We start from the raw sequence: 54,117 nt of genomic DNA on the forward strand, positions 1-54,117 counted from the left end.
GGTTACGGCGGTTATGGCGGGAAGGAAACACCCGGTTACATTCCGAACCCGGAAGTTAAGCTTCCCCGCGCCGATGGTACTGCACTCGGGAGGGTGTGGGAGAGTAGGTCACCGCCGGACAATCTTTATAGAAAGGGCCCCGACACATCATGTGTCGGGGCCCTTTCTGCGTTGTGCGGGCGAGAGCGCGTTGCGGGAAGATGCTCGGGCCTAGTGGGCGCTGAGCGTGGCGGCCGCGACCACGAGCAACATCGTGCCTGACACGGCCGAGATGCGACGGGCGGCCTTCGGTGTGCCGGTCAGGGCGTGGCTCGCTCGTGCCGTGGCCACGGCGATCAGGCCGTACAGAACGGCGCAGTTCACCACGTGCAGCAGCCCGAGCGCGGTCAGTTGCACGGCCAGCGGCACGCCCGTACCCGGTGAGATGAACTGCGGCATCAGCGACAGATAGAGCAGCAGCCCCTTCGGGTTGAGCAGGGCCGTCAACATGCTCTGCCGCAACACCGCACCGGTCGGTTGCTCCGGGGCGGGGCCGACGCCGGGCCGCCCCGCCGCCTGGCGCAGCGACATGAGGGTCCGGACGGCGAGGAAGATCAGGTATGCCGCGCCGGCGTAGCGCATCACGGGCAAGGCGGCGGGTACGGCGCGCAACGTGGCCGCCAGCCCGGCCGCGGCCAGCACGGTGTGCATCGCGTAGCCACAGCAGATGCCGGCCACCGCCGTCAGTCCGGTGCGCCGGCCTTGCCCGAGAGAGCGGGCCATCACGTACAACATGTCCGGGCCCGGCGTGAAGATCAGCAGCACGTCCATGCCCAGGAAGAGCAGCAGCAAACGGGGATCCACGAGGTCCACCTCCCTGTGACCTTTGTGACGGTAGCCCAGAAGGGTTGGCACCCGATGGTGGATCCATGCTGCTGAGAGACTCGGAGTGGCAGAATATTGCGCTGTGGACCGGATTGATCGCAGGATACTTCAGGAGCTGCAGCAGGACGGGCGGCTCAGCAACACGGAGTTGGCCGACCGGGTGGGGCTCACGCCCTCGCCGTGCCTGCGCCGCGTGAGCCGGCTCGAGGAGTCCGGCGTCATCCGCGGCTACCGGGCGCTGCTGAACGGGGCCGCGGTGGGGCGGGGATTCGAGGCGTTCGTGACGGTGGTCATGAGGTATGAAGATCATGACACGGTGGCCGAGTTCGAGCGTCAGGTGGCCGGCCTGCCGGAGGTTGTGGAGGCGCATCGGCTGTTCGGCGACCCCGACTTCCTGCTGCGCGTGGCCGTGGCTGACCTGGCCGCCTACGAGCGGTTCTACTCCGAGACCCTCTCCGGGCTGCCGGGCGTGGCGCAGGTGACCTCACATGTGGCGATGAAGGCGATCAAGCCGGACATAGGGCTGCCGGTAGCCCCGTGAGCGGGGCCGCAAGGAGTGCGCTCCGCACGTGGGACTGCCGATAACTCCGTGAGCGGGGTACGGGGCCCGCGGACGTTCACACGGGCCCCGTACCACCGTGCTCGAGCGAGCTAGTGGATCAGGATTATTGCGGCAAGACCAGCAGCGCGTCGCCCACGGCGCGCTCCGCCCCGTCCGACGGCCGGTTGACCAGCTTGTTGCCGACGACCATCGCCGTCGACCCGCCCCCGTCCAGGTTGATGGCCTGCCGCGCGCCCAGCCACCGCATGAACTGAGCCGCCTCGTGGAAGTTCGCCCCCACGGTGACCCCGGGCTGGCGGCCGTCGATGGTGGCCAGGATCAGGCTGCCATTCCTGGTGACCCCGAGCAGGGTACGCGGGTGGCGGCGCAGGATCATGTTCATGGAGTCGTGGCCGTCGAGCTTGGCGGTGATCTTCACCTGGCCATTCCTGACGAGGCCGACGCCACCCGCGACCACGTGCAGGTCCGGGGTCAGCTCGAGGGCCTTCTTGGTACGCAGGTCCACGACCTTGGTGTCGACCTTGACCGTCCAGTCCTGCCAGGCGTGCTGATTGAGCCATTCGCCGGCCACGCCGTTGCCGTGCAGCACCCGCGTGCCCTTGGCCACCGCCGCGCCCGAGACCCGCACGCCGATGACCTTGCCGTTGGCGTCCATGACGACGTCGGTCCCGCCGGCGGGCGTGTTGGCTCCGTACTCCTCCGTGTACAGCACCAGCTCGTCCACCGCGGCGGCCCGGTTGATGCCGCCGATGACCGACCGCTCGCCGTCCTGAGAGATCGCCGTGACCCTCGTCTCCAGCTCGGTGATCTTGGCGGTGCGGCCCTTGAGCACCACGGCCGAACGGCCGGGCACGGCCTCGCTCAGCAGCCGGCCGCCCACCACGGAGGCACCGAGGGGCTCGCCGCGCAGTTCCTTGGCGGTGTGGATGTTGAAGAAGCCGCCGTTGACCCCGACCACGGCCTTGGCGGCCTTGGTCATGGACGAGACGGTCTCCCGCTTGGCGACGCTGGTGCCGAGCGAGGCGGCGTACGAGCCGCGGAAGGTCGCGGCGTCGATCATGACGACCTTGACGTTCCACGGGCCGGTGGTCTTGAATCCGTCGTCGCCGAGGTAGTCGACCTTGACCTTCAGCCCCGCGTCGGCGAACTTCTTGGCCGCCTTCTCGGCCTTCTTCTTGTCCTTGAGCGGCCAGAGGCCGACCCGGACCATGTACTCGGTCTTGGCGGGCGAGTCGGCCACGGCGGGCCGGACGATCTCCTGCAGGCTGGGGGTCTCCCCGATGGCCTCCACCTCGGCGACCTTGGTCTCGGCGTTCGGGAGCGTGCCCGAGTCGCGGCCGTCCGGCATCAGCACGGTCAGGGTGTAGCCGTCGGTCGAGGTGCCGGCCTTCACGTCGTAGAGGTCGATCCCCTGCGTCACGGCGGTCATGGTCTTGGTCGGCACGGGCCTGGCGCCCAGCGGGAACCTGGCCGACGGGAACTTCACCGACACCTGCTCCGCCGCGACCGACGCGGCAGGCAGGGTGGTGACAGTGATCGCCGCGGCTATGGCCAGGCCGCCGGCGATGGTGCGTCGAGACATGAACTCTCCAGAGGGCAGTAAAGGGACCGCACCATAGTGGCGAGATCATGGTCGCCGGGGCAGGCGAACACGCTAAACAAATGCAGGGGTTACGGAATTGACATCACTTGTGGATACAATTTGTGTATGACACGCATCTGCATGTGGTGGCGGCCGATAGACGGCCGCTGATTTCGCATGCGTGGGCCGTCTCCGGGACGGCCCTTCGGATATGTGTGCGGGTCCTCTCCGAGACGGCATCGACCTCAAAGGAGAAGACCCTCATGAACGACGTGGTGCTCACGGGCGATCGCCCGACCGGCCGGCTGCATCTGGGCCACTACTTCGGCTCACTGGCCAACCGGGTGAAATTGCAGCACGCCTACCCGATGTACGTCCTGGTCGCCGACTACCAGGTGATCACCGATCGTGACCTGCCCGGCCAGATCCAACGCAACATCACCGATCTACTGCTCGACTACCTGGCCGTCGGGCTGGACCCGGCCAAGGTGACGATCTTCCAGCACAGCGCGATCCCGGAGCTCAACCAGCTGCTGCTGCCGTTCCTGAGCCTGGTGTCGGTGGCCGAGTTGCGCCGCAACCCCACGGTGAAGGACGAGATCGCGCACAGCTCGCAGCAGGCGGTCAGCGGCCTGATGTTCACCTATCCGGTGCATCAGGCGGCCGACATCCTGTTCTGCAAGGGCACGCTCGTGCCCGTGGGCAAGGACCAGCTGCCGCACGTCGAGGTGACGCGGCTGGTGGCGCGGCGCTTCAACGAGCGCTATGCCGAGGTGTTCCCGCTGCCGGAGGCGATGCTGGGCGAGCGGCCGCTGCTCCATGGGCTCGACGGAGGCAAGATGAGCAAGAGCCGCGGCAACGCGATCGACCTGGCGGCCACCGAGGACGAGACGGCCGCGCTGATCCGTAAGGCGCGCACCGACTCCGACCGGCTGATCACCTACGACGAGACGCACCGCCCCGAGGTGGCGAACCTTCTCACGCTGGCGGGCCTCTGCCTGGACCGCCCGCCGCAGGACATCGCCGACGAGATCGGGTCCGGCGGCGCCGCCGCGCTCAAGCGCCTGGTCACCGAGGCGGTCAACGAGTTCCTGCGGCCGATCAGGCGACGCCGTGGCGAGCACACCGAGGCCGACGTCAGGCAGATCCTGGCCGTGGGCAACGAGCGTGCGCGCGAACGCGCGATCCGTACCCTCGACGAGGTCAGGGGGGCTATGGGCTTTTGACGTCGGCGGCACCCTGCCGCCGGCCGCGACCCGGTAGTTCAGGTCCAGGAGGTCGAGCACGGGGCCTAACGCGTTTGATAGACCTTGCGCAGCGTCTCGTGCACGATCCACGTGGTCCTGGCGCCCTCGGCCAGCAAGCACACGTCTCCAGGGTTGACCTCGATCGTGGTGCCGCCCTCGACGGCGATCGTGGCACGGCCGGACAGCACCACGAAGATCTCGTCCCGCTCCACGTCCGTGACGACGCCCGGGGTGATCTCCCAGATGCCCCGGCCTCCACCGAGCTCCAGAGACGACGTGGCGGGATCGCCCGCGACGATCTGCTCGGGATCGAGCTCGTCCGGGGTCAGCCGCACGTCATGGACAGGCACGGAGAACGCACCGGCGGTGGCGAGCATGCGGCCGAGGTCGGCCAGGTCCGGCATCAACACGTCAGACATATCGCCCATTCCAACACATCTGCGCGGTCAACGGCTCTCCCGGCGGAAGGACTCCAGTGCCAGCAGGGCCACATGGAGCGACAGGCACGACTCGACGTCGTCGAGGTCGGTGTCGAGAATGCGCTCGAGGCGGCGCAGGCGATCGTAGAAGGCGGGCCTGGACAAATGAGCCTTCTGCGCGGCCACGGCCTTGTTGCGGCCCGCGTCCAGATAGATGCGCAGGATCCGGGTGAGGTCGCCCCCCCGCTGCGCGTCGTGGGCCAGCAGCGGTCCCAGCTCCCGCTCGGCGAACGTCTGCAGCCGCGCGTCGTCGCGCAATAGGTGCAGCAGGCCGCGTAGGCGCAGGTCGGGCAGCCGGTAGAAGGCCCGGCCGTCCGGCTGGCGGACCGCCACGTCCGCCACCTGCTCGGCCTCGAGGAAGCTGCGGCGTACGTCCCTGATCGACTCCACCACCGAGCCGGCCGCCAGCACGAACGCCGATCCTGGCCGCCACAACATGCGCAGCCGCTCGGCCAGCGCCGTCAGGGCGGCCTCGGCCTGCGTTCGCGGCGGCAGTGGCAGTAACACCCCCACACGTTCCTGATCGAGCGCCCCCACCAGGGCGGGCAGGCGGGCGTCACGACAGGCGCCGGCGGTGGCCTCGGCCAGCTCGCCCAGCTGCGCCTGGCCGTCCAGGGCCTGGTCGGCGAGGTCGGTCGGCCTGATGACCACGCTGACCAGCTTGCGTCCCGTCAGCGGTACGCCGACCGCGCGGGCGCGCGCGGCGGCCTCGTCGGGGTCGGAGTAGGCGTGGGTCAGGATGCCGGTGATGATCGTGCCGTGGGCCTGGCGCTCCAGCGACTCCTGATGGCGTTCCAGCAGCCGGCCCAGGGCGAGTGTGGTGGCGGCCCGCTCGGCCAGCACCAGGTCGCGCGGCGACGGCGCCGCGTCGCAGATCAGGATCAGCCTGCCCCAGTCCTGCCCACGGGCCCCGACCGTGGTGACCAGCCAGCCGGAGGCCGGGTCGTACGCGGTGCGCTCGACCGGGGCCACCGCCCGCGACCTGGTCTCCCATCCGGCCAGCAGAGTGCCCGCGTCGCGCCCCGCGGACTCGCAGGCCAGCACCTGGTGCGCGAGGTTCTCCAGCAGCACCGGACGGTTCGACAGCCGGGCCACCTGGGCGAGCACCTCGGTCGGCGAGGCGCCCTCGACCGACAGCTCGGTGAAGACCTCGTGGAGCTGCTCGGAGGCCCGCAGCTCCTCCAGCTGGATGTCGATGATCCGGGCGTGCACGGACTCGGTGATCTGCACGAACGGGGTTTCCCTGGTCAGCACGATGACCGGCAGCCCGTGTTCCTCGGCCGACTTGACCACCGCGCGCGGCAGCTCCCGTACGAACCTGCGGCCCAGCTCCACGATCAGGCCCGACGCGCCCACCGCGGACAGCGCGCCGATGTAGTCGGCGAGCTTCTCCGGGTCCTCGGGAAGCGCGACACCCGTGGTGAGCACCAGCTCGCCGCCGCGCAGCAGGCTGGCGATGTCGGCGATCTCGCCGACGTGCACCCATCGCACCTTCGTGTCCAGCCGGTCCCCGCCCGCGACCACTCGCGGGCCGCCCCGGCGAACGGTCTCCAGGGCAAGGACGTCGGCAATGGTGGGCAGCACGGGGCAGAGCCTAGCCGATCAATCTGTAAGAACGGCTATGCAGACATTTACGCTGTGTCAGGAATTAAGATCTTCTTCGCGGTACTCCTGCCGGGGCTCCCGCACCCGAAGCTCGACCCGGCGGATCTTGCCAGAGATCGTCTTGGGCAGCTCGCCGAACTCCAGCCGCCGCACCCGCTTGTACGGCGCCAGTTCCCGCCGGCAGTGCTCGAAGATCGACCGGGCGGTCTCCTCGTCGGCCTCGAACCCCGGCGCGAGCGTCACGTACGCCTTCGGCACCGCCAGCCGCACCGGGTCGGGGGCGGGCACCACGGCCGCCTCCGCGACGGCCGCGTGCTCCAGCAGCACGCTCTCCAGCTCGAACGGCGAGATGCGGTAGTCGGAGGCCTTGAAGACGTCGTCGGTCCGGCCGACGTAGGTGATGTAGCCATCCTCGTCCCGGGTGGCGACATCACCGGTGTGGTAGTAACCGCCCCGCGTGGCTTCGCCCGATCCACCGACATATCCCGCCATGAGCCCCAGGGGGCGGCGCTCGTCCAGCGGCAGGCAGATCTCGCCGTCATCTCCCGGCTCACCGCTGACCGGGTCGAGGAGCACCACGTCATAGCCGGGCAGTGGGCGTCCCATCGATCCGGATTTGACCGGCTCGTCGGGCGCGTTGCCGATTTGCGCGGTGGTCTCGGTCTGGCCGTAGCCGTCCCTGATCGTGATGCCCCACGCCGTGGCCACCTGGTCGATGATCTCCGGGTTGAGCGGCTCGCCGGCGGCCACCGCCGTACGCAGCGGCAGCTTCCAGGCCGCCAGGTCCTCCTGGATCAGCATCCGCCACACGGTCGGCGGCGCGCAGAACGTGGTGACCCGCTCGTCCCGCAGCACCTCCAGCAGCGCCGGCGCGGAGAAACGCTGGTAGTCGTGGACCAGCACGGTCGCCCCGGCGTTCCACGGCGCGAACACGTTGCTCCACGCGTGCTTGGCCCACCCCGGCGAGGACACGTTGAGATGCACGTCGCCGGGCCGCACCCCGATCCAGAACATGGTCGACAGGTGCCCGGCCGGGTAGGACGCGTGCGTGTGCTCGACCAGCTTGGGCTGGGACGTGGTGCCGGAGGTGAAGTAGAGCAGCAGTGTGTCGCCCGCCGACGTCGGCGCGTCGGGGGTGAAGTCCTCCTGCGCCTCGTACGCCTCGTGGTACGGCAGCCAGTTGTAGGCGTCCCCCACGGCGATCTTCGTGAACTCCCCGGCGCCGAACTTGCCCGCGTCGGCGGCGTTCGCGATCACATGCGAGACGCCGCCGCGCTCGATGCGTTCGACGAGGTCCTTGGCCGTCAGCAAGGTCGTGGCGGGGATGATGACCGCGCCGAGCTTCATCGCGGCCAGCAGCGCCTCCCACAGCTCGGCCTGGTTGCCCAGCATGAGCAGGATCCGGTCGCCCCGGCGCACCCCTTGCTCGTGCAGCCAATTGGCGACCTGGTTGGAGCGGGCCGACAGCTGGGCGAAGGTGTAGGCGGCCTGGCTCGACCCCACGATCTTCAGTGCGACGGCGTCGGGCGTCTCGGCGGCCAGGACCCCGTCGAACCAGTCGAGCGCCCAGTTGAACCGGGCGAACTCCGGCCAGTGGAAGTCGCGGCGCGCGGTGGCGGGGTCGCTGTGGAGGAGGAAGTCGCGGGCGGCACGGAAATCGTCCATGTCCCGGATCCTGCTACGTCGCCAGCCGCCGCTCAAGGCCGTCGAGCATCGACACCAGCCCGAAATCGAAGGCCACCGCGCGGACGGTGTTCGGGTCGTCGTACATTTCCAAGTTGGTGCGTTCGAGAATGTCGGGAAAGTCCCTGGCGGCCTTCCTGAGCGTCGTGCGCATCTCGTCCGGGTCGTACTCGTGACCGGCCATCGCGTTGTTCCAGGCGATCTCGGGAAGCGTCGTCCCGTAGACGTAGGCGGTGACCGTGGAGGCGGCGTAGTCGATGTCCATCCCCTTGAATCCGGCCGCCGCGAACACCTTGCGCATCCGGTCGGCCGCCTGGATCGCGTTGGGGCCGAGCGCAGGCAGCCGGCCGAGCAGATCGGCCGACCACGGGTGGCGCAGCATCGCCGCGCGCATGCTGTAAGCCAGGACCGAGGCGGCCTCGCGCCAGCCCACTTCCTCGGGGTGGGGCACCTTCAACTCGCCCCACAGCTCGTCGTAGGCCAACTCGAGCAACTCGTCCTTGTTGGCGACGTACCAGTAGAGGCTGGTCGCGCCGGCGCTCAGTTTCGCGCCGAGCTTACGCATGCTCAGGCCGTCCAGGCCCTCCTCGTCCAGCAGCTCGATCGCCGCTCTGACGATCTCCTCACGGCTGCGGCCCGGGCTCGTGGTCTTACGGGGATCGCGGGTCCAGACGGAGGTGAACTGCTTGGCGTTCATAACCTCAGGATAAATGTACTCGCACACTGTGCGAGAGGTGTCGTACAGTGTGCGAGTGAACTCGAACGCTGTACGAGACCCCCGTCGCTGGTGGATCCTCGTCGTCCTGTGCTTGGCGCTGCTGGTCCTGGTGGTCGACAACACCGTGCTCAACCTCGCCATCCCCTCGCTGAACGAGGAAATGGGCGCGACCCCGTCGGACATCCAGTGGATCATCGATGCGTACGTGCTGGCCTACGCCGGGCTCCTGCTCACCTCGGGCAGCCTGTCCGACAAGTACGGCCGCCGCCGCTTCCTCATCATCGGCTTGGTGTTCTTCGGCGGCGCGTCCCTGCTGGCCGTGCTCGTCACCGAGCCCTGGCAGCTGATCGCCGCGCGGGGCCTGATGGGCATCGGCGGCTCGCTCGTCATGCCGTCCACGTTGTCGATCCTGATGACCGTGTTCGACGAGGACGAGCGGCGCAAGGCGATGGCCGCCTGGAGCGCCGTGGCCCTGGTCGGGATGGTGTCAGGTCCGACGCTGGGCGGATTCATGCTGGAGCACTACTGGTGGGGCTCGGTCTTCCTGCTGAACGTCCCGATCGCGGCCGTCGCCATCGTGGCCGCGGTCGTCCTCATGCCCGAGAGCCGCAGCACCGGGCGGAAGATCGACCCGGTCGGTGTGGTGCTGTCGATCGTCGGCCTCACCGCGGCCGTCTACGTGATCATCGAGCGTGAGTGGAACATCCCCGTCATCGCGGTGGCGGTCATCGCTCTGGCCGCCTTCGTGGTCTGGGAGCGCACGCGGGAGCAGCCGATGCTGCCGCTTCACCTGTTCGCCAACCGCAACTTCAGTGGCGCGTCGTTCTCGATCCTGCTGATGGCCTTCGGCGCGGGCGCCGTGATGCTGATGCTCACCCAGTATCTCCAGTTCGTGCTGGGCTACGGGGAGATGCAGGCGGGCCTGGCCATGCTGCCCTACGCCGTGGCCGCGGCCGTCTTCAACGGCGTGGGCGCCGGGCTCGGGCAGAAGGTGAGCAACCGGGTGCTGATCGGCGCCGGGTTGCTGCTGATGGCCGGGGGCTTCGTCGTCATGGCGATGACCACCGGATACCTGCCGCTGCTCACCGGGCTGGTGTTCATGGGGATCGGCGGCGGCCTGGCGGGCCCGTCCGCCTACGCCTCGCTCATGGGGGCCATCCCGATGGAGCACGCCGGCGTCGGCTCGGCGCTCAACGACACCGTCCAGCAGGTCGGCATGGCGCTGAGCATCGCGATCCTCGGCAGCGTGCTGGCCGGGCAGTACACCTCGCAGATGCCGGCCGAGCTGCCCGCCGAGGCCAGGGAGTCGATCGGGGCCGCCCACCTCATGGGCTTCCCCGAGGCCGCCAACGAGGCGTTCACTTCCGCCATGCACCTCGGCTCATGGGTGGGCGCCGCGTTCTGCGTGGCCGCCGCGCTGCTCGCGGTGACCGTGCTGCGCCCCGCCCAGCCCGTCGCGGTCCCCGAGCCAGAGAAGGTCTAGCGGACACGGGGCTCCCGCATGCTCTCCAGGCTGTCCAGCTTGTGCGTGCGCTCGTCGTGGCCGATCTGCCTGAGCAGGTCGGCCACCGAGCGGTAGTGGCCGTACTCGGCGGCGTACGTGCCGGGGTCCGGGACGAAGTCCAGGTCGGGGTTCTCCGCCACGAACGTCATGTACTCGTGCTCGGCGTGGTCCTCGAACTCCGCGTTCAGCCGGTAGCTCCAGTCGGGCCTGACCAGGAACAACACCCAGGACACGTGGTAGTAGAAGAACGCGATCAGCCACGGCGCGGCCTTGTGCAGCAGCCAGGTCTGCCGCTGCCCGGCGCGCTGCACCAGGTCCTGCATGATCAGCAGATGCCACTGCTCGTTGTCCTGGTCGGCGCGGGCCTCCACGATCCGTTCGAAAACCCTCTTGGCCAGCGCCGAGCGGCCGGCGTGCCGGTGCACGGCCCAGTAGCCCATCCGCTCCCACGCCTGGTACGGCACCCGGGCGATGATCTCCAGCATGGCGAACTTCGTGTAGGAGCCCTTCTTGCCGTACATGAGGTCCACGGGCTTGAACATCATCCTGGCCAGCAGGCTGTAGTTCATCCGCGGGGTGTCGAGGGTGTCCTGCTGGGCGCGGCGCAGCTGCTCGCGGTCGAGCTTGGGCGGTCCGGACGGGGCCTCGGGCCGGTGGTCGACGGTGATGGTCATCTCGATCTCTCCTTCTGTTCGGATGACCTGATCGTCGCCTAGAGACCTGCTCCGGGTCGTCGCCCGCCAGTGGTCATCTTCGATGCCTCCGGCGGCGTAGCGCAGCGGCCCGGCGTACATCGCCAGGCGCACGGGAGATCCCCTAGGGGGAGGATTTACAGGTTGTAACCTGATTTCGCCGCAAGCCGACAGTTTGCGGATAGGAGGACGAGGAACGGGACGGGATACTCGATAACATGTCGGAGCTACTCGCGCGCCACCGGGCAGTGATGCCCAACTGGTTGGCACTCAACTACACCGAGCCCATCGAGATCGTCAGCGGCAAGGGCAACCGGGTCATCGACGCCGACGGCAAGAGCTACCTGGACTTCTTCGCCGGCATCCTGACCAACATGATCGGCTACGACGTGCCCGAGGTGCGCGAGGCCGTCGAGCGCCAGCTCGCCACCGGCGTGGTGCACACAAGCACCGTCTACCTGCTGCGCGGCCAGATCGAGCTGGCCGAGAAGATCGCGCGGCTGTCCGGCATCCCCGACGCCAAGGTCTTCTTCACCAACTCCGGCACCGAGGCCAACGAGACGGCGCTGCTGCTGGCCACGTACGCGCGCAAGAGCGACCAGGTGCTCGCCATGCGGCAGAGCTACCACGGGCGCAGCTTCGGCGCGATCAGCGTCACCTCAAACCGGTCGTGGAAGAACAACTCGCTGTCCCCGCTCAACGTGCACTTCCTGCACGGCGCCGACCGCCACCTGACGCAGTTCAAGGGCCTGTCGGACGCGGACTACATCGCCGCCTGCGTGGACGACCTGCGGCATGTGCTGGCCACCGCGGTCTCCAACGACGTGGCCGCGCTGATCGCCGAGCCGATCCAGGGCGTGGGCGGGTTCACGATGGCGCCCGACGGGCTGTTCGCCGCCTACAAGGAGGTCCTCGACGAGCAGGGCATCCTGTTCATCTCCGACGAGGTGCAGACCGGCTGGGGGCGCACCGGCAGCGCGTTCTTCGGCATCGAGAACCACGGCGTCACCCCCGACATGATCACGTTCGCCAAGGGGCTGGGCAACGGCTTCGCCGTGGGCGGCATCGTGGCGCGGGGCGATCTGATGGACGCGCCGCACGCCGTGGGCCTGTCCACGTTCGGCGGCAACCCGATCTCCATGGCCGCCGCCAACGCCACTCTCGACTACGTGCTTGACCACGACCTGCAGGCCAACGCCGCGCGGACCGGCGAGATCATCATCCGCGGGCTGCGCGAGGCCGCCCATCGGCTGCCCATCGTCAAGGGCGTGCGAGGCAAGGGCCTCATGTTCGCCGTCGAGCTGGAGAGCCCGGCCCAGGCGGCCAGGTTCATGGAGGAGACCAAGAGGGCCGGGCTGCTGGCCGGCAAGGGCGGCCTGTACGGCACCGCCATCCGCATGGCCCCGCCCCTCACCCTCACGGTGGACGAGGCCGTCGAGGGCCTGGGCATCATCGTCACCGCCCTCGAGACCATCAACGCGGAGGCGGCAGCACAGTGAAGACCGTCAACCACTGGATCAACGGGGCGCCGGGGGACGGCTCCGGCCGTACCGCCGAGCTGTTCAACCCCGCCACCGGCGAGGTCTCCGGGCACGTCGCGCTCGCCTCGGCGGCCGACGTGGACGCGGCCGTGGCGGCCGCCGTCGCGGCCTTCCCCGCCTGGCGGGACGCGTCGCTGGTCAAGCGGTCCCAGGTGCTCTTCCGCTTCCGCGAGCTCATGTACGCCCACCGCGACGAGCTGGCCGCCCTGATCTCCGCCGAGCACGGCAAGGTGCACTCCGACGCGCTCGGCGAGGTCGCCCGCGGGCTGGAGGTCGTGGAGTTCGCCTGCGGCATCCCGCACCTGCTCAAGGGCGGCTACTCCGAAGGCGTCTCGACCCGGGTCGACTCCTACTCGATCCGCCAGCCGCTCGGGGTCGTGGCCGGCATCACGCCGTTCAACTTTCCCGCCATGGTGCCGATGTGGATGTACCCGATCGCGATCGCCTGCGGGAACACCTTCATCCTCAAGCCGTCGGAGAAGGACCCCTCCGCGTCACTGCTCATGGCGCGCCTCTGGCAGGAGGCGGGGCTGCCCGACGGCGTGTTCAACGTCGTGCAGGGCGACAAGGTCGCCGTCGACCGGCTGCTCGAGCACCCCGACGTGCGGGGCGTGTCGTTCGTCGGCTCCACCCCGATCGCCAGATACGTCTACGAGACCGGCACCGCGCACGGCAAGCGCGTGCAGGCCCTCGGCGGCGCCAAGAACCACATGCTCGTGCTCCCGGACGCCGACCTCGACCTGGTGGCGGACTCGGCGGTGTCCGCGGGGTTCGGCTCGGCGGGGGAGCGGTGCATGGCGATCTCCGTCGTGCTGGCCGTGGACCCGATCGGCGACGAGCTCGTCCAGAAGATCGTGGAGCGGGTCGACAAGCTCGTGATCGGACCTGGCGACGACCCGAAGTCCGAGATGGGGCCGCTGGTCACCGCGGCGCACCGCGACAAAGTCGCCTCCTATCTGGACCTCGGCGTCGAAGAGGGCGCCAAGCTGGTCGTGGACGGCCGCGAGACGCCCGTGCTCGGCGGCGGCAAGGCGGCCGGGACGCCCGGCTTCTGGCTCGGCCCGACGGTGCTCGACCACGTGCCCGCCGGCTCGCGTACGCACACTGACGAGATCTTCGGCCCGGTGCTGTCGATCGTGCGCGTCAGTTCGTACGAGGAAGGGCTGGAGGTCATCAACGGCGGCGTCTACGGCAACGGCACCGCGATCTTCACCAACGACGGCGGCGCGGCTCGGCGGTTCCAGAACGAGGTCGAGGTCGGCATGGTCGGCATCAACGTGCCCATCCCGGTGCCGATGGCCTTCTATAGCTTCGGCGGCTGGAAGTCCTCGCTCTTCGGCGACACGCACGTGCACGGCACCGAGGGCGTGCACTTCTACACCCGCGGCAAGGTCATCACCTCCCGCTGGCTCGACCCCTCCCACGGAGGGGTGAGCCTGGGGTTCCCCACGAACAGCTGAACGGCCGGGAGGCGCACGTCCTTCCGGCCCCAGTCCCCGGTAAGCTCCCAGGCACCGGACAGAGGGGGACATCGTGCATCGCCGCCGTACCTATGCCTTGGCGCTCGCCGCATCGGCGCTGGTCGCCGGCGTGGGCGCGGCGGCCCCCAAGCCCACGCCCACGGCCACGCAGAGCGACGGCACGCTGCAGATCCTCACCTACCGCGGCTACGCCGAGTACGGCGGCGTCAGCCCTCAGGTCAACTGGGTGGGCTCGTTCGAGAAGGAGACCGGCTGCCGGATCGCCAAGCTCGACACCGTGCAGACCGCCGACGAGATGGCCCTCAGGATGAACGAGCGGCCCTACGACCTCGTCTCCGCCGGGCCCGCGCTTGCGGGCGACCTCATCGCGGCCAAGAAGGTGCAGCCCATCGACCCGGCCAAGGTCAGCGGCTACGAGGACATCGACGAGCGCTTCCGCGACATGATGACGGTGCCGGGCACGTCGGGCTCGGGCACGTCGGGCTCGGGCACGTCGGACAAGGTCTACGGGGTGCCCTACCTGTGGGGATACCACGAGTTCATCTACGATCCGGCCAAGGTCAAGGGCGAGCTGAAGGAGGCCTTCTCCTCCGAGCGGACGGCACTGAAGGACAGCCCGCTGACCATCGCCGACGCCGCCCTGGCCGCCGGGGACGGCGAGAAGCCGTTCGAGCTGAGCAAGGACCAGCTCGACCGGGCGACGGCGCTGCTGGAGGGGGTGAAGGAGCGGACCTACTGGGCGAGCCCCATCGATCTGGTCAAGGGGTTCGCCACCGGTTCGCTGGATTACGCGCAGGCCACTCCTTACTATCGCCTGCTACTGCAGAAGGCCGGCCTGCCGGTCAAGGCCCTCGACACGCGCGAGACCACCGGATGGGTCGACTCCTGGATGCTCGGCGCCGGCGTGCCCGACACCACCTGCGCCTATCGGTGGCTCACCTGGATGACCGCGCCCAACGCACAGCGCGACGCCGCCGCGTGGGCGGGGCTGGCGCCGGCCAATGACAAGGCGTGCAAGGGGCGGGCCAAGCCCGTGTGCGAGCTGTACGGGGTCGGCAAGCCCAAGCGCATCGACCGCGTGGCGTTCGCCGTGCGGCCGCCCGGGGATTGCCGCGCGGAAGACGGGGAATGCCCTGACTATGTCGCCTGGTCCGAACGGTGGCAGAAACTCGTCAAGTGAGCCAAGGGCGTGGGGGTCGCCGACCTCCACGTGATCCCGCCACGGGTCCGCCCTCATCCCCCCCGCTGGGCGCGGCCCGAAGAGGCGCCCCGGGCCTTCCCCCTGTCCCGGGGCGCCTCGCTATCGGGTCGGGAACGCCACCACCGTGGCCATCGGCGCAGGCAGCAGGGCCTCGGCGCAGTCGCCACAGGCCAGCACCGCCGAGTCGTCGGGCAGCCGGCCCACGCGTACGCGCGGTCGCGGCCACCTCTTATGGCAGACAACACAAGCATCGCCGTCGCGCTGGGCCCAGGTCAGGCCCTCAGGGTCGAACGTCAACATATCCCGCGCCGTTCTTGTCGGACCCCAGTTCATCACGGTTCCAGAAGCCCTCGCCCATCCGTATTCCGGATCCGTTATAACCCTGACCGAGGGCGTGATCGTCCAGCTGAGCGTCAAGTCAGGGTGAATTCTCTACCCGGCTGACCGGCGTTACACCAACAAAATCGGGCATCCAGCCGCAAGCCGGATGCCCGATATGTGGGGGTTTCTAGAGTTCGGCGATGGCCTTCTCCAGGATGCCGAGGCCTTCCTCGAGGAGGTGCTCGGGGATCACCAGAGGGGGCAGGAACCGCAGCACGTTGCCGTACGTCCCGGCGGTCAGCACCAGCAGGCCCTCGGCGTGGCAACGCTTGACGATCTCCTGTACGGCGGCCGGATTCGGCTCCTTGGTGCCGGGCTCCACCAGCTCAATCGCGATCATGGCGCCCCGGCCGCGTACATCGCCGATGACGTCGAAGCGCTCCTGCAGCGCCTTGAGCCGGGGAAGCATGATCTCGCCGATGCGGCGGGCCTTGGCGACCAGGTCCTCCTCCTCGATGGTCTCCAGCACGCCGAGCGCGGCCTCACAGGCGAGGGGATTGCCGCCGTACGTACCGCCGAGCCCGCCGACGTGCACCTTGTCCATGATCTCCGCCCGGCCGGTCACCGCGGCCAGCGGCAGGCCGCCCGCGATGCCCTTGGCGGTGGTGATGATGTCGGGGACCACGCCCTCGTCCTCGCAGGCGAAGAACGTGCCGGTCCTGGCGAAGCCCGTCTGGACCTCGTCGGCCACGAACACGATCCCGTTCTGCGCACAGAAGTCCGCGATGCGCGGCAGGAAGCCCTTGGCCGGCACGATGAAGCCGCCCTCTCCTGCGATGGGCTCGATCACCACGGCGGCCACGTTCTCCGCGCCGATCTGCTTGTTGATCATGTCGATGGCCTGCGCGGCGGCCTCTTCCGCGCAGTTCTCCGGCCCGCTCGGCCAGCGGAACGGGTACGCCAGCGGCACCCGGTAGACCTCCGGCGCGAACGGCCCGAAACGGTGCTTGTACGGCATGTTCTTGGCCGTCAGCGTCATCGTGAGCAGCGTGCGGCCGTGGTAACCGTGGTCGAACACCACGACGGCCGGCCTGCCGGTGGCGTGGCGGGCGATCTTGACCGCGTTCTCCACGGCCTCGGCGCCGGAGTTCACCAGGAATGTGCGCTTGTCGTGGTCGCCCGGCGTCAGCTCGTTCAGCTTCTCGCACACCTGGACGTACGACTCGTACGGAGTGACCATGAAACAGGTGTGGGTGAAGTCGGCGACCTGCCGCTGGACCCGCTCGACGACCTTGGGAGCGGCGTTGCCCACATTCGTCACCGCGATGCCCGAGCCGAAGTCGATCAGCGAGTTCCCGTCGGCGTCCTCCACCACGCCGCCGCCGGCGCGGGTGACGAAGACCGGGAGGGTGGTGCCGATACCGGGTGGGATCGCGGCCTGCTTGCGGGCCAGCAACTCCTGGGACTTGGGGCCGGGGATGGCGGTCACGACGCGCCGCTCCTGGGGAATGCTCATGCCTTCGACGCTACGGCGGCCACCTACCTGCGCCGATACGTCGATATGTCACACTAGAGGTGGTCGTCTTTGCCGGAATGGACAAACCCGTAATGCCGCCTACGCTCCAGACCGTGGTCCGTCGCATGGGCCTGCGGCTTCTGGCCGGTCCCACGTCGTTGACCGCGGTGGTGCGCTGGGTGGCGGTCAGCGAGCTCGCCGATCCGACACCGTACCTGGAGGGCGACGAGCTGCTGCTCACGACGGGGATGCGCCTGGAAGCCGACGTATCCAGATATGTCGCCCGGCTGGTGGCGCGCGGGGTCGCCGGGCTCGGCTTCGGGGTGGGAGTCTCGCACGAAGAGGTGCCCCCCGCGCTCGTGGAGGCCGCCGACCAGGCCGGGCTGCCGCTGCTGGAAGTGCCGCGCGAGACGCCGTTCATCGCGATCGGCAAGGCGGTGAGTGAGCTGCTGGCCGCCGAGCAGTACGAGGAGATCACCCGCGCCTTCGCCGCCCAGGGCCGTCTGACGCGGGCGGCGCTCCGGCCGGAAGGCATGCACGCGGTCATCGACCGGCTGGCCAAGGAGGTCGGCGGCTGGGCGGCGCTGCTCGACGAGACCGGCGAGGTGCGCCACGCCACCCGCGGCGCCCCCACGCACGCCGTCACCGCCGAGCTGACCCGCCTCCGCACGGGCCGCCCGCCGGCCCCCGAGCGCGCCGAGCCGCAGAGCGGGCGTTCCGAGCGGGTCGCGCCTGTCGGGACCGGCGAGCGTGCCGCGATGGGCCCTCGCCCCGGACCCGCTCGACCTGCCGAGCCAGGGCACGAGGTGCGATGGCCCGCCGGAGAGGGCCGGGTGCCGGCGAGTCTGGCGTTGTCGGGGCCAGGGGAGCACATTGTGGTGCAGCCGCTGGGCGGTGGGGTGCGGCCGCGCGGATTTTTCGCCGTCGGGGCCGAGCAGCCGTTCTCGCCCGTCACCCATACGGTGATCAACGCCGCGGGATCCCTGCTCACGCTCGCGGTGGAGCAGGGCAGAACCCATCTGGCCGCCGAGCGGCGCGCCCGCTCGGCGGTGCTCGCGCTGCTGCTGGCCGGCGCGGCCGACCAGGCGCAAGCGGTGCTGACGCCGCTCGGAGGCCGGCTGCCCGAGGCGCCGCTGCTGGCGCTCGCGGCGGACGCCGGCGCGCTCGACACGCTGGAAACGCATGCCTTCACGGCGATCCTCGACGACGCCGTGGGCGCCGGCGTCGCCACCGAGCCGATGGCCGTCGCCCTCGTGCCCGAGGCCGCGGCGGACCTGGTGGCACTGGAGGTGGACGGGCCGGTGGGCATCAGCCTGCGCTCAGGCTACGACCCCGCATCCCTGCGAGGCGCCCTCGACCAGGCCAGACGCGCCTTGGCCGCGGCCAGAAGCCGCCCGGCGCCGGCGGTGCGCTTCGGCGAGCTGGCCGGTCAGGGTCTGCTCGGGCTGCTCGACCCATCGGCCGCCCAGGCGTTCGCGGCCGCGCTCCTGGCCCCCCTCACCGAGTACGGCTCCCGAGCCGATCTGGTCGAGTCGCTGCGCGCGTACCTGGACTGCAACGGCCACTGGGACGCGGCCGCCCAGCGCCTCGGCGTGCATCGGCACACGCTGCGCTACCGCATGAAACGGGTCGCGGAGCTGCTGGGACGCGACCTCGACGACCCGGGTGTGCGCGCCGAGCTGTGGCTGGCGCTCCAGGCTACGGCTTCTGCACCAGGTAGCAGCAGATGGTCGCCGTGGTGACCGCCTCATAGGTGCGCCCGTCGCGCAGGTGACCGGCGCGTTCCAAACTGATCGCCCCGTGCGCCGCCGCCCACAGCGCGTCGGCGATCTTGCGGGGCTGGGTCGGGACGAGGTATCCCGCCGAGATGCAGTCGGCGATCACCCGATCGAGGATGTTCAGCGCCGCCCGCGCCAGGGTCCTGGCACGCTCGCTGGGCTCGAAGCCGGGGATGGCCCGCTCGAACATCAGGCTGTAGTAGCCGGGCTCGGCCAGGCAGGCCTGCCGGTACGCCGGCCCGAGGGCGTGGAGGTGCTCCAGCGGGTTCCGCCGCTGCGGCACGGCTTCCAGGAGGCGGCGGAAGCGCTCGAACCCCTCCAGATAGAGCGCTTCCGCCAAGCCCTCCCGGTTGCCGAACATGGTGTAGATGACGGTCGTCGTGCAGCCCGCCTCGGCGGCGATCCTGCGCATGGTCAGGCTTTCGGGACCGTCGGTCTCGAGGAGGTTCACCGCCACGTCGAGGAGGCGGGAACGAAGTTCGTCGTGGCTGGCGCGCTCACCCAGAAGGTAAGCGCCCTGCAGCCCCAAAGGCGCCGAGGTCATGAGACCCCCCCTGTGCCCAAGGACCTTTGTGTCCTTGTGACCTCACGCTGTTCGGTCACGGGGCCCACGCCTTTCTCAGTCGGGGGCCCACCGCGCTGGAGACCCGCACCCGATGACTTAGCCATGGCGGAGATCCCTCAAACCACTCCGCATGGTAAACATCCCGAATTAGGTCTACTTCTGTTACATCATGGGTATACCCAGGAGCTTGTACTTAACGGTGAGCGCTCATGAGGCTCTTGTGCATCGTGGTGTAATTCCCCGATCCTAGGCTTGGCATAACGTCGAGGTATGGACGTGCGTACCTTCTGGCTGGCCGGCCGCCCCGCGACCGGGGACACCGAGCTCACTGTGACCAACTCCCACGACGGCCGGGTGGTCGGCAGGCATTCCGTGCCAACTGACGCGCAGGTGGAGGAGGCCGTCGCGGCCGCCCACGCGGTGGCGCGGCAGGCCGCCGCCCTGCCCGTGCACGTACGCGCCGAGGCCCTGGCCCACGTTTCGCGCAGGATCGCGGAGCGGGCCGAGGAGATCGCCCAGCTCATCACGGCCGAGAACGGCAAACCGATCTTGTGGGCGCGCGGCGAGACCAGCCGTGCGGTCGCCACGTTCCGTTTCGCCGCCGAGGAGGCTCGCCGCTGGTCGGGCGGCGTGCAGCGGCTCGACACCGAGCCGGCCGCGACCGGCCGCCTGGCGTACGTGTCGCGCGTGCCGTACGGGCCCGTGCTGGCGATCACCCCGTTCAACTTCCCGCTGAACCTGGTCGCTCACAAGGTCGCCCCGGCCATCGCCGTCGGCGCGCCGGTCATCGTCAAGCCCGCCCCCGCCACACCGCTGTCGGCGCTGCTGCTCGGCGAGATCCTGGCCGAGACCGACCTGCCCCCTGGGATGTTTTCGGTGCTGCCCATCGAGAACGAGCGTGCCTCCGCGCTGGTCCAGGATCCCCGCCTCCCCGTGGTGTCGTTCACGGGCTCCGCGCCCGTCGGCTACGCCATCGCCGATCAGATCCCGCGCAAGCACGTGACCCTGGAACTGGGCGGCAACGCGGCCGCCGTCGTCCTGGCCGACGCCGACCTGGACTGGGCCGCCCAGCGCATCGCTCTTTACTCCAACTACCAGGCGGGCCAGAGCTGCATCGCCGTGCAGCGCGTGATCGTCGAACAGCCGGTCTACGACGCCTTCGTCGACCGCCTCATCCCCGCCGTGACCGGCCTCGTCACCGGCGATCCCGCGGACGAGAAGACCCAGGTGGGCCCGCTCGTCTCGGAGCACGCCGCGGAGCGGGTCGAGCAGTGGGTCCAGGAGGCCGTCGCGGCCGGGGCCAAGGTCCTGGCGGGCGGCACCCGGGAAGGGGCCGTGATCGCGCCGACGGTCCTGACCGACGTGCCGGACGACGCGAAGGTGGTCTGCGAGGAGGTCTTCGGCCCCGTCATGATCCTCCAGCCCGCCGCCTCGGTCGACGAGGCGTACGCGATGGTCAACGACTCCAAGTACGGCCTGCAGGCCGGGGTGTTCACCCGGTCGCTGGACGCCGCGTTCCAGGCGAACCGTGAACTGGAGGTGGGCGGCGTCATCATCGGCGACGTGCCGTCGTACCGGGCCGACCAGATGCCGTACGGCGGGGTGAAGGACTCGGGCATCGGCCGCGAGGGGCTGCACTCGGCCATGGAGGACCTGACGTACGAGAAGGTCATGGTCCTGACCGGCCTGACGCTGTGACCTCCTCGGCCAGGGCGGGTTATGCGCGTTGTGCCGTGTCGAAGAGGGTCTTGGCGGCCTCGCCCAGGTAAGGCCCGTACATGGTGCGCGGATCGTCGCTGTACTTGAAGCTGCTCAGCGACGTGATCGTGCCCTTGCCGGTGCCGGCGTCGAATCCGGTCATCCAGGGCCCGCCGCTCGAGCCCGCCGTCATGTCGCAGCCGAGGCCCTGGTCGCGGGTCTGGCCATGCGGGTCGTCCCGCAGGCGGCCGGCGCAGTAGACCAGATGGCCGCCGTTGTACGGAGGGTCGGCGGGGTAGCCGAAGCCGAACGCCTGGCCGCCGCGCGGCGCGTTGAACGCGATCTCCTGCGTGCCCACCGCGTCGGCCACGTGCGTGCCGCCGGACGTGGCCAGCGCCACCATGGCGACGTCGTAGTTGTCGTCCGCCGCGCGCGACCACCGCTCGGCGACGAACATGCGGCGGGCGGCGTAGCGGCCGTACGGGTGCTCGCCACCGGTCCCGTAGCCGGGGACGAAGGTCCAGTTCGCGGCCCACTGGCCGACGCCGTCCTTGACGCAGTGGCCGGCGGTGACCACGACGTCCCTGTTGGCGCTCGTGACCGTGCTGGCCGAGCAGACGAAGTCGGCCCCGCCCACCGTCATGAACACCCGTCCCGTGGTCCTGGTCACGGCGCCGCCCGTGATCCAGCGTGCGCCGATCGTGTTCGCCTCCGGCCTGGCCGCCGGTTGACGGCTCAGCTGACGGTCCACTTGATGGCCCAGTTGATGGCTCGGCATGGGCAGCTTGGAGGCGACCGCCTGTGGGAGGGCCGGGGCGCCGATCAGGTGCCGCGTGGTCCTGCTCAGGGCCGCCCCGCCGGGCAGCCCGCGCAGCAGGCGCCGGCCGTCCGTCACGAGGCCGAGCAGGTCGATCGGCAGCGCTTGGGCCATGCGCTGCGGCGTCCAGTAGGCGAGCACGCGCTGCTGCTCGGCGGCGGTGCGGGCGGCGACGTGCTCGACTACCTGGGTGCGCTCAAGGGTGGGGACGGGCGTGGTCACAAGGCCGTCGTCCTGCCGTGGGCCGGGAGCCGCGCCGAGGAGCGCGGGTCCCATCAGCCCCGCCAGGAGCGGGGCGGCCACCAGCAGGGGGGTGCTCAGGGTCATGCCCCCCGAGTGTGCACCACAACGTGTGTTCTTGTGACTACTTTCGGTGAATCGATCAGAGTGCGCCGGTAGTTTGCGCCGCTTGGTATACCGCCTGGGCCTCATTCCCGAAATAGGGGCCGAACATCCAGTTGGTGGCGAAGTTGTATTTGAAGCTGTTGACCGAATTGACGGTGCCGAGCCCGGTGGACTCGCTGAAACTCTGCATCCATGGACCGCCGCTCGAACCGCCGGTCATGTTACAGGTCAGGCCGAGATCGTCGGACATCAGGAAGTCGTCGAAGGTGCGGCCGCTGCAGTAGACGAGCTTCGAACCGTCGTACGGGGCCGCGGCCGGGTAGCCGAAGGCGTACATCTGCTGCCGTCTCTGCTGGTTGAACGCCACCCCCTGGCCGCCCACGACGTCGACCAGCGTCTTGCCGTCGAGCGGCGCCACCACGGCGGCGGCCAGGTCGAAGTTGATGTCCTCCCTGGCGTTCCATTGCTGCGTGGTCAGCAACTTGGTGGCGGCCCAGGTGCCGAAGGGGCGGCTGCCCTTGTCGTAGCCCGGCACGAACACCCAGTTCGTGTGGAAGGCGCCGTTCAGCTTCACGCAGTGGCCCGCGGTGATGACCACACTCTTGTTGGCGCTGGTCACCGCCGATCCCGAGCACGAGGCGTTGCGGCCCTGCGTGGTGAAGAAGATCCGTCCGGTGGTCTTCACCACCGCGCCGCCACCGGTCCACGGCTCACCTCCGCTCCTGGCCGCCTGCAACACCTGGCCACTCCCGGACGCGTTGGTGGGCGCCGCCGACCACGGGGCGCCCTCGGCCGCCGTGGCGAGCTTCATGCCCTTCTTGGGACCCGGGGCGGCCAGCGGCTCGGCCGACTCCATTTTCTGCTCGGTCCAGTACCCGAGGACCTGCCGCTGCTCGGACGCCGAGTCCGCGGCCGCGTGCTGGGCGGGCTTGGGCCGCAGGTGGACGTTGGCCTGGGCCGCTGTCGCGGGGAGCAAAACGGCGCTTCCCGTGGCGAGGACGAGGGTGGAAAGCAGGGCGACTCTGCGGTGCATTACGTACCTCCCGAAACCGGACTTGGGGTTGGAAGGTAGCGGCCTCAATATCCAGATTTCTCAAGATTTGCGCATACCGATATAGCGATATTCCGGCGTAAATCGACTCCGTTATCTCGCGTCACATACGTAAGCGGATTTCGGTACGTCCTCCACCCGGTGCTCGGCCGCCCTCCACAGCGGGGACAATGGACGCGTGCATGCACAGACCCTCCGCTCCGTCGTCCTGCTCGGCTCCACCGGTTCGATCGGCACTCAGGCCCTCGACGTCATGGCCGCCAACCCCGGCGGCTTCAAGGTCGCGGCGCTGGCGGCCGGAGGTGGCCGGGTCGAGCTGCTGGCCAGGCAGGCCGCCGAGTTCGGCGTCGAGGCGGTGGCGGTGGCGGACGAGGCGGCCGTGCCCGCGCTGAAGGAGGCGCTGGCCGCGCACGGCGCCCGGCCCGAGGTGTTCGGCGGCCACGACGGGGTCGCGCAGGTGGCGGCGTGGCCGTGCGACACGGTGCTCAACGGCATCACCGGCGCGCTCGGGCTGACCTCCACGCTCGTCGCACTCGAAGCGGGCAGGACGCTGGCCCTGGCCAACAAGGAGTCCCTGATCATCGGTGGGCCGCTGGTGAAGCGGCTGGCCAAGCCCGGTCAGTTGCTGCCGGTCGACTCCGAGCACTCGGCGCTGCAGCAGTGCTTGTGGGCCTCGGGGCCCGGCGCGTACGACCCGGACAGTGTCCGCCGGCTCGTGGTGACCGCCAGCGGCGGGCCGTTCCGGGGCATGAGGCGTGAGGAGATGGCCGACGTCACCCCCGAGATGGCGCTGGCCCACCCCACCTGGTCCATGGGGCCGGTGATCACCATCAACTCCGCGACGCTGGTCAACAAGGGGCTGGAGGTGATCGAGGCGCATCTGCTGTTCGACCTGGACTTCGACCGGATCGAGGTGGTGGTGCACCCGCAGTCGATCATCCACTCCATGGTCGAATACGTGGACGGCTCGACCATGGCGCAGGCCAGCCCGCCCGACATGCGCCTGCCTATCGCGCTCGCGCTCGGACACCCGCACCGCGTGCCCGGCGCGGCCCTGGCCATCGACTGGAGCAAGGCGCACACGTGGACGTTCGAGCCGCTGGACGACGTGGCCTTCCCGGCGGTGGCGCTGGCCAGGCACGTCGGCACCGAAGGCGGCACCGCGCCCGCCGTCTACAACGCGGCCAACGAGGCGTGTGTGGAGGCGTTCACGCGTGGCGAGTTGCCGTTCCCGGCAATCGTCGACACCGTGGCCAAGGTCGTCGAGGAGCATTCCGTGACCCCGGCGGACTCGGTGGACGAGGTGCTGGCCGCCGACTCGTGGGCCCGTGCCCGTGCGGCCGAACTCACAGCCGGGCAGTCCCGCTAGCTACATAAACTTGAAACCGTCGTCACAGTAAGGGTTGATATGTCTTCCGTAGCTCTCGGCATCCCGACCGTCCGCCCCAAGCCGCTCGCCGAACGCCGCCACTCCCGCCAGATCATGGTCGGCACCGTGCCCGTGGGCGGCGACGCGCCCGTCTCGGTGCAGTCGATGACGACCACGGTGACCGCCGACGTCAACGCCACGTTGCAGCAGATCGCGGAGTTGACGGCGTCGGGCTGCCAGATCGTCCGCGTGGCCGTGCCGTCCCAGGACGACGCGGACGCGCTGCCGATCATCGCGAAGAAGTCCCAGATCCCCGTCATCGCCGACATCCATTTCCAGCCGAAGTACGTCTTCGCCGCCATCGAAGCGGGCTGCGCGGCTGTCCGGGTCAACCCCGGAAATATCAAGAAATTCGACGACAAGGTGGGCGAGATCGCCCGCGCTGCCGCCGACCACGGCGTCCCCATCCGGATCGGCGTCAACGCCGGCTCCCTTGACCCCCGCCTGCTCCAGAAGTACGGCAAGGCCACGCCCGAGGCGCTGGTGGAGTCGGCGCTGTGGGAGTGCTCGCTGTTCGAGGAGCACGGCTTCCGCGACATCAAGATCTCGGTCAAGCACAACGACCCCGTCGTCATGATCAACGCCTACCGCCTGCTGGCCGCCAAGTGCGACTACCCGCTGCACCTGGGCGTCACCGAGGCGGGGCCGGCCTTCCAGGGCACGATCAAGTCCGCCGTGGCCTTCGGCGCGTTGCTGGCCGAGGGCATCGGTGACACGATCCGCGTCTCGCTCTCCGCGCCCCCGGTCGAGGAGGTCAAGGTCGGCGCCCAGATCCTGGAGTCGCTCGGACTGCGCGAACGCGGCCTGGAGATCGTCTCCTGCCCATCGTGCGGCCGCGCCCAGGTGGACGTCTACACGCTGGCCGAGCAGGTCCAGGCCGGCCTGGAGGGCATGAAGGTCCCGCTCCGGGTGGCCGTGATGGGCTGCGTGGTCAACGGCCCCGGCGAGGCTCGCGAGGCGGACCTCGGGGTGGCTTCGGGCAACGGCAAGGGGCAGATCTTCGTCAAGGGCGAGGTCATCAAGACCGTGCCCGAGTCGCAGATCGTGGAGACCCTGATCGAGGAGGCGCTGCGGCTGGCCGAGGAGATGGGCGTCGAGGTCGACCTCGACGACGACTCCGGTCCCGTGGTTTCGGTCAGCTGATCAGGTCAGGATGAGCCGGACCCTGCGGCCTGCGTCGACGGTGTCGTCGTAGCGCTACTCTTTGCCACGAGCCGATTACAGATTGGCAAGTATTTCCCCATACCCAGCGTCACGACCCGGTCGCTCAGAGAGCATCGCAAGGCCTATGACGTGTGAGGGGGCCGGGTGAAGCGGGTAGTTAGGGTTGTCGCCGGTATGGCGGTGCTCATCGCAGGGGTCGCGATCTCCGGCGGCGGGGCGCCGGCCATCGCCGCCAGACAGGCGCCGGTGGCCTGGGGGGCCTGTCCGGCGGTGGCGGGGAAGCCGGTGAACGCGAGCATCGAGTGCGCCACGGTCCGAGTGCCGCTCGACTACAGCGAGCCCATGGGGCAGTCGATCAAGGTGGCGATCAACAGGATCAAGGCCAAGGTGTCGCGTGACGCCAACCACCTCGGCACGCTGCTGATCAACCCGGGGGGTCCCGGGGCATCGGGGCGGAGCATGACCGCGTACGTGGCCGCGACGCTGCCCGCCAAGGTGAGCGAACGCTACGACATCGTGGGGTTCGATCCGCGCGGCGTCGGCGGCAGCGAGCCTTCGCTGCACTGCGTGGACCCGGAGGTCTACTACAAGGCCCCGAGACCGGACGCGGTCCCGCGCACGCTGAGCGAGGAGCGTGCGCTGCTGGGCAGAGCCTCCGACTACGCCACCCGCTGCGGTAACTTCTGGTCCTGGCTGCTGCCGCACCTGACCACAGAGAACTCGGCCAGGGACATGGACACGATCCGCGCCGCCCTCGGCGAGGAGAAGATCAGCTACTTGGGCTACTCGTACGGCACCTACCTGGGCGCCGTCTACGCCACGCTCTTCCCGCACCGGGTCAAGCGCCTGGTCATGGACAGCATCGTGGACCCGACCGGCGTCTGGTACAAGGCGAACCTGGCCCAGGACGAGGCCTTCGAACGCCGGCACCGGGAGTTCCTCGCCTGGACGGCCAAGCACCACTCCACCTACAAGCTGGGCGCCACGCCCACGCAGACGTCGTTCGCCTACTACGCGATGCGCACGCGGCTGCGGGAGCGTCCGGCGGGCGGGGTCGTGGGCCCGAGCGAGCTCGACGACACCTTCACCCTCGCCGGGTACAGCGACCGGATGTGGCCCCGCTTCGCCCAGGCGTGGTCGTCCTACGTGCGCCAGGGCGACGTGAAGGGCCTGGTCGACATCTACACCAAGCACGGCAAGAGCGACTCCACCAAGGAGAACGGCTACGCCGTCTACCTCGGCGTCCAGTGCCGCGATGCCACCTGGCCGCGCCAATGGGAGACATGGCGGACCGACATGACCGCGATGCATCGCCAGGCGCCGTTCATGACCTGGCCGAACGCCTGGTTCAACGCCCCCTGCGCCTTCTGGCCGGTCCCCGGTGGGAAGCCGGTTCAGGTGCAGGGCTCGTCGCAGCTGCCGCCCATTCTCATGCTCCAGACCCGTGGCGACGCCGCGACGCCGTACACGGGGGCTCTGCGGATGCGCACGCTCTTCCCCAGCGCGCGCATGGTGGTCGACAAGGGCGGCAACCATGGGGCGTCGCTGGCGGGTAACCAGTGCGTGGACCGGCATCTGGCGGCGTACCTGCGGGACGGGTCCGTGCCGCCGCGTGACGCGGTCTGCGACCCGCTGCCCCAGCCCCATGCGGCGGCGGCCGCCCGCATGGCGGCGCAGGCGCCGGCTCAGCACCACGAGCTCCTGGGGGTGCTCACGGGGTTGCTTGGAGCACGATGACGTCAAGAAAGGGTTACCGTGAGGAGCGCGTGATGAGCTAATCGGTAACCCTTCGCGTAGTCTGACCGTGTGATGCTGCGTACATCGGCGTCGCGTGTGCTTGACGACAGCGACCGGGACGAGGTTCTCGCCCTGTTGGACACCGATCCGGTCGCCAACGTCTTCGTCTCCTCCAGAGTGCGGGCCGTCGGACTCAATCCGGCGCGGCTCGGCGGGCAGATGTGGGGATTCGGGCCGCGCGGTGGCCTCGTGTCACTCTGCTACGCGGGAGCCAACATGGTGCCGGTCAGCGCCGGTCCCGAGGCGGTGCACGCGTTCGCCGACCGTGCCCGGAAACAGGGGCGGCGCTGCTCGTCCATCGTGGGTCCGGTGGATGCGGTGTCCCTGCTGTGGGAGCGGCTCGAGCCCTACTGGGGCCGGGCCAGGGCGATCCGCTGGGCGCAGCCGGTCATGGCCACCTCGCGCAAACCGCCGGTGCCCGCCGACCCGCTCGTCCGGCGGGTGCGGCCGGAGGAGTTCGACGTCCTGCTGCCGGCGTGCGTGGCCATGTTCACCGAGGAAGTCGGCGTCTCGCCCAACCTTGGCGACGGCGGCGCGCTCTACCGCACCAGGGTCGCCGAGCTGATCAGGATCGGCCGGTCCTACGCGCGCATCGACAACGGGAAGGTCGTGTTCAAGGCGGAAGTGGGGGCGGTCACGCCGCAGGCCTGCCAGATCCAGGGCGTGTGGGTGGACCCGGAGCTGCGCGGAAAGGGGCACGCGGTGGCGGGCATGGCCGCCGTGGTCGAGGCCGCCTTGCAGTGCTTCGCCCCGGTGGTGACCCTCTACGTCAACGACTACAACCACTCGGCGCGAGCGGTCTACCGTAAGGTCGGCTTCGTCGAAGTGGACACCTTCATGTCCGTGCTCTTTTAGAGACGTACGAGCTTGTCGAACAGCCGGGCCAGCTCCGTGTCCGGATCCGCGGTGAGGCCCGCGTGCACCGGACCCGCCTGCACGATCGTGCTGCGAGGCGCCGTCAGCCAGCGGAACCTGCCCCCCAGCGACTCCGACTCCAGCGGTCCGGCCTCCTCGCCGCAGGCCCGTTCGTACGCGCCGAGCGCCCGGCGTACCGCGTCCACGTCGGCCGTCGGGTCGAGCGCGCGCAACCGGGCCGGATCCAGCTCCACCCGCGCGCACAGGTAGCCGCGCGGCTGGCAGTAGAGCAGCACGCCCGCGTTGATCTGCTCGCCCCGCTCCACCCTGGGGATCACGCGGATGACCGCGTACTCGTAGACGTCCCTGGTCATCGGGCGCCTCCCCGCCAGAACTCGCCGACGGACCCAGGCCCGGACCGCGGCTGTGCCCGCTCCTCGCCGCGCACCAGCCACTCGCGCGGCCCGTGCGCCCGCCGCACCAGATGATCGACGTACGCCTCCCGCACCGCCTGCGGGTCGTCGAATCCCGGCTCTTCGTCGAGCCATTCGTCCGGCACCAGAGCCGTCACGGTCTCCAGCAGCTCGCGCGTGATCTTCCCCGCCAGGTCGGCGCCCGCGGCCGCCACGTCGCCGGCGAACGGGGCCAGCACATGGTCACCGGCGTCGAACGAGCGCTGCGGATCGGCCGTGGGCCAGTTGTGATGGAACCAGAGCGACGCGCCGTGGTCGATCAGCCAGGTCTCGCGGTGCCAGACCAGCAGGTTGGGGTTGCGCCAGCTCCGGTCGATATTGTGAATGAGGCCGTCGAACCACACCACCCGCGCCGCGAACACCGGGTCAGCCGTCCACGCCAGCGGATCGAACCCCAGCGCGCCCGGCAGGAAATCCACCGCCAGGTTGAGCCCGGTGCTGGCCTTGAGCAGGTCCTGGACCTCCTCGTCCGGCTCCCGGATGCCGAGCTGCGGGTCGAGGTCGATGAGCTTGAGCTCGGGGGTCTTGAGCCCGAGCCGGCGGGCGAGCTCGCCGGCGATGATCTCGGCGACCAGCACCCTGCGGCCCTGACCCGCCTCGCGGAATTTCACGACGTAGGTGCCCAGGTCGTCGGCCTCGACGACGCCGGGCAGCGACCCGCCCTCCCGCAGCGGGGTCACATAACGGGTGGCTGCGATCTTATCCAGCACGACACGAGGTTATCGCCCATCCCAGGGGGTGGGCCGCGGGGGGCCGGGGGCGAAGGGGTGCTCACGTGAGGCCTCGACCGCGGCGAAGGCGTAGTCGAGCATGCGGCGCTCGTAACCGGCCTTCGCAGCGCCGATCCGCTGCCCGCCTGCCACCGCCCCGGCGAGCGCCTCGCTCAGCTCCCGCGCATCACGGAGCCCCACGTTGGCCCCTTCACCCCGTCCCGGGCTCATACTGTGGACGGCGTCCCCGACCAGCGTGACGGCCGGCTCCTCCCACGGCTCCACCCGCTGCGCCGAGTAGACCTGCAGGACGAACGTCGCTTCGACATCCGCCTCCCGCACGATGCGCTGGACCCCTTCGTGCCACCCCCGCACCGTGTCCATGGCCAGCCGGTGCAGCTCGGCGGGCGCCATGCCGTCGGGCCGGGGGCCGGGCACGCTCATCGTCCAGGAGAAATACCCGGGGAGGTCCGTGATCTGCGCACCGGGAGCATGCCGGGCGACGGCCTCGGGCACGGGGGTGAGCGTCCGGCAGGTGGCGATGGAGATGGCCCGGCCGTCCGGGGCGATGACCCGGTTGAAGGAGTCGACCAGCTCCGAGGGCGTATCGGCCAGTAGCTCGGGCGTGATCCAGGTCCTCCCGTAAAGCACCCAGTTGAGCTCGTCCACCACGGCCTCGGGCAGGAGCTGGGCCCGCACCCGCGAGCGGGCACCCTCGGCCCCCACGAGCAGGTCCCCGTCAACACTCTGCCCGCCGCCGAAGTGAGCGCGGATCCGGCCGTCATCGAGCCGCTCGTACCGCTGATAGTCCATCCCGAAACGCACACAATCCTCCAGCCCGGTCATGAGGATCTCCCGGAGCGTGAGCCGGTTGACCCCCAGGCCGTCGCCCTCGGGGATGTCCCTGGAGAACTTGGGTCGCAGGTCGGTCTCCATGAAGATCATGCGGGTGGCCGGGCGGATCGAGGTGGCCACGGCCAGCTCGAACAGGTCAGCCGGCAGGCAGGCGCGCAGCGCCTCCACGCCGGTCTCCTTCAGGCTGATGCGATACCCCTGAGGCCGATGGCCGGCCGAAGGGCCGCGTTCGAAGAGGGTGACGCCGAGACCTGCCTTCCGCAGGCCCTGGGCAAGGCACAATCCAGCGATTCCGCCTCCCACGATCAAAACATGTGTCATGTCCATGTCGCGACTGTAGCTGTCGTGACAGCAAATGTCCATGCGGGGTACTCTCGGGAGATGACGGAGAACCGCGTGCCGCAGTCGACGTTCGAACTGGTCCTGGGGGGAGGGTCGCTGCTCGTGCAGGTGGGCAGGGAGCTCAACACCGAGACCGAGCGGCGTCTCGCGCCGCTCGGTCTCACGGCGCAACAGGCCGCTCTGCTGCTGCACGCGGCGCGCGGCGGCAGCACGCCCAGCCTGCTGAAAAGCCAGCTCGGTACGGACACCGCCGGGATGACGCGGCTGCTCGACCGGCTAGAGGCCAAAGGGCTGCTGCGGCGGGAGCGGCATCCGGAGGACCGGCGTTCGATCGTCATCGAGCTGACGGACGAAGGGCAGGCGCTGGTGCCCCGGCTGCCGCCCGTCTTCGGGAAGATCAGTCACCAGGTCTTCGCGGGGTTCTCGCCCGATGAGGTCGCGCAGGTGACGGACATGCTGCGGCGCATCATGAAGAACCTCACTGATGGGCCGGACGCCTAGGGCGCTTGGGTGGCGCGGGCGCGGACGGCGGACAGGATGATGTGGCGGACCAGGCCGCTGCCGAGACGGATCACCGCCCAATACCGCAGGAACGCCCGTCGTGCGGCCGAGCTTGTGGCCAGGACGCGGGTCTCGGTCACCAGCCGCACTCGCCCGGAGCCCGCCTCCTCCAGCACGAAGCTGAACGTGCCCTTCGCGTAGCCCGGGCGGTCGAAAGCGTCGAAGTCGCCGGCGGTCGTGATGGACGGCGTGTCCTCGGCGCGGCCCAGGCGCCACCACTGGCCGACCGTGCCCAGGACCACCTCGCGGCCCGGGTCCTCGGCCAGGAGCGTGAAGGCGGACATGCCGGGATGGGGCCGGCCGCCGCGTGACCGCGAGACCAGCGCACGGGCGGCGAAGAGCGGCTTGGCGAGGCGGACGTCCGACGATCGCAGGTGGGTGAGGGCGTCCCAGACGCGCTCGCGCGGGGCATTGATCACGATGGAGTGGCGTTCGGCGGCGTCGGGGCGGGGGATGAGCCGGTCGGCGAGCTGGGACATGGGCCACCTCTTCCATACGGATGCGTATGGTACTGACTATACGGTGCCGTATGGCAGGCTGGGCGGGTGGGCCGGTTGAACGCGGATGACTGGGCGCGGGCCGCGCTGGACGCGCTGGCGGAAGGCGGGCTCGCCGCCGTCGCCGTCGAGCCGGTGGCCGTGCGGCTGGGCGTGTCGAAAGGCAGCTTCTACTGGCACTTCGCCAACCGGCATGCGCTGGTGGAGGCGGCGCTGTGGCGCTGGGAGGCCGAGACCGAGGAGATCATCGCCGGGCTGGAGGCGGTGCGTGATCCGGTGGCGCGCATGCGGATGCTGCTCGAAGGTGCCCTGGGGAGCGGGCGGGACGCGGCCATCTCGTTCCGGCTGATCAGCGAGGCCGACGATCCAGTGGTGGGGGCGGTGGTGCGGCGGGTGAGCGAGCGGCGGCTCGCGTATATGCAGGCCACGTTGGAGGAGGCCGGGCAGCCGCCGGCGGAGGCCCGCCGGCGGGTGCTGGCCGGGTACGGCGGCTACCTGGGGCTCGCGGCGCTGGCCCGCGTCGGGGTGGTGGCGGAGCCGCCGCTCGACCTGGTTGACACGCTCATGGCCGAGCTCGGCCTCCCGCCGGCCTGACTCCGCAGCATCAGAGCTTCGCGATGACCTCCTCCGCGAAGCGTTCCATGGTGGCGATCTTGAGCTCGAGTGTGCCCTCGCCGTACCGTGACTTCTCCTCCGGGGTGGCCAGCCACCACGGGGCGGCCAGCGTGCCGGTCACGCCCTTGGCGGCGAAATGACGGTAGGTTTCCGCGTCCGGCAGCACGGCGAGCGGCGCGATGATGTCGAACGGCCCCGTCCTGCCGTTCTCGTCGAGGTGCCGGCGCAGCGTGTCGAGCACGGGGTCGAGCTGCTCCTCCGTGTAGATGCGGTTGCCGATCCAGCCGTCGCCGGCGCGGGCCGCCCGCCGCAGGGCCGCCTCGCTGTCGCCGCCCACGTACACCGGGATGCGCTGGGCGGGGGTCGGTGAGATCGACAGGGGCGGGAGGCCGTCCAGGCTGACCGTCTCGCCCGCCCAGAGCGAGCGCAGCACGGGAAGCATGGCGTCCAGCCGCCGCCCCCGCGTCTGGAAGTCCTGTCCTGTGGCGACGAACTCCTCCTTGCACCACCCCACGCCCACTCCGAACGTCACCCGGTCGCGGGACAACACCGCCGCCGTGGACACCTGCTTCGCCACGGTGAGCAGGTCGCGGGCGGGGGCGATGTAGACGTTCGGCGAGAAGCGCAGGGACGTGGTGACCGCCGCCATCGCCCCGATCGTCACCCACACGTCCGGCCAGTGCGTCGTGGCGTCCCAGCGCGGCCGTCCCGACCGCGAGTAGGGGTACGGTGTGGCGAAGTCGGCGTAGAAGAGGTGGTCCGACAGCGTCAGCGTGTCGAACCCGCACCGCTCGGCCGCCCGGGCCAGCTCCACGAACTGGCCGGCGTCGACGAACGAGGCCCCCAGCCAGATCTTCATCGAAACTCCGGGGCGACCTTGGTGGCGAACAGCTCAAGGTTGCGCTTGACCGTGTCGAGCGGCAGCACGCCCTGCTGCCCCTGCATGTAGAGCCCGAACCACTCCAGGTCCGGCATCCGGTCGAGCATGCGCTGGATGCCGCGCTTGACGTCGTCGGGCGTGCCGAACAGCGCCATCTCGACGTCGTTCATGCGCTTGGCGTCGCCCTTCTCCGGGGAGATCGGCTTGTGCTTCTCGTCCTCCTTCTTCCGCAGCACCTCCAGATATCCGAAGGGGCCGAAGAAGGCGGCGAAGTCCTTGGGGATGCTGCGGCCGAAGGTGTTGATCGCCTGCTCGGTGGTGTCCGCGATCCCGACGATCTTCAGGATGCCGGTGTGCTCGCCCAGCTTGTAGTGGCGGCCCTGCTTGGCGGACTCCTCCTGGTAGAGCTTGGCCTTGGCGGCGTGGTCGTCCGGGTTGGGGGTGAACATCCACGGCAGGATGTTCTCCTGCGCGGCCCTGATGACCGACCGGTCGGAGATCGTGAAGGGCTGCCACAGCTCGGGGTGCGGGTTCTGGTACGGTCGCGGGCAGACCGACACGGCCACCACCTTGCCCTCGTCGTCCAGCTCCGCGGGCGCGCCGAAGGTCCGGGTCCACTCCTGGGCGGGCCAGCCCTCGATGCCCTCGTACGGGTAGGGCACCTGATAGTCGAGCACGTCGGACTTGTACCGCAGGGTCTCCTCGGTCCACGCCAGCTTCATGATCTTCAGCACCTCGCCGAAGACGTCGAAGTTACGGGTGTCGGACGCCGACCCGTCCGAACGGGCGGCGGCGGCGTGCCAGCGCTGGCCCAGGACGTTCATCCAGCGGTTCTGGTAACCACGTGCCACGCCCAGCCGCAGCCGTCCCTTGCTGAACTGGTCGAGCAGCGCGACGTCCTCGGCCGCCCTGATCGGGTCCCACGCGGGCAGCACCAGGCCGAGCGGCGCGAGCAGGATCCGCTCCGTACGCGCGGCGAGGTCGGTGAGGAACATCAGTGGATTGACGGAGAACTCCATGCCCTCGGAGTGGAAGTGGTGCTCGGTCATCATCAGCGCGTCGAACCCGATTTGGTCGGCGTGGACGGCGATCTCCCGGACCTCGTGCAGCAGCCTCTGGTACGACTCCGTGTCCCGCCCGATGGGGCGCTTGGCCTTGGCGTTCTCCTCGGCTGCATATCCAGAGCCTGGAATCTGCGGATTCAGGAAGATGGAAAACTTCACCGGGGACCTCTTTCCGCGGACGGTTCCTCTGCAAGCTACTCTGGAAATCTTAGCCGAGCAATCGCTTGGTTAACTACGAGGAGGGCGCATGAGACTGGGCGTCACGATGTTCGCCACGGATCTGGCGATGCCGATCGACGAGCTCGCCAGGGCGGCCGAGGAACGCGGTTTCGACTCCCTTTGGCTGCCCGAGCACACCCACATCCCGGTCTCGCGCCGCACGCCGCCCGCCGCCGGGCAGAACGAGCTGCCCGAGGAGTACAAGCGCACGCTCGACCCCCTGGTCGCACTCTCGTTCGCCGCCGCCGCGACCCGCCGGCTGCGCGTCGGCACCGGCATCCTGCTGGCCGCCCAGCGCGATCCCATCGTGACCGCCAAGGCCATCGCCACGCTGGACCACTTGTCGGGCGGGCGGGTCGCGGTCGGCGTCGGCTTCGGCTGGAACGTGGAGGAGATCGAGAACCACGGCGTCCCGTACGCCCGCCGCCGCGAGGTGGCCAGGCGCAACGTGCTGGCGATGCGGGCACTCTGGCGCGACGAGGTGGCCTCCTTCGACGGCTTCGAGCCGTCCTGGTGCTGGCCGAAGCCGATCAGCGGCCCGCCGGTCTACGTGGGCGGCGCCGCGGGGCCGAAGCTGTTCGCCCACGTCGCCGAGTACGCCGACGGCTGGATGCCGATCGGCGGCGCCGGCATCAAGGCCGCGCTGCCGGCGTTGCGCGAGGCGTGCGAGAAGGCGGAGCGGCCGATGGCCGAGGTGATCCCGTTCGGCACGCGGCCGACCAGGGAGAAGCTCGACTACTTCGCCGGGCTCGGCATCCACGAGGCGGTGGCCACGTTGCCCAGCGGCCCGGCCGACACCCTGCTGCCTCTCCTGGATGATTACGCGCAACTGATCTAAGGGACGGCATAATGCCGAAATATGTCCGAGCTACGAACCGATGACCCACGTCAGCTTGGGGCGTACCGGTTGTCGCGCAGGCTCGGTCAGGGCGGCCAGGGCGTCGTCTACCTCGGCCATTCGCCGCAGGGGGCGCAGGTCGCGATCAAGCTGCTGCACGCCAGCCTGTCCGGTGACCCCGACATGCGCCGCCGATTCCTGGGCGAGGTGGAGGCGGTGCGGCGGGTGGCCGCGTTCTGCACGGCCCAGTTGCTCGACGCCGACCTCGAAGGAGACCGGCCCTATCTGGTCAGCGAGTACGTCGAGGGGCCGTCGCTCCAGCAACACGTGCTCGCCAAGGGGCCGCGGCAGGGCGGATCCCTGGAACGCCTGGCCATCGGCACCGCCACCGCGCTCGGCGCCATCCACCGGGCCGGCGTCGTGCACCGGGACTTCAAGCCGGGCAACGTGCTGCTCGGGCTCGACGGGCCGCGGGTGATCGATTTCGGGGTGTCCCGGCTGGTCAACACCACTACCGCGACCACCAGCCAGATTCCCGTCGGGACGCCGGCATACCTGCCGCCCGAGCGCATCAAGGGCGAGCCCGCCGGGCCGGCCGCCGACCTGTGGGCGTGGGGGCTGACCGTCGCGTACACCGCGACCGGGCGGCACTCGTACACGGCGGACACCTATCAGGAGGTCCTGGCCAGGATCCTGTACGGGAAGCCGCACCTGGGGCCGCTGAGCGGGCGGCTGCGCGAGATCGTGGAGGCGTGCCTGGCGCCCGAGCCGGGGGACCGGCCGGACGCCGAGGAAGTGCTGCGGTGGTTGCTGGGGCAGGACGCGGCAGGCGAGGACGTGCTGTCGTCGGGCGCGATGGCCGCCCTCCCGCGCTCCACCCCCACACTCCCGGCCTCCGGCCCCGCGCCCGCAGCTTCCGGCTCCGGCCCCGCGCCCGCAGCTTCCGGCCCTGGACCGGCGCCCGCAGCTTCCGGCTCCGGATCCGTGTCCACAGCCTCCGGCAGTGGGCTGTCCGCGGCCGTTGGCTCGGTGACGGGCGGGCTGGGCGCGGGCGTCACCACCACGGGGGGATCGGTCACAGACCCCGATCCGACCACCAGCTTCCCCACGGTCGCCCGCACCTCGCCGCAGCCGGAGCGCCCCCGCCGGCGGCCCCGGGCCTGGCAGATGGGGGTGGCGGCGGCCGGGCTGGCCATGGGGGTGGCCGGCTTCGTGTTCTGGCAGCGCGGTGCGCAGGGGCCCGGGCTGGAGGGCACGTGGACGGGCTCGGCCGAGCACTTCACCGCCCAGCGGATCTTCCCCGTCGAGCTGCGCCTGGGCGCCGAGGGCGGGGCCATGCGATGGGGGGCCGACCTGCACTGCTCGGGGCGGCTGGGGCGAACGGGGACCGGGATGGTGTTCGCGCTCGATCAGGTCGTGGGCGAGGAATGTTATCCGGGCACGTTGCGCATGTTCCCGACGTCGTACGCCGACCAGATGGCCATCAAGGTGACGCGCCAAGGTAAGGACGAAGTGACGTATTCGGGCACGGTCACCCGTACCTCTTGACCCGCTGTATCACGGTCAGGCCGCGATTGCCCTGAGCACCGTTGACTGGTGGCAATCCGTTGCTTTCAGTAGAGAGCAGAAGTGGGGTGGCGGCGAGGGGAGGCGCCCCGTGCCAACGGCACAGCCGCTCAGAACGGGGGACCCGCAGCGACTCGGAGAGTACGCGCTTTCCGGGCGTCTGGGCGAGGGTGGTCAAGGCGCGGTGTTCCTCGGTTCGCGGGGCGGGGAGACGTACGCGGTCAAGCTGCTGCACGGACCGGTGGGCGACGAGCGGGCGGCGTTCTTACGGGAAGTCGAGCTGGCCAAGCATGTGGCAAGGTTCTGCACGGCGCAGGTGATCGACGCCGGGTTCGACGAGGGCCGGCCGTACATCGTGAGCGAATACGTCGACGGGCCGTCGCTGGCCAGGGAGGTCGCGCTGACCGGGCCGCGACGCGGCGGGGCGCTGGAGCGGCTGGCGGTCAGCACCGCGACCGCGATCACGGCCATCCACCGCGCGGGCATCGTCCATCGGGACTTCAAGCCCCAGAACGTGTTGCTCGGGCCGGACGGGCCGCGGGTGATCGACTTCGGCCTGGCCAGGGCGCTGGACGCGGCGGCCACGGTGAGTGGCAGGGGCGTGGGGACGCCCGCCTACATGGCGCCGGAGCAGATCACGGCGTCGGCCGTCACGGGCCAGGCGGATGTGTTCTCGTGGGGTGCGACGATGTGCTTCGCGGCCAACGCGACGGCGCCGTTCGGGCAGGACTCGGTGGCGCCGGTGCTGCACCGCATCCTGACCGCGCCGCCGGAGCTGGGGTTGCTGGAGGGGCGGCTGCGGCGGCTGGTGGAGTCCTGCCTGGACAAGGACGCAAGGAACCGGCCGACCAGCAGGGAGTTGCTGTTCGAGCTGCTGGGGGAGTCGGAGGAGTTGCCGGCCGAGGTGCTTGGCACGCCGCCGCCGCACATCCTGCGGCTCACCCCGCCCCTGGTCCCCGAGCCCCGGACTCCCGTCGCCGAACCGGAGGCCACCGGGCTGCCGGGAGGCTACTTGTTGCCGGGCCGGACCACGGGCGCTCAGTCCTCGGACCCGGCGACGGCATCCGAGCCCGGCACCGCGTCCGCTTCCGGGGCGGGCGACGACGGCGTGCGGACCGTTGACACGGAGGACCATGACAGGAGGAGGTGGCCGCGGGCGGCCGTCGCCGTCTGCGCTGCCCTGCTGGTGACCGCCGCCGTGCTGTTCGCCCTGGTCGTCCCCAACCTGAACAAGAACGAGCCCGCCGCACAGGTGGCAAGACCGGCCCCGCCCGCGCAATCGGAGCCCGCGCCGTCCACGCCCTCCGCCGAGAAGTCGTCCCCCGCCAAACCCAAGGAAACGCAGGAGGCCCGCAAGCCGCCTGTCGACTCCTCAGCGGCGCCGCCGGTGACGGTCCCCGTCCCGCCCCTGGCCGGGCTGGATCGTGCCAAGGCGATCAAAGCCATCAAACAGGCGGGACTGGTGGCCGGGACGGTGACCCAGGTCGACTCGCCGCAGAAGATCGGCCAGGTGCTGAGCAGTAAACCCGCCTCAGGCTCGGCCGTGCCCAAGGGCAGCACTGTCACGCTCCAGGTGTCGGCGGGCCTGGCCGTGCCCTCCGTGGTCGGCCTCCAGCGCAGGGCCGCCGAGTCCGCCCTGACCGGTGCCGGCCTCGCCGTCGGCACCGTCACCCGTGCCTGCTCCGACCAGCCGAACGGGCAGGTGCTCAGCACGCAACCCCAGGCCGGGAAGCGGGTGACAGGCGGCACCCCGGTCGCGCTCACGGTGGCTCGCAGAGGTGCCGCCGTACCGTCCGTCGTGGGCAAGAGCCGGGAGGAAGGGCAGGGCGCGCTGGCGGCGGCCGGGTTCCGGGCGCGGTTCCAGGGCCAGGTCGTAGAGGACGAGTCACGTGTGGGGATGGTCCTCAGCCAGAGCGTCCCGCCGGGCACCTGCGCGGCGCCGGGAACCTCGGTGCTGATCGTCGTCGGGCTCCAGGGCCAGTCGGGCCCCGACCCCACGGAGCCGTCGGAAGGCCCGACCGGCGCCATCTCCGGCCAGTGACGGCCCTGCCGCGCAGCGTGATCGGGCGTGCCTTCATCGGGGGGTTTCTTCCAGGGATACGGTTTCGCCGTGCAGCCGCGACCTCTCGGCGGCCCAGGCGATGAGGTGGCTGTGCAGGCTCTCGGCCGGCGAGGAGAGGATCGGCGCGCGGTCTCTCGTGGCGACCGCGGTCAGGAACGCCTCCACCAGCGCCTCGTCACCGCCCCCATGGCCGCCCCTGGCCGTCGCGTCCCCTGTGGGGCGGGTCTCGACGGTCTCGGACCGGCCGGTGACGAAGTCGACGACGTTCAGGCGGTCGCCGTCGCCCTCGATCCACCCTCGGGTGCCGAAGATCCGGGTCTGCCGGTGCAGGGACGGGGTGAAGGCCGTCATGGTGAACGACGCGGTCGCGCCGCCCTCGAACTCCATGTTCACCACCTGGTGGTCGACCACGTCGTTGTCGCAGGCGTACACGCACCTGCCGTACGGGCCGGTCCTGAGGGCCGCCAGCACGCCCTCCTCGGTGACGTCGTCGGTGAGCACCGACAGCGGCCACACCGTCCGCCCGGTCAGCGGCAGGTAGATGCGCTTGGCGGAGTACGGGCAGCCGGGCTCGACCGCGCAGTCCAGGCAGCGGTCGGCCGCGCCGGCGGGCCGGTTCTCGGGGCGGAAGTGCTGGAGCCCGCCGAACGAGGAGACGCGGGTGACCTGCTTGCCGGTCAGGTGGACCAGCCAGTCGAGGTCGTGGCAGGACTTGGCGAGCAGCATGAACGTGGATTCGTCCGTACGCCGCCAGTTGCCCCGCACGTACGAGTGCGCCTGGTGCCACCACCCGACCGGCTCCAGGTGCTGGATGCTGACGATCTCGCCGATCCGGCCGGCGTCGAGCAGCGCCTTCAACGCCCGCGTGTACGGCGTGTAACGCAGCACGTGGCAGACCGCGAAGACCGCGCCGGACCGCTCGGCGGCCGCGACGATCGCCCGGCAGTCGTCCTCGGAGACCGCCATCGGCTTCTCCAGCAGGATGTCGTAGCCGAGCTCGGCGAAGCGGACCGCAGGCTCGACGTGGTCGCGATCCTGAGTGGCGATGATCAGGGCGTCCGCCTGGCGGGGCAGCGCGGCCAGCTCGCGCCAGTCCGCGTACTGCGCGGCCTCGGGAAACCGTTCGCGCCGGCTGTCCAGCGGATCGGCCACGGCGACCACGCGCGCCCGGCCGCTGTCGACGGCGTGGCGGGCGTAGCCGGTCCCCCGAGAGCCCGCGCCGACCACGGCGAGAGTCACCATTGCGCCTCCACTTATGTAACCAATTCACGTATGTCGGTCGATGCTAGGATCCTGGCTGATAGACGTCAATGGACAGCTATGAGGCAGTTATGAGAAAGGGTCTCATAAGTTGACCGAGCTCCGGCCGGGTGACGCGTCGCTGCTGCGCAAGGTGAATACCCAGGTCACGCTCAGGGCCCTGCGGCGCGAGGGCGTGGCCACGCTGACGCAGCTCGGCCGCGTCACCGGGCTGTCCAGGCAGACGGTGGAGGCGGTGCTCGACGAGCTGAGCGAGCGCGGCTTCGTCAAGGAGGTGCCGCCCGACGAGGGCGTGATGGGGCGGCCCGCGCGCCGGTTCGGGTTCCGGGCGGACGCCGGCTACGTGGTGGGCGTGGAGGTCGGCGGCGACGGCATCGTCGCGGCGCTGGCCGATCTCAGTGGCGAGGTGATCGCCTGGCAGCGCGCCGGCGTCTCCGGCGACGCCGCCGCGCATGAGCGGCTGGAGGCGGCCCGGCGCACGGCGCTGACGTGCGTGGACAGCGCGGGTGTGGCACGCAAGCACGTGTGGGCGGTGGCGGCGGGGACTTCGGGCATCGTGGACCGCACCGGCCGGGTGTCACTGTCGATCACGTTGCCCGGCTGGACCGGGGTGGACCTGGCGGGGTTGGCCGGGCGCTGGTTCGGCGGCACCGCGCTGGCCGCCAACGACGCCAACCTCGCGGCGCTGGCCGAGCACTGGCGCGGCAGCGCGCAGCATGCCTCCGACGTCGTGTACGTGCTGATCGGCCACCGGGCGGGCGCCGGCATCCTGATCGGCGGCCGCCTGCATCCCGGGCGCAGCGGGGCGGCGGGTGAGATCGGCACGCTGCGCCAGGTCGGGTGGGAGGACGCCGCCCGCGAGCTGGTCAAGGACGCCTCGGCGGCGGAGGTGTTCGAGGCGGCGCTGCGGGGTGAGCCGGACGCCGCGCGCCGGGTGGACCGCTACGCGGAGAATCTCGCGATCGGCGCCTCGGCGCTCGTCCTGGCCATCGATCCGGACCTGCTGGTGCTCGGCGGCGGCTACTCGCGCGCCGGCGACGTGCTGCTCGAACCGCTCCGTCGGCACCTGGCCGAGCTGTGTGTGAGCGCGCCCGAGGTGGTCGCGTCCACCTTCGGGGACGAAGGGGTGGCCCTGGGCGCGGTACGCCTCGCACTCGACCACGTCGAGCGGGAGATCCTCGGTCTTTAGAAGGCGCGGCAGGACTCGAGGAGCACGGCGCGCACCTGGTCCTCGGGCAGGTCCATGGTCTTGACCACGCCCCACAGCAGCGCGCCGAGCAGCGCCCAGCTCTTGAGCCGGACGTCCGGGCCGGGATCGTCGCCCACGAGCTTGGCGTGGATCTCGTCCCTGAACGTCCTGACCGTATCCCGCTTCGAGCCCGGCGAGACGGAGTCGTCGGCGGACAGGTCCTCCATGAACAGGCGGATCACCGAGCGGTAGCGCACCGCGAACGAGACCAGGGCCTCGACGAAGTCGTCCCGGGTCGCGTGGTCGGCGCCGAGGAGCTGGAGCATGTCGTCCGCCGCCGGCGAGAGCAGCTCGGCGGCCAGGCGGTCCTTCGGGTGAAAGTGGTAGGCGACGGCGGTCTTGGTCAGGCCGACGGCGGCGGCGATGTCGGCCAGGGACGTGGCCGCGTAGCCGCGCTCGGCGAACAGCTCTCTGGCCGCGGCCAGGATGCGGCTGCGGGTGTCGTCGGCTGTGGTCATCGTCTCATTTTCCCGCCGGGTACGCGTTCCGTAACATACCCCGCTCATCGTATGTCCTGTACGACCGTACAGGACGGCCGTCGAGTGGGGGCTGAGCGATGACGCGGTTGCTGGGACGGCTGGGCGGCTGGTGCGCGCGGCACGGCAAGATCGTACTGGCGTTATGGGTGCTCGCGGCCGCCGCGCTGATGGGCGCCAACCTCGCCTTCAGCAGCCCCACCAGCAACGACGCGAGCATCCCCGGCACCGACGCGCAGCGCGCGCACGACCTCATGAAGGAGGGCTTCGGCCCCGGTTACGCGCAGGGTGGCACGGTCCAGCTCCTGGTGTACTCCGCCGACGGCCCCCTCGCCGAGGAAGAGCGTAAGCAGGCGGTGGAGCGCTCCATCGACCGCCTGCGGACGATGGACCACGTCGTGCAGGTGGACACGCCGTTCCGCAGGGGCGGCATCGCCTCCAACCTGCAGATCGGCCTCATCACGATCCGTATGGAGGGCCACGACCCGGACAAGCTCTCCGAGACCACGCAGGCGCTGTCGAAGGCCGCCGACCCGGCCAGGGCCGCCGGGATGGAGGTAGTGCCCGCCGACGCCTCGACCCCCGCGGACAAGGAGATCAAGACCGGGCCCAGCGAGATCATCGGCGTGGTCTGCGCGCTGCTGGTGCTGGTGTTCGCCTTCGGGACGCTGGTGGCCGCGATGATCCCGATCTTCGCCGCGCTGGTCAGCGTGGCGTCGGGGCTCGGCGTGATCGGGCTGCTCGGCTGGGTCGTGGACATGCCCAAGCAGGCCGGGATCATGGCCACCATGATCGGGCTCGGCGTCGGGATCGACTACGCGTTGTTCCTGCTGTCGCGCCATCGCCGCCTGCTGGCCCAAGGGGTGCCGGTCGTGGAGTCGGTACGGCGTACCGTGGCGAGCTCGGGCGGCGCCGTCGTCTTCGCCGGCGGTACGGTGATCATCGCGCTGAGCGCGCTCATGCTGGCCGGTTTCCCGCTGCTGGCCACGCTCGGCTGGGTGACCGGCATCTCCGTCGTCGCCGCCGTGCTGACCTCGATCACGCTCGTCCCGGCCCTGCTCGGGCTGCTCGGCCACCGCGTCAACGCGCTCAAGGTGCCGCTCCTGCGCGGCGGCGGCTCCTCCGGCACAGGCTGGGCGGGGCTGGGGGCGTGGGTGGCGCGCCGCCCGTGGGGGACGCTGCTGGCCAGCGTCGCCGTGCTGGGCGCGCTGGCCGCCCCGGCGCTCGGGCTCAAGCTGGGCCCGCTCGACGAGGGGTATGCCGCCCAGGGCTCGGACTCCCGGCGCGCGTACGAGCTCATGGCCACCGGCTTCGGCCCCGGCGCCAACGGCGGGCTGATCGTGGTCGCCGAGCTGCCGTCGAAGGTCGAGAGCGCGAAGGACCCGCTCGTGGCGGAGATCGCCCGCGAGGTGAAGGCCGTCGACGGGGTCGCGCACGTGGCCGACCCCAAGGTCAACACCTCCGGCCGCGCGGTCCTGCTGCAGACCGTCACGGACTACGCCCCCAGCGACAGCCGGGCCGCGGGCGTCGTCAGGGACATCAGGGCCATCACGGTGCCCGGCGTCGACGTGCACGTCGGCGGGAAGGTCGCCGGGCTCACCGACGCGGGCGATCGCATGGCCGAGCGCACCCCGCTGGTCATCGGCGTGGTGGTGCTGCTCAGCGCCCTGCTCCTGCTGCTGGCCTTCCGCGCGCCGGTCGTCGCGATCAAGTCCGCGGTGATGAACCTGGTCTCGCTCGGGGCCGCGTTCGGTTCGCTGGCGCTGGTGTTCTCGTTCGGGCTCGGCAGCGGGCTGGTGGGCATGGACCCGCCAGCGGACTCCTCCTACCTGCAGACGATCTTCTTCTCGGTGCCGGTCGAGAGTTATGTGCCGCTGCTGCTGTTCGCGGTGTTGTTCGGGCTGTCGATGGACTACGAGGTGTTCCTGCTGACGGCGGTGCGGCAGGCGTACGCGCGGCATGGGGACAACGCGCGGGCGGTGGCGGAAGGGCTCGGCTCGACGGGCCGGGTGATCACCTCCGCCGCGCTGATCATGGTGGCCGTGTTCGTGGCGTTCATCGCCTACCCGGACGCCATGGTGAAGACGTTCGGGGTGGGGCTGGCGGTGGCGATCGCGGTGGACGCCACGATCATCCGCGGTTTCCTGGTGCCCGCCACGATGGTGATCCTCGGGCGCTGGAACTGGTGGTGCCCGCGCTGGCTGGACCGGCTCCTGCCGAACCTGTCCGTGGAGGGGCACGAGGAGGAGGACGAGCCGGTCGCCGAGCGCCGGGAGCCCGTCGGGGCGGGCGTCTAGGGCCGGTACGGACTGCCCGTACGAAACCGCCACATCACCGCGTTGAACTGCCGCCGGAGATGTGGATGTGGTCGCCGAGGGACCAACCGTGGTTGACCGCGACCGTTCCGCCCCGCACCGACAATATCTGGGCGTGGACCCCCGCCTCGGTCGCCGAAGGACTGTAGGGCCGTCTCCACCATGCGGCGGGCGCCGTCCTAGTCGGCGACGCTGTCGGTGCTGGCCACGGCCTGCCCGCCGCGGGCAGTGATGTCCTCGACGACCTTCGCGGCCACGCCGGCGTCGCCGCCCGTGCCGTCGATGGCGACGCCGGGGTCGTTGACGACGACTTTGGCGCCTTCGGCGGCGAAGAACAACGCCTCCTCGCGCCCAATGCCGCGCCCTGCTCCGGTGATAAGGACGACGCGTCCGTCCAGACTTCCCATGTGATCACCCTTCAGTGGCTGCAGTCTATGTAGCGATTCATAGTATGCATCAATTCGGAAGATGAAATAGACTGCCCTGCGTGGTGGAGAAACAGGGATTGCGGGAGCGTAAGAAGCAGCGCACCCGGCAGGCGCTGATCGAGGCGGCGGTTCGCCTGTTCGAGGACAAGGGCTACGACCACGTGACCGTGGCTGAGATCGCCGACGCCGCGGAGGTGTCGCCCCGCACCTTCTTCCTCCATTTCCAGGCCAAGGAGGACGCGCTCCTGGCCAACGCCGACGTGCGCGTCGACCTGGCGCTGCAGGCGATCGCCGAGCGCCAGGTCGAGGAACGGCTGCCCGACGTGCTGGTGCGGGCGATGGACCTGATGATCGCCAACACCTGGGTCAGCGACCTCCCCAGCGGACTCGCGGCACTTCGGGCACGGCTGACGGCCTCAGTGCCGGCGCTGCAGGCCCGGCTGCTGCAGCGATACCTCACCGCGCAGGCCGAACTGGCCCAGGCGCTGCAACGGGCATTCCCCGACAGGCTCGACACGATCACCGCCTCCGCCCTGGTCGGCGCGATGGTGGGCGCGATCAGCGCATCCGCACTGACCGCGCTGCAGCGCGGCGACGGACCCGACGAGGTACGGAACGCCATGCGGCAGGCCATGGCCTTGGTGGCGCAATCCGTCACCTGACCGCGTCCATTCCAGCCAGATCGGCTCGGTCAGTCCTCCTCCTCTCCGTCGTCGTGCCCGCGGGCGGGTGAGCGCCTTTGCGTCAACACTGGTCCTATTTCGGGCAACCGTTTTCTTGGAGTGCCATGTTGTACGGGCGTCAGGCGGAGCAGTCGGTCATCGGCGGATCTGCCGTTCGCCGCCTTGCACCTGCTGCTGCGCCCGTTCGTCGAGCACATCGAGGCGTTGCCGCCGCAGCAGGCGGAGGCGTTGCACGGCGCGCTCGGTCTCGGCGGCGCCAGTCGGGGCGATCGTTTCCTGGTCGGTCTGGCGACGCTCTTCGTGAGCCCTCCGCTTCCTGAGCCCTCCGCCCACATCACTGCCGAGCACGCCCCAGCCTCCTGACGCCTCTGCGGCGATAATGCCTGGCGGGCCCATCCGGGAGGCACTTTATGCTCAGTGAGGCCACGCTTCGGGCCTCGCTCACTCAGCGGCAGGCGAGGCTCGATGGCAGGCCGGGACCCAGCCGACGGCTCCGTTGGTCGCGTTGTGGCCGTGGTGCCACAGGGGGCTGGCGGGCGATCACACCATGTACTGGTCGTGACGCAGGTACACGTCGGTCCACTCTTCAGGTGTGAGCTGGCGGCCGGTGGCCACGATGTCGGCGAGCTCCTCGAAGTAGGCCTCACGGGGCGCGCCCGGGGTGAAGAGGATCAGCATCGACGCGGGCTCTCCGGATTCGTTGCGGAAGGCATGCACGCCGCCCTCCGGCACGAAAAGGAAGTCACCCGGCTTGCCGTCGGCCCACTGGTCGCCGTTGAAGAGGCGGATGGTGCCGGACAGCACGTAGAACGACTCGGTCATCGTCCGGTGGAAGTGCGCACCGGGGCCGGACGGGGCCGGGCCCATCTCCCACCGGTACAGGCCGAACGCGCCGTTGGTCGAGCCACCTGTGCCGAGGTAGTGCACCTGCGTCCCAGTGCCTATTTTCAGGTCAGGCGGCCTGTTGGCCGGATGGAAGACGCCGCTGTGCTCACCGGTTTCAGCCAGGTATCGGGGCTCGGGATAGGACATGTCGGCAGGATAGCGTCAGAACGTGATCACGGTGCGGGCAACGGTCCCCTGGCGGACGTGGGCGACGGCCTCGTTGATCTGGTCGAGCGGGAGGCGCTCGGAGATCAGGCCGTCCAGGTCCAGGCGGCCTCGCAGGTATTGAGCGGCCAGCATGGGCAGGTCGCGGTGCGGCGCGGCGTCGCCGCCCTGGGTGCCCATGAGGCGGCGGGAGGCGAACAGCAGGCCCGGGTCGAGCTCCAGTGGCTGCCCCGTCGGCGGGCTGCCGACCATGACCGTGGTGCCGCCCGGCTGGGTCGCCGCGAACGCCTGCGCCAGCACGCCGGGCACTCCCGTCGCGTCGAAGGCGTAGTCGACGCCGCCCGTCACCAGCTCGGCCACCTGCTTGGGCAGGTCCCCGGCGAGCAGGGTCGCGGTGGCGCCGAACTGCAGCGCCAGCTTGAGTTTGTGCTCGGCCACGTCGGCCGCGATGATCGTGGTCGCGCCCGCGAGCACCGCGCCCTGGATGACGTTGAGTCCCACCCCGCCGCAGCCGACGACGAGGACGGAGGCGCCGGGCGGAACCTCGGCCACGTTCAGGACCGCGCCGACGCCGGTCACGACCCCGCAGGCCAGCAGGCACCCGGCGGCGAACGGCACACTTCGGCGCAGCTTCACGCACATGGCCTCGCTCACGACCGCGTACTCGGCGAACGAGCCGATGCCGATGAAGCGCCGCGTCTCCTGGCCGTCGAGGGTGATCCTGGGCAGGCCGCCCATGATGGTCGGCAGCCGGGCGGGGCCCGCGCACAGGTGGAAGCGGCCGGCACCGCACGGGCGGCAGCGGCCGCAGGGACCGTTCATCGAGATGATGACGTGGTCGCCGGGCGTGACGGAGGTGACGCCCGCGCCGACGCTCTCCACCACGCCCGAGCTCTCGTGTCCGAGGATGAACGGCAACCTGCTGACCACTGGGCTCTTGCCGTCGATGGCCTTGAGGTCGGAGCCGCACACACCGGACGCCTTGATCTGCACGCGGACCTCGCCGGGTCCAGGGTCGGCGATCTCCACCTCGCGGATCTCCATGGGCGAGTGGAACCCGGTCAGCACCGCCGCGCGCATCAGCATGCGCCACACGGTAACCCCGGTGCCGAATTGTAAGCAAGCGATTGCTAGGTAGGCCGTTGACGCCCCTTCTGGGCGAATTTACGCTTGGCGGAAAACCAAGCGAGCGCTAGGCCAAATCGCGAGGCAATCATGATCGTACGGCGGGGTGGGGCGGCGGCGCTCACGGTGGCGCTGCTCGTCACCGGGTGCGCGGCCCAGCAGAAGGCCGCGACTCAGCAGGAGGGTGCGGCCGTGCCAGGCGTGACCGGCACGACGATCAAGGTCGGCGGCGTGCTGACCAAGACCAGTGCCAGCGGATACTCGACCAAGGACGCCGAGATCGGCGCCAAGGCCAGGCTCGAGCGGGCCAACGCCGAGGGCGGTGTGCACGGACGGAAGATCGAGTTCCTCGGCGCCGAGGACGATGGGCAGGACGCGGCCAAGGGCGACGCGGCGGCCAAGAAGCTTGTGCAGAAGGACCAGGTGTTCGCCCTGGTCCCGGTGCACGCGCCCAACTTCGGCGGCGCCGCCTTCCTGGAGCAGCAGGGCGTGCCGTGGTTCGGCTGGGCGACGGGGCCGCAGTGGTGCGGCACCAAGACCGGCTTCGGCTACAACGGCTGCCTGGCGCCCAAGCAGGGTGCCGGATCGCAGACCTGGTGGGGCCGCCAGATGGCCGACCTGCTCGGCGGCGCCGAAGGGAAGAGCGTCTACGTGCAGACCAGCGACTCCAGCGGCAGCAAGTACGGCGGTACGACGATCTCCCAGTCGTTCACCGCGGCCGGCTTCAAGCTGGTCGGCGTGAACTCCGGCCTCCCGGCCGCCGCCCCGCCACCCGACTGGCTCCCGTACGTCAACAAGATCATGACCTCCAACGGCGGCAAGGCCCCCGACATCGTGGTCTCGGTGATCGCCGGCACCAAGTTCAACGTCGGCCTGTACTCGGCGCTCAAGCGCGCTGGCTACAAGGGCGTGCTCACGGACGCCACCAGCTACGACGCGGCCATCCTCAAGGACCCGGCCAGCGCGCAGGCCCTCGAGGGCGTGATCGCCGCGCCGATGTTCGAGCCCTTCGAGTCGACCGCCCCTGAGATCGCGCAGCTCAAGCAGGACGTCGAGAAGGTCGCCCCCGGCACGGTGCTCACCCAGCACCTGGCGATCGGCTACTGGGCCGCCGACATCTTCCTCGACATGCTCGACAAGACCGGCAAGGACCTGACCAGGGAGAAGTTCCTGGCCACCGGCAACGGCTCGTACGCCTACGAGAACGCCGGCTTCGGCAGGATCCAGTATCCCAAGGATCACAGCGAGCCGAACGGCTGCGGCGCCCTGGTCAAGCTGGAGAACGGCGCCTTCCAGGTGGCCAAGAGCATGAAGTGCTTCGACAACGTGCCGCTCAAATGATCCTTGGCTATGTGCTCAGCGGCCTGGTCACCGGCGCCATCTTCGCGATCATGGGGTCGGGCCTGACGCTCTCGTACGCCGCGACCGGGGTGTTCAACTTCGCCCACGGCGCGCTCGGTTTCCTGTCCGCCCTGCTGTTCTACGAGCTCACCACGGCCGCCGGGCTGCCCGCCTGGTTGTCGGCTCTGATCGCGGTGGTGCTGTTCGCGCCCGCGCTCGGGTACGTGCTGCACAAGTCCATGTTCCGCGGGCTCGCCCAGGCGGGGGAGACGGCGCAGATCGTCGCCACGATCGGGCTGACGATCGCGCTGCCCGCGCTGGGCCTGCTGGTCGTGGACCTGACCGGGCTGCCGCCCGCGGACGCGACCTCGCTGCCACGCGGCGTCGGGCCGCACCCGGCCGTGGCGTTCGACGTGCCCTTCGGCATACAGAGCGTGCGCCTGGACACCGACCAGCTCATCACGTTCGCCTTCTCGGCGGTGGCCGCGGCCGGGTTGTGGGCGTTCATGCGGCACACCCCGTACGGGCTGCGCATGCGGGCCTCGGTCGACCGCCGCCGCCTGGCCACGCTGCGGGGCATCGACGCCGACGCCACCTCGGCGCTGGCCTGGATGCTCGGCTCCGGGCTCGCGGGGCTGGCCGGGGTGCTGGCGGTGTCGGTGCTGGGGCTGGACGCGACGGCGTACACGGTGTTGTTGTTCGCCTCGGCCACGGCCGCGGTGTTCGGGCGGCTGCTGTCGATCCCCTGGACGTTCGCCGCCGGGCTGGCGCTCGGCGTGGTCCAGAACCTGGTCGCCGGCTACACCGACTTCCTGGAGGAGGTCACCGGGCTGCGTACCGCTGTGCCGGTGATCCTGCTGTTCGCCGGGCTCGTGCTGCTGAACAGGTCACGCGAGCGGATCGCGGGCAGCGCGGCCGAGGACGCCCCGCCGCCCGACCACCTGGCTGGGCTGCCACCGTGGCGGCGGCGCCTGCCCTGGGCGGTGAGCCTGGTCCTCCTGGTGGGCTTCACCTTCCTGGCGCCGGAGTACTACGTGGGGATCGCCGCGCAGGGGCTCGTGCTGGCGCTGATCTTCTGCTCGTTCGTGGTGGTGACCGGGATCGGCGGCATGGTCAACCTGGCGCAGGCGGCCTTCGCCTCGATGGCGGCGCTGACCTGCGGATGGGCGTTCTCCTCCGGGCTGCCGTTCTTCGCGGCGATCCTGCTGGGCGTGCTGGCGGCGGCCGCCGTCGGCATGCTGGTGGCGCTGCCCGCACTGCGGCTGGGCGGGCGGGTGCTGACACTCGCCACGCTGGCCCTGGCGCTGCTGGCCGACCAGGTGTTGTTCCAGGTGGACGCGTTCAGCAACGGGACCATCGGGTGGCCGCTGCCCGCGCTCGGCTTCGGCTTCGCCGACACCTCCGACCCGCGGGTGCTGGTGGTGGTGCTGCTCGTGCTCATCGGGCTCGTGGCGCTGCTGGTGCGGAACCTGGAGCGGTCCGCGTCCGGGCGGGCCATCCTGGCCGTGCGGTCCGCCCCGGCCGCCGCGACGACGTCCGGGTTGTCCGCCCCGCGTACCAAGATCATGCTGTTCGTGCTGGCGTCGGCGATCGCCGGTCTCGGCGGGGTGTTGTTCGCGGTCGCGAAGGGCTCGATCACCGCCACCGACCTGCCGGCCTTCGCCGGCTTCGTGTGGCTGGCCGTGGTGGTGCTGCAGGGGGTGCGCCGGATCGGGGGCGCGGTGCTCGGCGGGCTCATCGCGGTCGTCACGCCCGAGCTGCTGTCCACGTGGGGCTTGTCCGCGCACGTCGGGGCCATCCTGTTCGGGCTCGGCGGCATGATTCTCGCCAAGCATCCCGACGGGGTGCTCGCCCAGATGGCAGAGCTCCGCCACCGCCGCCGTACGAAGGCCACCGCCGCCCGCCCTCGCATGGAAGCAGTGGTTTCAGCGGCGGCCGATGGTACGGCGGTGGTCTCAGCAGCGGCCGACGGCGCGGCGGTGGTCCCAGCGGTGGCCGACGGCGCGGCGGTGGTTTCAGCGGTGGCCGACGGCGCGACATCAGTCCCCGTGGCGGCCGGTGGCGCGCGGTCGTTGCTCGTGCTGGACGGCATCGTCGCCGGCTACCAGGACTGCACCGTGCTGCGTGGCGTGGATCTGGCCGTCCGCCCCGGCGAGGTCGTGGCGCTGCTCGGCGCCAACGGCGCGGGCAAGTCCACCACCTGCGCGGCCGCCGCCGGCGATCTGCCGGTCGCCGCCGGCCGGATCCTGCTGGACGGTGAGGATGTCACCGCCTGGCCCGCCCACCGCAGAGCCCGCGCCGGCATCCTGCTGGCCCCCGAAGGACGCGGCGTGTTCCCGGGACTCACCGTGGAGGAGAACCTCCGGACCTGGCTGCCCGGCCCCGAACCGGTCTACGACCGGTTGCCCCAGCTGGCCGAACGCCGCGGCGTGCTCGCCGGCGCCCTGTCCGGCGGCGAGCAGCAACTGCTCACCCTCGCCCCGGCGCTGGTGCGGCCACCCCGCGTCCTGATCGCGGACGAGCCGTCACTCGGGCTGGCGCCGCTGGTGGTGCGGCAGATCTTCGAGGTGTTCGCCGAGCTGCGCGAGCGCGGGGTGGCGCTGCTGCTGGTCGAGGAGAAGGCCACGGAGGCCCTCGCCATCGCCGACCGGGTGGCGTTCATGCAGCTGGGCAGCGTCACGTGGGCCGGGCCCCGCTCCGAGGTGGACAGCGAACGGCTGGCCGCCGCTTACCTGGGGGTGCGATGACCATGCTGGCCGTTGACGGTGTGTCGGTGGCATTCGGTGGGGTCAGGGCGCTCGATCAGGTGTCGTTCGAGGTCGCCGCCGGGCAGGTCTGCGGCGTCATCGGGCCGAACGGGGCGGGCAAGACCACGCTCTTCGACGTGGTGTCCGGGCTGCGCAGGCCGAGCGCGGGGCGGGTCAGCGTGGCGGGCCGGGACGTCACCGGGATGTCGCCGGTCAAGCGGGCCAGAGCCGGGCTGCGCCGCACGTTCCAGCGCACCCAGGTGTTCGGCCGGCTCACCGTCGCCGACAACGTGCTGGCCGCGCTCGACTGGCACGGCGGCGGTGGCGGGCTCGCCGCCGACCTGGTCGGCTGGCCGGGCCGGCGGCGGCACGAGCGCGAGCGGCGCGAGCGCGTGAACGAGGTTCTGCGGCTGTGCGCACTCGACGGGCTGCGCGACGCGTACGCCGCCGCGCTCCCGGTCGGGCAGCGCCGGCTCGTCGAGCTGGCCAGGGCCCTAGCCGACCGGCCCAGGCTGCTCCTGCTCGACGAGCCCACCTCCGGACTCGACGCCGGTCAGACCACCCGCCTGGGCGCGGTCGTCAGGTCGCTGAACACGACCGTGCTGCTCGTCGAGCATGACATGGGCTTCGTCATGGACACCTGTGACCGGATCGTCGTGCTCGACCTCGGCAAGGTGATCGCCACCGGCACGCCGGCCGAGATCAGGGAGAACCCGGTCGTCCGGGCCGCCTACTTGGGCTGAGCGTGGCGCTCGGTGAACGACAGGATCTGGCGCCAGGCGTCCTGGCACGCCTCCGCCCACTCGCCGTACGAGCGGTCGAAGAACGAATGCGGAGCGCCGTCGTAAATGTGGGTCTCGTGCTCGGTGCCGACCCGGTCCAGCGCGGCCGTGAACGCGTCGAACTCCGCCGGCGTCGACGCCGTGTCCGCCCCGCCCCTGAGCAGCAGGATGGGCGCGCCCGGACCGGTCGGGGTCTCCTGGATCGCCCGGAGGGCGCCATAGAAGCCGATGCCGCCGGCCAGGCCGTTGCCCTCGAAGGCCTGCCGCCACGACTGGGCGCCGCCCATGCAGAAGCCCACCGTGAAGACCGGCCCGTCCAGTTCCTCGGTGGCCGCGCGCACGTCCGCCCTGACCTGGTCGCTGCTCAGCTGCTTGACGTGGGTCATGTAGTCGAAGTCGTCGCCGCGGTCGCCGAGGCCCGCCGTACGGCCGAAGTAGTCGATCGCGATCGTACGGAACCCCGCCTCGGCGAACCGCACCGCCAGGTCCCTGTAGAACGGGTGCAATCCGCGGACGTCAGGCATGATCACCACGCTGCGCCCGTTCCACTCGGCGGGCTCGGCCCGGTAGGCGAGGAAACGATTGCCGTCGGCGGCGGTCAGCTCTATCTGCTCATGTGAGGCCACCTCGCCCTGGATCGGCGGTGCTGGCGGCCTGCTGTCGGTGGAATGGCACATGCTGGTCAGCATGCCCACGGCGCTCCCGAATACCCGGGCCCCGGGCTTAAACCTCTGGCCCTCCATCACCTTGGACGGAATGCGAATTCATCAGATGAACGATCCGCGCATTGAGTGGATTGATTTCGCGTTTTACGCCGGCGGTGAAGGTGCCTCTCGTGGTTTCGGGAGAAAAAAGGGCGAAGAGCCATGGTGTGTCCTGGTGAACCATCCACAGGTTCGTATAGTCAAACAAGGACCATGGAGAAATCCGACCGGCGCGTCCGAGAGCTCGGACCGGCACTCAACAGCATCATCGACCGGGTGTTCGGAGAGGGGTTAGGAAATGTCATCGGGGAGTAGCAATAAGTCGGCATTGCTGGGATCGCGCCTGCAAGCAGCGCGCGAGAGGGTGTTCGTGGGCCGGGAGGAAGAGCTCGCGGTTTTCGACGCGGCGTTGTACGGCGGCGGCTGCAGCGTTCTATATGTGCACGGTCCCGGCGGCATCGGCAAGTCGGCCTTGCTGCGGCGGTTCGCGCACGAGGCCATGCTGGCCGGGCGGCCGGTGTCCACGGTCGACGGGCGCACGCTGGAGCCGTCGCCGGCGGCGTTCGAGGCCGAGGCCGAGCTGGTGCTTCGTGATGCGGACGCGGTGCTGGTGGTCGACGGCTTCGAACGCATTCAGGGCTTGGAGGGATGGTTGCGCGAGCGGTTCCTGCCGCGGGTGCCCATGGGGGCGCTGGTGGTGATCGCGGGGCGATACCCGCCGGATATGCGCTGGCAGGCGGATCCGGGATGGGCGGGGGCGCTGAAGGTGTTGCCGCTGCG

Annotated in this window: 49 protein-coding genes and 1 rRNA gene; 26 read left to right on the forward strand and 24 right to left on the reverse strand. The window is 70.3% G+C overall.

Annotation, left to right across the window (positions count from 1 at the left end):
• The first annotated feature begins 3 nt into the window (after positions 1-3).
• Positions 4-120, forward strand: a 5S ribosomal RNA gene (gene rrf, locus Q9G87_RS57320).
• Positions 121-210: 90 nt separating this feature from the next.
• Here the strand turns inward: rrf and Q9G87_RS57325 are convergent.
• The gene (locus tag Q9G87_RS57325) at positions 211-843 is read right to left on the reverse strand and encodes a LysE family translocator (RefSeq protein WP_305925120.1); all 633 of its coding nucleotides are present in this window, start codon (positions 841-843) and stop codon (positions 211-213) included.
• A gap of 103 nt (positions 844-946) precedes the next feature.
• Between Q9G87_RS57325 and Q9G87_RS57330 the strand changes: the two genes are divergently transcribed.
• Positions 947-1,405, forward strand: a complete 459-nt coding sequence (locus Q9G87_RS57330; RefSeq protein WP_305925121.1) for an Lrp/AsnC family transcriptional regulator — start codon at positions 947-949, stop codon at positions 1,403-1,405.
• A 124-nt stretch (positions 1,406-1,529) separates the two neighbouring features.
• Here Q9G87_RS57330 and Q9G87_RS57335 read toward each other — a convergent pair whose 3' ends face one another.
• Complete coding sequence (locus Q9G87_RS57335) at positions 1,530-3,008, reverse strand: phosphodiester glycosidase family protein (protein ID WP_305925122.1); 1,479 nt, start codon at positions 3,006-3,008, stop codon at positions 1,530-1,532.
• A gap of 263 nt (positions 3,009-3,271) precedes the next feature.
• On the opposite strand from Q9G87_RS57335, the gene trpS reads away from it, so the two are divergent.
• Entirely contained in the window at positions 3,272-4,234 is a 963-nt protein-coding gene (gene trpS / locus Q9G87_RS57340; RefSeq protein WP_305925123.1) for a tryptophan--tRNA ligase, read from the forward strand.
• A gap of 65 nt (positions 4,235-4,299) precedes the next feature.
• Here the strand turns inward: trpS and Q9G87_RS57345 are convergent, their stop codons facing one another.
• The 4 genes from Q9G87_RS57345 to Q9G87_RS57360 are packed head-to-tail and all read right to left on the reverse strand — an operon-like array spanning position 4,300 to position 8,719.
• Positions 4,300-4,674, reverse strand: coding sequence for a cupin domain-containing protein (locus Q9G87_RS57345; RefSeq protein ID WP_305925124.1), 375 nt, complete (start codon positions 4,672-4,674; stop codon positions 4,300-4,302).
• 27 nt (positions 4,675-4,701) lie between these two features.
• Positions 4,702-6,318 carry a PucR family transcriptional regulator gene (locus Q9G87_RS57350; protein WP_305925125.1) on the reverse strand — a complete coding sequence of 539 codons (1,617 nt, stop codon included), beginning with the start codon at positions 6,316-6,318 and terminating at the stop codon, positions 4,702-4,704.
• Positions 6,319-6,375: 57 nt separating this feature from the next.
• Complete coding sequence (locus Q9G87_RS57355; RefSeq protein ID WP_305925126.1) at positions 6,376-8,004, reverse strand: AMP-binding protein; 1,629 nt, start codon at positions 8,002-8,004, stop codon at positions 6,376-6,378.
• Between the two features lie 13 nt (positions 8,005-8,017).
• Entirely contained in the window at positions 8,018-8,719 is a 702-nt protein-coding gene (locus Q9G87_RS57360; RefSeq protein ID WP_305925127.1) for a TetR/AcrR family transcriptional regulator C-terminal domain-containing protein, read from the reverse strand.
• 55 nt (positions 8,720-8,774) lie between these two features.
• Between Q9G87_RS57360 and Q9G87_RS57365 the strand changes: the two genes are divergently transcribed.
• A complete protein-coding gene (locus Q9G87_RS57365; RefSeq protein ID WP_305925128.1) occupies positions 8,775-10,223 on the forward strand; it encodes an MFS transporter in 1,449 nt (482 codons plus the stop codon).
• On the opposite strand, the gene Q9G87_RS57370 is transcribed toward Q9G87_RS57365, so the two are convergent.
• Positions 10,220-11,050, reverse strand: coding sequence for an alternative oxidase (locus tag Q9G87_RS57370; RefSeq protein WP_305925129.1), 831 nt, complete (start codon positions 11,048-11,050; stop codon positions 10,220-10,222). The genes Q9G87_RS57365 and Q9G87_RS57370 overlap by 4 nt on opposite strands.
• Positions 11,051-11,154: 104 nt before the next feature.
• Between Q9G87_RS57370 and Q9G87_RS57375 the strand changes: the two genes are divergently transcribed.
• The 3 genes from Q9G87_RS57375 (at position 11,155) to Q9G87_RS57385 (ending at position 15,138) form a co-directional block, all read left to right on the forward strand.
• Positions 11,155-12,435 carry an aspartate aminotransferase family protein gene (locus Q9G87_RS57375; protein ID WP_305925130.1) on the forward strand — a complete coding sequence of 427 codons (1,281 nt, stop codon included), beginning with the start codon at positions 11,155-11,157 and terminating at the stop codon, positions 12,433-12,435.
• Entirely contained in the window at positions 12,432-13,937 is a 1,506-nt protein-coding gene (locus Q9G87_RS57380; protein ID WP_305925131.1) for a CoA-acylating methylmalonate-semialdehyde dehydrogenase, read from the forward strand. The genes Q9G87_RS57375 and Q9G87_RS57380 overlap by 4 nt, the downstream gene beginning before the upstream one ends.
• A 73-nt stretch (positions 13,938-14,010) precedes the next feature.
• Entirely contained in the window at positions 14,011-15,138 is a 1,128-nt protein-coding gene (locus Q9G87_RS57385) for an extracellular solute-binding protein (RefSeq protein WP_305925132.1), read from the forward strand.
• A 120-nt stretch (positions 15,139-15,258) separates the two neighbouring features.
• Here the strand turns inward: Q9G87_RS57385 and Q9G87_RS57390 are convergent, their stop codons facing one another.
• A complete protein-coding gene (locus Q9G87_RS57390; RefSeq protein ID WP_305925133.1) occupies positions 15,259-15,459 on the reverse strand; it encodes a hypothetical protein in 201 nt (66 codons plus the stop codon).
• 208 nt (positions 15,460-15,667) lie between these two features.
• The gene (gabT, locus tag Q9G87_RS57395; protein ID WP_305925134.1) at positions 15,668-16,996 is read right to left on the reverse strand and encodes a 4-aminobutyrate--2-oxoglutarate transaminase; all 1,329 of its coding nucleotides are present in this window, start codon (positions 16,994-16,996) and stop codon (positions 15,668-15,670) included.
• Positions 16,997-17,109: 113 nt separating this feature from the next.
• On the opposite strand from gabT, the gene Q9G87_RS57400 reads away from it, so the two are divergent.
• Positions 17,110-18,738 carry a PucR family transcriptional regulator gene (locus Q9G87_RS57400; RefSeq protein WP_305925135.1) on the forward strand — a complete coding sequence of 543 codons (1,629 nt, stop codon included), beginning with the start codon at positions 17,110-17,112 and terminating at the stop codon, positions 18,736-18,738.
• Here Q9G87_RS57400 and Q9G87_RS57405 read toward each other — a convergent pair.
• Positions 18,695-19,318: a TetR/AcrR family transcriptional regulator gene (locus tag Q9G87_RS57405; protein ID WP_305925136.1), complete on the reverse strand. Its 624-nt coding sequence runs from the start codon at positions 19,316-19,318 to the stop codon at positions 18,695-18,697. The two genes, Q9G87_RS57400 and Q9G87_RS57405, sit on opposite strands and share 44 nt — an antisense overlap.
• A 291-nt stretch (positions 19,319-19,609) precedes the next feature.
• Between Q9G87_RS57405 and Q9G87_RS57410 the strand changes: the two genes are divergently transcribed.
• Positions 19,610-21,037, forward strand: a complete 1,428-nt coding sequence (locus Q9G87_RS57410; RefSeq protein ID WP_305925137.1) for an aldehyde dehydrogenase family protein — start codon at positions 19,610-19,612, stop codon at positions 21,035-21,037.
• A gap of 19 nt (positions 21,038-21,056) precedes the next feature.
• Here Q9G87_RS57410 and Q9G87_RS57415 read toward each other — a convergent pair whose 3' ends face one another.
• Both Q9G87_RS57415 and Q9G87_RS57420 read right to left on the reverse strand, forming a co-directional pair.
• On the reverse strand, positions 21,057-22,181 hold the full coding sequence (locus Q9G87_RS57415) for a trypsin-like serine peptidase (protein ID WP_305925138.1): 1,125 nt from the start codon (positions 22,179-22,181) through the stop codon (positions 21,057-21,059).
• A gap of 55 nt (positions 22,182-22,236) precedes the next feature.
• Positions 22,237-23,232, reverse strand: coding sequence for a trypsin-like serine peptidase (locus Q9G87_RS57420; RefSeq protein WP_305925139.1), 996 nt, complete (start codon positions 23,230-23,232; stop codon positions 22,237-22,239).
• A gap of 196 nt (positions 23,233-23,428) precedes the next feature.
• On the opposite strand from Q9G87_RS57420, the gene dxr reads away from it, so the two are divergent.
• The 4 genes from dxr (at position 23,429) to Q9G87_RS57440 (ending at position 28,495) form a co-directional block, all read left to right on the forward strand.
• Positions 23,429-24,619 (forward strand): 1-deoxy-D-xylulose-5-phosphate reductoisomerase, encoded by a 1,191-nt coding sequence (gene dxr / locus Q9G87_RS57425; RefSeq protein WP_305925140.1) that lies wholly within the window; start codon positions 23,429-23,431, stop codon positions 24,617-24,619.
• A 39-nt stretch (positions 24,620-24,658) separates the two neighbouring features.
• Positions 24,659-25,822 carry a flavodoxin-dependent (E)-4-hydroxy-3-methylbut-2-enyl-diphosphate synthase gene (gene ispG / locus Q9G87_RS57430; protein ID WP_305925141.1) on the forward strand — a complete coding sequence of 388 codons (1,164 nt, stop codon included), beginning with the start codon at positions 24,659-24,661 and terminating at the stop codon, positions 25,820-25,822.
• 195 nt (positions 25,823-26,017) lie between these two features.
• Positions 26,018-27,580 carry an alpha/beta hydrolase gene (locus tag Q9G87_RS57435; protein WP_305925142.1) on the forward strand — a complete coding sequence of 521 codons (1,563 nt, stop codon included), beginning with the start codon at positions 26,018-26,020 and terminating at the stop codon, positions 27,578-27,580.
• Between the two features lie 72 nt (positions 27,581-27,652).
• On the forward strand, positions 27,653-28,495 hold the full coding sequence (locus Q9G87_RS57440; protein ID WP_305925167.1) for a GNAT family N-acetyltransferase: 843 nt from the start codon (positions 27,653-27,655) through the stop codon (positions 28,493-28,495).
• On the opposite strand, the gene Q9G87_RS57445 is transcribed toward Q9G87_RS57440, so the two are convergent.
• From Q9G87_RS57445 to Q9G87_RS57455, 3 genes are read right to left on the reverse strand one after another with little or no spacing between them, the layout of a single operon-like run.
• On the reverse strand, positions 28,492-28,869 hold the full coding sequence (locus tag Q9G87_RS57445; RefSeq protein ID WP_305925143.1) for a DUF3037 domain-containing protein: 378 nt from the start codon (positions 28,867-28,869) through the stop codon (positions 28,492-28,494). The two genes, Q9G87_RS57440 and Q9G87_RS57445, sit on opposite strands and share 4 nt — an antisense overlap.
• Positions 28,866-29,678, reverse strand: a complete 813-nt coding sequence (locus tag Q9G87_RS57450; RefSeq protein ID WP_305925144.1) for a HipA family kinase — start codon at positions 29,676-29,678, stop codon at positions 28,866-28,868. The genes Q9G87_RS57445 and Q9G87_RS57450 overlap by 4 nt, the downstream gene beginning before the upstream one ends.
• Positions 29,679-29,687: 9 nt before the next feature.
• Complete coding sequence (locus tag Q9G87_RS57455; RefSeq protein ID WP_305925145.1) at positions 29,688-30,860, reverse strand: FAD-dependent oxidoreductase; 1,173 nt, start codon at positions 30,858-30,860, stop codon at positions 29,688-29,690.
• Between the two features lie 54 nt (positions 30,861-30,914).
• On the opposite strand from Q9G87_RS57455, the gene Q9G87_RS57460 reads away from it, so the two are divergent.
• Positions 30,915-31,376, forward strand: a complete 462-nt coding sequence (locus Q9G87_RS57460; protein ID WP_305925146.1) for a MarR family winged helix-turn-helix transcriptional regulator — start codon at positions 30,915-30,917, stop codon at positions 31,374-31,376.
• On the opposite strand, the gene Q9G87_RS57465 is transcribed toward Q9G87_RS57460, so the two are convergent.
• Positions 31,373-31,915: an SRPBCC family protein gene (locus Q9G87_RS57465; protein ID WP_305925147.1), complete on the reverse strand. Its 543-nt coding sequence runs from the start codon at positions 31,913-31,915 to the stop codon at positions 31,373-31,375. The two genes, Q9G87_RS57460 and Q9G87_RS57465, sit on opposite strands and share 4 nt — an antisense overlap.
• A gap of 66 nt (positions 31,916-31,981) precedes the next feature.
• On the opposite strand from Q9G87_RS57465, the gene Q9G87_RS57470 reads away from it, so the two are divergent.
• Positions 31,982-32,527: a TetR/AcrR family transcriptional regulator gene (locus Q9G87_RS57470; protein WP_305925148.1), complete on the forward strand. Its 546-nt coding sequence runs from the start codon at positions 31,982-31,984 to the stop codon at positions 32,525-32,527.
• 10 nt (positions 32,528-32,537) lie between these two features.
• Here Q9G87_RS57470 and Q9G87_RS57475 read toward each other — a convergent pair whose 3' ends face one another.
• Both Q9G87_RS57475 and Q9G87_RS57480 read right to left on the reverse strand, forming a co-directional pair.
• Positions 32,538-33,407 (reverse strand): TIGR03619 family F420-dependent LLM class oxidoreductase, encoded by an 870-nt coding sequence (locus Q9G87_RS57475; protein WP_305925149.1) that lies wholly within the window; start codon positions 33,405-33,407, stop codon positions 32,538-32,540.
• Positions 33,404-34,651 carry an LLM class flavin-dependent oxidoreductase gene (locus tag Q9G87_RS57480; RefSeq protein WP_305925150.1) on the reverse strand — a complete coding sequence of 416 codons (1,248 nt, stop codon included), beginning with the start codon at positions 34,649-34,651 and terminating at the stop codon, positions 33,404-33,406. Before Q9G87_RS57480 ends, Q9G87_RS57475 begins: the two co-directional genes overlap by 4 nt.
• 88 nt (positions 34,652-34,739) lie before the next feature.
• Between Q9G87_RS57480 and Q9G87_RS57485 the strand changes: the two genes are divergently transcribed.
• From Q9G87_RS57485 to Q9G87_RS57495, 3 genes are all read left to right on the forward strand, one after another.
• A complete protein-coding gene (locus tag Q9G87_RS57485) occupies positions 34,740-35,549 on the forward strand; it encodes an LLM class F420-dependent oxidoreductase (RefSeq protein WP_305925151.1) in 810 nt (269 codons plus the stop codon).
• A 21-nt stretch (positions 35,550-35,570) separates the two neighbouring features.
• Positions 35,571-37,097: a serine/threonine protein kinase gene (locus tag Q9G87_RS57490; RefSeq protein ID WP_305925152.1), complete on the forward strand. Its 1,527-nt coding sequence runs from the start codon at positions 35,571-35,573 to the stop codon at positions 37,095-37,097.
• 109 nt (positions 37,098-37,206) lie between these two features.
• Positions 37,207-39,156: a protein kinase domain-containing protein gene (locus Q9G87_RS57495; RefSeq protein WP_305925153.1), complete on the forward strand. Its 1,950-nt coding sequence runs from the start codon at positions 37,207-37,209 to the stop codon at positions 39,154-39,156.
• A 33-nt stretch (positions 39,157-39,189) separates the two neighbouring features.
• On the opposite strand, the gene Q9G87_RS57500 is transcribed toward Q9G87_RS57495, so the two are convergent.
• Positions 39,190-40,419, reverse strand: a complete 1,230-nt coding sequence (locus Q9G87_RS57500) for a Gfo/Idh/MocA family protein (RefSeq protein ID WP_305925154.1) — start codon at positions 40,417-40,419, stop codon at positions 39,190-39,192.
• A gap of 109 nt (positions 40,420-40,528) precedes the next feature.
• Here Q9G87_RS57500 and Q9G87_RS57505 point away from each other — a divergent pair, with 109 nt between their 5' ends.
• Positions 40,529-41,626 carry an ROK family transcriptional regulator gene (locus tag Q9G87_RS57505; protein ID WP_305925155.1) on the forward strand — a complete coding sequence of 366 codons (1,098 nt, stop codon included), beginning with the start codon at positions 40,529-40,531 and terminating at the stop codon, positions 41,624-41,626.
• Here the strand turns inward: Q9G87_RS57505 and Q9G87_RS57510 are convergent.
• Positions 41,623-42,144 (reverse strand): TetR/AcrR family transcriptional regulator, encoded by a 522-nt coding sequence (locus Q9G87_RS57510; RefSeq protein WP_305925156.1) that lies wholly within the window; start codon positions 42,142-42,144, stop codon positions 41,623-41,625. The genes Q9G87_RS57505 and Q9G87_RS57510 overlap by 4 nt on opposite strands.
• 98 nt (positions 42,145-42,242) lie before the next feature.
• On the opposite strand from Q9G87_RS57510, the gene Q9G87_RS57515 reads away from it, so the two are divergent.
• Entirely contained in the window at positions 42,243-44,459 is a 2,217-nt protein-coding gene (locus Q9G87_RS57515; protein WP_305925157.1) for an MMPL family transporter, read from the forward strand.
• A 197-nt stretch (positions 44,460-44,656) separates the two neighbouring features.
• Here the strand turns inward: Q9G87_RS57515 and Q9G87_RS57520 are convergent, their stop codons facing one another.
• Positions 44,657-44,884 (reverse strand): SDR family NAD(P)-dependent oxidoreductase, encoded by a 228-nt coding sequence (locus tag Q9G87_RS57520; RefSeq protein ID WP_305925158.1) that lies wholly within the window; start codon positions 44,882-44,884, stop codon positions 44,657-44,659.
• Between the two features lie 80 nt (positions 44,885-44,964).
• On the opposite strand from Q9G87_RS57520, the gene Q9G87_RS57525 reads away from it, so the two are divergent.
• Both Q9G87_RS57525 and Q9G87_RS57530 read left to right on the forward strand, forming a co-directional pair.
• Positions 44,965-45,567 carry a TetR/AcrR family transcriptional regulator gene (locus tag Q9G87_RS57525; RefSeq protein WP_305925159.1) on the forward strand — a complete coding sequence of 201 codons (603 nt, stop codon included), beginning with the start codon at positions 44,965-44,967 and terminating at the stop codon, positions 45,565-45,567.
• Positions 45,568-45,750: 183 nt separating this feature from the next.
• Positions 45,751-45,951 carry a hypothetical protein gene (locus Q9G87_RS57530; RefSeq protein WP_305925160.1) on the forward strand — a complete coding sequence of 67 codons (201 nt, stop codon included), beginning with the start codon at positions 45,751-45,753 and terminating at the stop codon, positions 45,949-45,951.
• A 177-nt stretch (positions 45,952-46,128) separates the two neighbouring features.
• Here Q9G87_RS57530 and Q9G87_RS57535 read toward each other — a convergent pair whose 3' ends face one another.
• Together Q9G87_RS57535 and Q9G87_RS57540 are read right to left on the reverse strand one after the other, a co-directional pair.
• On the reverse strand, positions 46,129-46,620 hold the full coding sequence (locus Q9G87_RS57535) for a cupin domain-containing protein (protein ID WP_305925161.1): 492 nt from the start codon (positions 46,618-46,620) through the stop codon (positions 46,129-46,131).
• Between the two features lie 15 nt (positions 46,621-46,635).
• Positions 46,636-47,724 (reverse strand): alcohol dehydrogenase catalytic domain-containing protein, encoded by a 1,089-nt coding sequence (locus Q9G87_RS57540; RefSeq protein ID WP_305925162.1) that lies wholly within the window; start codon positions 47,722-47,724, stop codon positions 46,636-46,638.
• A gap of 129 nt (positions 47,725-47,853) precedes the next feature.
• Here Q9G87_RS57540 and Q9G87_RS57545 point away from each other — a divergent pair, with 129 nt between their 5' ends.
• From Q9G87_RS57545 to Q9G87_RS57555, 3 genes are read left to right on the forward strand one after another with little or no spacing between them, the layout of a single operon-like run.
• Positions 47,854-49,104, forward strand: a complete 1,251-nt coding sequence (locus tag Q9G87_RS57545; protein ID WP_305925163.1) for an ABC transporter substrate-binding protein — start codon at positions 47,854-47,856, stop codon at positions 49,102-49,104.
• Positions 49,101-51,851, forward strand: a complete 2,751-nt coding sequence (locus Q9G87_RS57550; RefSeq protein ID WP_305925164.1) for an ABC transporter permease subunit — start codon at positions 49,101-49,103, stop codon at positions 51,849-51,851. Before Q9G87_RS57545 ends, Q9G87_RS57550 begins: the two co-directional genes overlap by 4 nt.
• 2 nt (positions 51,852-51,853) lie before the next feature.
• Complete coding sequence (locus Q9G87_RS57555) at positions 51,854-52,594, forward strand: ABC transporter ATP-binding protein (RefSeq protein ID WP_305925165.1); 741 nt, start codon at positions 51,854-51,856, stop codon at positions 52,592-52,594.
• Here Q9G87_RS57555 and Q9G87_RS57560 read toward each other — a convergent pair.
• Positions 52,582-53,310, reverse strand: a complete 729-nt coding sequence (locus Q9G87_RS57560) for a dienelactone hydrolase family protein (RefSeq protein ID WP_305925166.1) — start codon at positions 53,308-53,310, stop codon at positions 52,582-52,584. The two genes, Q9G87_RS57555 and Q9G87_RS57560, sit on opposite strands and share 13 nt — an antisense overlap.
• Before the next feature lie 397 nt (positions 53,311-53,707).
• Here Q9G87_RS57560 and Q9G87_RS57565 point away from each other — a divergent pair.
• On the forward strand, positions 53,708-54,117 hold a 410-nt coding region (locus Q9G87_RS57565), incomplete at its 3' end, for an ATP-binding protein (protein ID WP_371825999.1).

The sequence above is a fragment of the Nonomuraea turcica genome (genome assembly GCF_030718205.1).
Taxonomy (GTDB): domain Bacteria; phylum Actinomycetota; class Actinomycetes; order Streptosporangiales; family Streptosporangiaceae; genus Nonomuraea.

What these genes read in the sequence shown, in the direction of transcription:
- Q9G87_RS57455 (WP_305925145.1), bottom strand. Translation starts at nt 30,860, where the DNA reads ATGGACATGACACATGTTTTGATCGTGGGAGGCGGAATCGCTGGATTG.
- Q9G87_RS57500 (WP_305925154.1), bottom strand. Translation starts at nt 40,419, where the DNA reads ATGGTGACTCTCGCCGTGGTCGGCGCGGGCTCTCGGGGGACCGGCTAC.
- Q9G87_RS57390 (WP_305925133.1), bottom strand. Translation starts at nt 15,459, where the DNA reads ATGTTGACGTTCGACCCTGAGGGCCTGACCTGGGCCCAGCGCGACGGC.
- ispG (WP_305925141.1), top strand. Translation starts at nt 24,659, where the DNA reads ATGTCTTCCGTAGCTCTCGGCATCCCGACCGTCCGCCCCAAGCCGCTC.
- Q9G87_RS57490 (WP_305925152.1), top strand. Translation starts at nt 35,571, where the DNA reads ATGTCCGAGCTACGAACCGATGACCCACGTCAGCTTGGGGCGTACCGG.
- Q9G87_RS57415 (WP_305925138.1), bottom strand. Translation starts at nt 22,181, where the DNA reads ATGACCCTGAGCACCCCCCTGCTGGTGGCCGCCCCGCTCCTGGCGGGG.
- Q9G87_RS57435 (WP_305925142.1), top strand. Translation starts at nt 26,018, where the DNA reads ATGGCGGTGCTCATCGCAGGGGTCGCGATCTCCGGCGGCGGGGCGCCG.
- Q9G87_RS57355 (WP_305925126.1), bottom strand. Translation starts at nt 8,004, where the DNA reads ATGGACGATTTCCGTGCCGCCCGCGACTTCCTCCTCCACAGCGACCCC.
- Q9G87_RS57555 (WP_305925165.1), top strand. Translation starts at nt 51,854, where the DNA reads ATGCTGGCCGTTGACGGTGTGTCGGTGGCATTCGGTGGGGTCAGGGCG.
- Q9G87_RS57335 (WP_305925122.1), bottom strand. Translation starts at nt 3,008, where the DNA reads ATGTCTCGACGCACCATCGCCGGCGGCCTGGCCATAGCCGCGGCGATC.
- Q9G87_RS57550 (WP_305925164.1), top strand. Translation starts at nt 49,101, where the DNA reads ATGATCCTTGGCTATGTGCTCAGCGGCCTGGTCACCGGCGCCATCTTC.
- Q9G87_RS57475 (WP_305925149.1), bottom strand. Translation starts at nt 33,407, where the DNA reads ATGAAGATCTGGCTGGGGGCCTCGTTCGTCGACGCCGGCCAGTTCGTG.
- Q9G87_RS57540 (WP_305925162.1), bottom strand. Translation starts at nt 47,724, where the DNA reads ATGCTGATGCGCGCGGCGGTGCTGACCGGGTTCCACTCGCCCATGGAG.
- Q9G87_RS57460 (WP_305925146.1), top strand. Translation starts at nt 30,915, where the DNA reads ATGACGGAGAACCGCGTGCCGCAGTCGACGTTCGAACTGGTCCTGGGG.
- Q9G87_RS57545 (WP_305925163.1), top strand. Translation starts at nt 47,854, where the DNA reads ATGATCGTACGGCGGGGTGGGGCGGCGGCGCTCACGGTGGCGCTGCTC.
- trpS (WP_305925123.1), top strand. Translation starts at nt 3,272, where the DNA reads ATGAACGACGTGGTGCTCACGGGCGATCGCCCGACCGGCCGGCTGCAT.
- Q9G87_RS57465 (WP_305925147.1), bottom strand. Translation starts at nt 31,915, where the DNA reads ATGTCCCAGCTCGCCGACCGGCTCATCCCCCGCCCCGACGCCGCCGAA.
- Q9G87_RS57485 (WP_305925151.1), top strand. Translation starts at nt 34,740, where the DNA reads ATGAGACTGGGCGTCACGATGTTCGCCACGGATCTGGCGATGCCGATC.
- Q9G87_RS57510 (WP_305925156.1), bottom strand. Translation starts at nt 42,144, where the DNA reads ATGACCACAGCCGACGACACCCGCAGCCGCATCCTGGCCGCGGCCAGA.
- Q9G87_RS57405 (WP_305925136.1), bottom strand. Translation starts at nt 19,318, where the DNA reads ATGACCTCGGCGCCTTTGGGGCTGCAGGGCGCTTACCTTCTGGGTGAG.
- Q9G87_RS57560 (WP_305925166.1), bottom strand. Translation starts at nt 53,310, where the DNA reads ATGTGCCATTCCACCGACAGCAGGCCGCCAGCACCGCCGATCCAGGGC.
- Q9G87_RS57445 (WP_305925143.1), bottom strand. Translation starts at nt 28,869, where the DNA reads ATGACCAGGGACGTCTACGAGTACGCGGTCATCCGCGTGATCCCCAGG.
- Q9G87_RS57520 (WP_305925158.1), bottom strand. Translation starts at nt 44,884, where the DNA reads ATGGGAAGTCTGGACGGACGCGTCGTCCTTATCACCGGAGCAGGGCGC.
- Q9G87_RS57515 (WP_305925157.1), top strand. Translation starts at nt 42,243, where the DNA reads ATGACGCGGTTGCTGGGACGGCTGGGCGGCTGGTGCGCGCGGCACGGC.
- Q9G87_RS57375 (WP_305925130.1), top strand. Translation starts at nt 11,155, where the DNA reads ATGTCGGAGCTACTCGCGCGCCACCGGGCAGTGATGCCCAACTGGTTG.
- Q9G87_RS57440 (WP_305925167.1), top strand. Translation starts at nt 27,653, where the DNA reads ATGCTGCGTACATCGGCGTCGCGTGTGCTTGACGACAGCGACCGGGAC.
- Q9G87_RS57345 (WP_305925124.1), bottom strand. Translation starts at nt 4,674, where the DNA reads ATGTCTGACGTGTTGATGCCGGACCTGGCCGACCTCGGCCGCATGCTC.
- Q9G87_RS57360 (WP_305925127.1), bottom strand. Translation starts at nt 8,719, where the DNA reads ATGAACGCCAAGCAGTTCACCTCCGTCTGGACCCGCGATCCCCGTAAG.
- gabT (WP_305925134.1), bottom strand. Translation starts at nt 16,996, where the DNA reads ATGAGCATTCCCCAGGAGCGGCGCGTCGTGACCGCCATCCCCGGCCCC.
- Q9G87_RS57420 (WP_305925139.1), bottom strand. Translation starts at nt 23,232, where the DNA reads ATGCACCGCAGAGTCGCCCTGCTTTCCACCCTCGTCCTCGCCACGGGA.
- Q9G87_RS57410 (WP_305925137.1), top strand. Translation starts at nt 19,610, where the DNA reads ATGGACGTGCGTACCTTCTGGCTGGCCGGCCGCCCCGCGACCGGGGAC.
- Q9G87_RS57535 (WP_305925161.1), bottom strand. Translation starts at nt 46,620, where the DNA reads ATGTCCTATCCCGAGCCCCGATACCTGGCTGAAACCGGTGAGCACAGC.